Source organism: Mojavia sp. (assembly GCF_059505145.1).
On record NZ_JCACKA010000070.1, the window covers coordinates 1 to 57,671 of the forward strand.

At 42.6% G+C, this 57,671-nt stretch carries 44 protein-coding genes and 1 pseudogene (1 of these 45 running past the window's edge); 22 read left to right on the top strand and 23 right to left on the bottom strand.

Features of this window, described 5'->3' with window-relative positions; genetic code table 11:
* Nucleotides 1-315 precede the first annotated feature (315 nt).
* The 6 genes from AC5JL8_RS17115 to AC5JL8_RS17140 form a co-directional block, all read right to left on the bottom strand.
* Nucleotides 316-1,551, bottom strand: a complete 1,236-nt coding sequence (locus AC5JL8_RS17115) for an LL-diaminopimelate aminotransferase (protein WP_495880894.1) — start codon at nt 1,549-1,551, stop codon at nt 316-318.
* A 73-nt stretch (nt 1,552-1,624) separates the two neighbouring features.
* Nucleotides 1,625-1,960: a thioredoxin family protein gene (locus tag AC5JL8_RS17120; protein WP_495880895.1), complete on the bottom strand. Its 336-nt coding sequence runs from the start codon at nt 1,958-1,960 to the stop codon at nt 1,625-1,627.
* Between the two features lie 135 nt (nt 1,961-2,095).
* The gene (locus AC5JL8_RS17125; RefSeq protein ID WP_495880896.1) at nt 2,096-2,869 is read right to left on the bottom strand and encodes a PspA/IM30 family protein; all 774 of its coding nucleotides are present in this window, start codon (nt 2,867-2,869) and stop codon (nt 2,096-2,098) included.
* A gap of 265 nt (nt 2,870-3,134) precedes the next feature.
* Nucleotides 3,135-3,314 carry a hypothetical protein gene (locus tag AC5JL8_RS17130; RefSeq protein WP_495880897.1) on the bottom strand — a complete coding sequence of 60 codons (180 nt, stop codon included), beginning with the start codon at nt 3,312-3,314 and terminating at the stop codon, nt 3,135-3,137.
* Nucleotides 3,315-3,317: 3 nt separating this feature from the next.
* A complete protein-coding gene (locus tag AC5JL8_RS17135; RefSeq protein ID WP_495880898.1) occupies nt 3,318-4,007 on the bottom strand; it encodes a PspA/IM30 family protein in 690 nt (229 codons plus the stop codon).
* Nucleotides 4,008-4,091: 84 nt separating this feature from the next.
* Complete coding sequence (locus AC5JL8_RS17140) at nt 4,092-5,375, bottom strand: hypothetical protein (protein WP_495880899.1); 1,284 nt, start codon at nt 5,373-5,375, stop codon at nt 4,092-4,094.
* A 125-nt stretch (nt 5,376-5,500) separates the two neighbouring features.
* Between AC5JL8_RS17140 and AC5JL8_RS17145 the strand changes: the two genes are divergently transcribed.
* Together AC5JL8_RS17145 and AC5JL8_RS17150 are read left to right on the top strand one after the other, a co-directional pair.
* On the top strand, nt 5,501-6,064 hold the full coding sequence (locus tag AC5JL8_RS17145) for a DciA family protein (RefSeq protein ID WP_495880900.1): 564 nt from the start codon (nt 5,501-5,503) through the stop codon (nt 6,062-6,064).
* Nucleotides 6,065-6,688: 624 nt separating this feature from the next.
* Entirely contained in the window at nt 6,689-7,000 is a 312-nt protein-coding gene (locus tag AC5JL8_RS17150; RefSeq protein ID WP_495880901.1) for a hypothetical protein, read from the top strand.
* 222 nt (nt 7,001-7,222) lie between these two features.
* Here the strand turns inward: AC5JL8_RS17150 and menB are convergent, their stop codons facing one another.
* A complete protein-coding gene (menB, locus tag AC5JL8_RS17155; protein WP_495880902.1) occupies nt 7,223-8,056 on the bottom strand; it encodes a 1,4-dihydroxy-2-naphthoyl-CoA synthase in 834 nt (277 codons plus the stop codon).
* A 140-nt stretch (nt 8,057-8,196) separates the two neighbouring features.
* Between menB and AC5JL8_RS17160 the strand changes: the two genes are divergently transcribed.
* Nucleotides 8,197-9,021: an Rpn family recombination-promoting nuclease/putative transposase gene (locus AC5JL8_RS17160; protein WP_495880903.1), complete on the top strand. Its 825-nt coding sequence runs from the start codon at nt 8,197-8,199 to the stop codon at nt 9,019-9,021.
* Nucleotides 9,022-9,078: 57 nt separating this feature from the next.
* Here the strand turns inward: AC5JL8_RS17160 and AC5JL8_RS17165 are convergent, their stop codons facing one another.
* The 4 genes from AC5JL8_RS17165 to AC5JL8_RS17180 all read right to left on the bottom strand — a co-directional run bounded on the left by AC5JL8_RS17165 (nt 9,079) and on the right by AC5JL8_RS17180 (nt 13,771).
* Entirely contained in the window at nt 9,079-10,098 is a 1,020-nt protein-coding gene (locus AC5JL8_RS17165) for an SNF2-related protein (RefSeq protein ID WP_495880963.1), read from the bottom strand.
* Nucleotides 10,085-11,182 (bottom strand): hypothetical protein, encoded by a 1,098-nt coding sequence (locus AC5JL8_RS17170; protein ID WP_495880904.1) that lies wholly within the window; start codon nt 11,180-11,182, stop codon nt 10,085-10,087. The genes AC5JL8_RS17165 and AC5JL8_RS17170 overlap by 14 nt, the downstream gene beginning before the upstream one ends.
* A gap of 390 nt (nt 11,183-11,572) precedes the next feature.
* Nucleotides 11,573-12,436, bottom strand: a complete 864-nt coding sequence (locus tag AC5JL8_RS17175) for a fructosamine kinase family protein (RefSeq protein ID WP_495880905.1) — start codon at nt 12,434-12,436, stop codon at nt 11,573-11,575.
* Nucleotides 12,437-12,478: 42 nt separating this feature from the next.
* Entirely contained in the window at nt 12,479-13,771 is a 1,293-nt protein-coding gene (locus AC5JL8_RS17180) for a M16 family metallopeptidase (protein ID WP_495880906.1), read from the bottom strand.
* A 239-nt stretch (nt 13,772-14,010) separates the two neighbouring features.
* Here AC5JL8_RS17180 and crtD point away from each other — a divergent pair, with 239 nt between their 5' ends.
* Nucleotides 14,011-15,528: a C-3',4' desaturase CrtD gene (crtD, locus tag AC5JL8_RS17185; RefSeq protein WP_495880907.1), complete on the top strand. Its 1,518-nt coding sequence runs from the start codon at nt 14,011-14,013 to the stop codon at nt 15,526-15,528.
* 60 nt (nt 15,529-15,588) lie between these two features.
* On the opposite strand, the gene AC5JL8_RS17190 is transcribed toward crtD, so the two are convergent.
* Both AC5JL8_RS17190 and hslO read right to left on the bottom strand, forming a co-directional pair.
* Nucleotides 15,589-17,646, bottom strand: coding sequence for a chromosome segregation ATPase (locus AC5JL8_RS17190; RefSeq protein ID WP_495880908.1), 2,058 nt, complete (start codon nt 17,644-17,646; stop codon nt 15,589-15,591).
* A 153-nt stretch (nt 17,647-17,799) separates the two neighbouring features.
* Nucleotides 17,800-18,705, bottom strand: a complete 906-nt coding sequence (gene hslO / locus AC5JL8_RS17195) for an Hsp33 family molecular chaperone HslO (RefSeq protein ID WP_495880909.1) — start codon at nt 18,703-18,705, stop codon at nt 17,800-17,802.
* A gap of 153 nt (nt 18,706-18,858) precedes the next feature.
* On the opposite strand from hslO, the gene AC5JL8_RS17200 reads away from it, so the two are divergent.
* Entirely contained in the window at nt 18,859-19,245 is a 387-nt protein-coding gene (locus AC5JL8_RS17200; RefSeq protein WP_495880910.1) for a hypothetical protein, read from the top strand.
* Nucleotides 19,246-19,541: 296 nt separating this feature from the next.
* On the opposite strand, the gene AC5JL8_RS17205 is transcribed toward AC5JL8_RS17200, so the two are convergent.
* Together AC5JL8_RS17205 and hisD are read right to left on the bottom strand one after the other, a co-directional pair.
* Nucleotides 19,542-19,967, bottom strand: a complete 426-nt coding sequence (locus tag AC5JL8_RS17205) for a universal stress protein (protein WP_495880911.1) — start codon at nt 19,965-19,967, stop codon at nt 19,542-19,544.
* Nucleotides 19,968-20,141: 174 nt separating this feature from the next.
* Nucleotides 20,142-21,443, bottom strand: coding sequence for a histidinol dehydrogenase (gene hisD, locus AC5JL8_RS17210; RefSeq protein WP_495880912.1), 1,302 nt, complete (start codon nt 21,441-21,443; stop codon nt 20,142-20,144).
* 704 nt (nt 21,444-22,147) lie between these two features.
* Here hisD and rpsT point away from each other — a divergent pair.
* Nucleotides 22,148-22,444 carry a 30S ribosomal protein S20 gene (gene rpsT / locus AC5JL8_RS17215; protein WP_495880913.1) on the top strand — a complete coding sequence of 99 codons (297 nt, stop codon included), beginning with the start codon at nt 22,148-22,150 and terminating at the stop codon, nt 22,442-22,444.
* A 76-nt stretch (nt 22,445-22,520) separates the two neighbouring features.
* Nucleotides 22,521-23,306, top strand: a complete 786-nt coding sequence (locus tag AC5JL8_RS17220; protein ID WP_495880914.1) for a TatD family hydrolase — start codon at nt 22,521-22,523, stop codon at nt 23,304-23,306.
* 573 nt (nt 23,307-23,879) lie between these two features.
* Here the strand turns inward: AC5JL8_RS17220 and AC5JL8_RS17225 are convergent.
* A complete protein-coding gene (locus AC5JL8_RS17225) occupies nt 23,880-24,107 on the bottom strand; it encodes a hypothetical protein (protein ID WP_495880915.1) in 228 nt (75 codons plus the stop codon).
* Between AC5JL8_RS17225 and rpoB the strand changes: the two genes are divergently transcribed.
* The gene (gene rpoB / locus AC5JL8_RS17230) at nt 24,106-27,405 is read left to right on the top strand and encodes a DNA-directed RNA polymerase subunit beta (RefSeq protein WP_495880916.1); all 3,300 of its coding nucleotides are present in this window, start codon (nt 24,106-24,108) and stop codon (nt 27,403-27,405) included. The two genes, AC5JL8_RS17225 and rpoB, sit on opposite strands and share 2 nt — an antisense overlap.
* Nucleotides 27,406-27,553: 148 nt before the next feature.
* Nucleotides 27,554-33,505 (top strand): annotated as a pseudogene (locus AC5JL8_RS17235) (DNA-directed RNA polymerase subunit beta'').
* A 160-nt stretch (nt 33,506-33,665) separates the two neighbouring features.
* Here the strand turns inward: AC5JL8_RS17235 and AC5JL8_RS17240 are convergent.
* The gene (locus AC5JL8_RS17240) at nt 33,666-35,267 is read right to left on the bottom strand and encodes a cellulase family glycosylhydrolase (RefSeq protein ID WP_495880964.1); all 1,602 of its coding nucleotides are present in this window, start codon (nt 35,265-35,267) and stop codon (nt 33,666-33,668) included.
* A 575-nt stretch (nt 35,268-35,842) separates the two neighbouring features.
* Here AC5JL8_RS17240 and AC5JL8_RS17245 point away from each other — a divergent pair.
* Nucleotides 35,843-36,670 carry a hypothetical protein gene (locus tag AC5JL8_RS17245; RefSeq protein ID WP_495880917.1) on the top strand — a complete coding sequence of 276 codons (828 nt, stop codon included), beginning with the start codon at nt 35,843-35,845 and terminating at the stop codon, nt 36,668-36,670.
* 85 nt (nt 36,671-36,755) lie between these two features.
* Here AC5JL8_RS17245 and AC5JL8_RS17250 read toward each other — a convergent pair whose 3' ends face one another.
* Complete coding sequence (locus tag AC5JL8_RS17250) at nt 36,756-37,541, bottom strand: hypothetical protein (RefSeq protein ID WP_495880918.1); 786 nt, start codon at nt 37,539-37,541, stop codon at nt 36,756-36,758.
* Between the two features lie 216 nt (nt 37,542-37,757).
* Here AC5JL8_RS17250 and AC5JL8_RS17255 point away from each other — a divergent pair, with 216 nt between their 5' ends.
* From AC5JL8_RS17255 to bcsA, 5 genes are all read left to right on the top strand, one after another.
* Nucleotides 37,758-39,557 carry a carbohydrate porin gene (locus AC5JL8_RS17255; RefSeq protein ID WP_495880919.1) on the top strand — a complete coding sequence of 600 codons (1,800 nt, stop codon included), beginning with the start codon at nt 37,758-37,760 and terminating at the stop codon, nt 39,555-39,557.
* Nucleotides 39,554-41,911: a tetratricopeptide repeat protein gene (locus AC5JL8_RS17260; protein ID WP_495880920.1), complete on the top strand. Its 2,358-nt coding sequence runs from the start codon at nt 39,554-39,556 to the stop codon at nt 41,909-41,911. The genes AC5JL8_RS17255 and AC5JL8_RS17260 overlap by 4 nt, the downstream gene beginning before the upstream one ends.
* Nucleotides 41,912-42,103: 192 nt before the next feature.
* Nucleotides 42,104-43,366, top strand: a complete 1,263-nt coding sequence (locus AC5JL8_RS17265; RefSeq protein ID WP_495880921.1) for a family 8 glycosyl hydrolase — start codon at nt 42,104-42,106, stop codon at nt 43,364-43,366.
* A 122-nt stretch (nt 43,367-43,488) separates the two neighbouring features.
* A complete protein-coding gene (locus AC5JL8_RS17270) occupies nt 43,489-45,843 on the top strand; it encodes a cellulose biosynthesis cyclic di-GMP-binding regulatory protein BcsB (RefSeq protein ID WP_495880922.1) in 2,355 nt (784 codons plus the stop codon).
* A gap of 174 nt (nt 45,844-46,017) precedes the next feature.
* Nucleotides 46,018-48,630 carry a UDP-forming cellulose synthase catalytic subunit gene (bcsA, locus tag AC5JL8_RS17275; protein WP_495880923.1) on the top strand — a complete coding sequence of 871 codons (2,613 nt, stop codon included), beginning with the start codon at nt 46,018-46,020 and terminating at the stop codon, nt 48,628-48,630.
* A 105-nt stretch (nt 48,631-48,735) separates the two neighbouring features.
* Here bcsA and AC5JL8_RS17280 read toward each other — a convergent pair whose 3' ends face one another.
* Nucleotides 48,736-48,963: a hypothetical protein gene (locus AC5JL8_RS17280; protein WP_495880924.1), complete on the bottom strand. Its 228-nt coding sequence runs from the start codon at nt 48,961-48,963 to the stop codon at nt 48,736-48,738.
* Between the two features lie 72 nt (nt 48,964-49,035).
* On the opposite strand from AC5JL8_RS17280, the gene AC5JL8_RS17285 reads away from it, so the two are divergent.
* The 3 genes from AC5JL8_RS17285 to AC5JL8_RS17295 all read left to right on the top strand — a co-directional run bounded on the left by AC5JL8_RS17285 (nt 49,036) and on the right by AC5JL8_RS17295 (nt 51,405).
* Nucleotides 49,036-49,359, top strand: coding sequence for a hypothetical protein (locus AC5JL8_RS17285; protein WP_495880925.1), 324 nt, complete (start codon nt 49,036-49,038; stop codon nt 49,357-49,359).
* Nucleotides 49,360-49,430: 71 nt separating this feature from the next.
* Complete coding sequence (locus AC5JL8_RS17290; RefSeq protein WP_495880926.1) at nt 49,431-49,976, top strand: GIY-YIG nuclease family protein; 546 nt, start codon at nt 49,431-49,433, stop codon at nt 49,974-49,976.
* 370 nt (nt 49,977-50,346) lie between these two features.
* Nucleotides 50,347-51,405 (top strand): S-layer homology domain-containing protein, encoded by a 1,059-nt coding sequence (locus AC5JL8_RS17295; protein ID WP_495880927.1) that lies wholly within the window; start codon nt 50,347-50,349, stop codon nt 51,403-51,405.
* A 126-nt stretch (nt 51,406-51,531) separates the two neighbouring features.
* On the opposite strand, the gene AC5JL8_RS17300 is transcribed toward AC5JL8_RS17295, so the two are convergent.
* The 3 genes from AC5JL8_RS17300 to AC5JL8_RS17310 all read right to left on the bottom strand — a co-directional run bounded on the left by AC5JL8_RS17300 (nt 51,532) and on the right by AC5JL8_RS17310 (nt 54,518).
* Entirely contained in the window at nt 51,532-51,966 is a 435-nt protein-coding gene (locus AC5JL8_RS17300) for a CAAD domain-containing protein (protein ID WP_495880965.1), read from the bottom strand.
* A 921-nt stretch (nt 51,967-52,887) separates the two neighbouring features.
* Complete coding sequence (locus AC5JL8_RS17305) at nt 52,888-53,343, bottom strand: pentapeptide repeat-containing protein (RefSeq protein ID WP_495880928.1); 456 nt, start codon at nt 53,341-53,343, stop codon at nt 52,888-52,890.
* A gap of 311 nt (nt 53,344-53,654) precedes the next feature.
* On the bottom strand, nt 53,655-54,518 hold the full coding sequence (locus AC5JL8_RS17310) for an alpha/beta fold hydrolase (protein ID WP_495880966.1): 864 nt from the start codon (nt 54,516-54,518) through the stop codon (nt 53,655-53,657).
* A gap of 230 nt (nt 54,519-54,748) precedes the next feature.
* On the opposite strand from AC5JL8_RS17310, the gene AC5JL8_RS17315 reads away from it, so the two are divergent.
* The 4 genes from AC5JL8_RS17315 to AC5JL8_RS17330 all read left to right on the top strand — a co-directional run bounded on the left by AC5JL8_RS17315 (nt 54,749) and on the right by AC5JL8_RS17330 (nt 57,616).
* Nucleotides 54,749-55,564 carry a DUF1206 domain-containing protein gene (locus tag AC5JL8_RS17315; RefSeq protein ID WP_495880929.1) on the top strand — a complete coding sequence of 272 codons (816 nt, stop codon included), beginning with the start codon at nt 54,749-54,751 and terminating at the stop codon, nt 55,562-55,564.
* A gap of 57 nt (nt 55,565-55,621) precedes the next feature.
* Nucleotides 55,622-56,776 (top strand): glycoside hydrolase family 10-like protein, encoded by a 1,155-nt coding sequence (locus tag AC5JL8_RS17320; RefSeq protein WP_495880930.1) that lies wholly within the window; start codon nt 55,622-55,624, stop codon nt 56,774-56,776.
* Between the two features lie 19 nt (nt 56,777-56,795).
* Entirely contained in the window at nt 56,796-57,212 is a 417-nt protein-coding gene (locus AC5JL8_RS17325) for a C6orf136 family protein (RefSeq protein WP_495880931.1), read from the top strand.
* A 125-nt stretch (nt 57,213-57,337) separates the two neighbouring features.
* Nucleotides 57,338-57,616 (top strand): transcriptional regulator, encoded by a 279-nt coding sequence (locus AC5JL8_RS17330; RefSeq protein WP_495880932.1) that lies wholly within the window; start codon nt 57,338-57,340, stop codon nt 57,614-57,616.
* A gap of 38 nt (nt 57,617-57,654) precedes the next feature.
* On the opposite strand, the gene AC5JL8_RS17335 is transcribed toward AC5JL8_RS17330, so the two are convergent.
* Nucleotides 57,655-57,671 carry the 3' portion of a DEAD/DEAH box helicase gene (locus AC5JL8_RS17335; RefSeq protein WP_495880933.1) on the bottom strand. The gene runs 1,738 nt beyond the window's last position, so 17 of the gene's 1,755 nt are visible here — the last part of the coding sequence; its start codon lies off the right edge, out of view; the stop codon is at nt 57,655-57,657.

Here is a 57,671-nt window from a genome sequence, read left to right on the forward strand (position 1 = left end):
CCCTTAAAAAAGGGGGAACGTCTAAAGCCACGCCACTGAGGGAGTCGGGGAACCCACAAGGGCGCAGGGCTGCCCCTTTTTAAGGGAGTTGGGGGATCTGAGTGCGTAAGTTCTGATAATTTATACTGTTACAAATTTCTAAGATTGTAGGTACAAATTATGCTTTCAAAATTTGTGTTGATAGTTTTAGTTCTATGAAGGTAGAGTGCTAAAAGCTACCCACCTTCAAATGTACTTTTGAACACAAATTAGTTTTAGTCTCTTGTCAGCAGTGAGTGTTGAGTCTCACATAAAAGCTAGCTATAGCAATCAGTCCTACAGGAACTCAGCAATTCTCTCTACAGCCGTTTCTAACAAAGGCGGCTCATGCACCAAAGCAAAGCGAACATAACCCTCGCCTGATTTCCCAAAGCCAGCACCAGGGGAAGCAGCTACTCCTGTTTTTTCTACTAGCTGAGTACAAAAGTCTATAGAATTTTGGCTCCAAGCTGAGGGTAACTGTGCCCAGATATACATTGTGCCCTGGGGAGTGGGAACGTGCCAGCCAATGCGGTGTAAAGCACTAATAAAAGCATCACGACGTTGGCGAAAGGTACTAACAGCTGCTTCTACTCCAGCTTGGGGACCTGTCAAGGCAGCGATCGCACCATTTAAAATACCCCGATACTGATTAAAATCAACGGCTGCTTTTACCTGACGTAAGGCGCGAATCAAATCAGCATTGCCGATGGCATAACCAATGCGGAAGCCACCCATATTGTATGACTTGGAAAGGGTGAAGAATTCAATTGAAATGCTTTTATCTGGGTCAGCTTGTAGGATTGAGGGGACTAGTGATTGGGGATTGGCGATTGGGGATTGGGTATTGGAAGAAATCTTTCCTAGCCCCCAATCTCCCGGTTCCTCAAATACCAAATCTACGTAAGGGAAATCGTGAACCAGAACAATATTGTGTTGCTGACAAAAGGCGACTGCTTCTTTGAAAAAAGACAAAGGAGCGATCGCGGCGGTGGGATTGTGAGGATAGCTTAAAACCATCATCCGCGATTGTGCTAAGACAGGAGTGGGAATATCACTCAATACTGGTAAAAAATTATTTTCTGCCTTTAACTGCATAGGATAGATTTGACCACTAGCTAAATACACTCCCCCAGCATGGGAAGGGTAGCCTGGATCGAGCAATAGAGCAAAATCTCCAGGATTGAGTAGTGCTAAAGGCAAATGGGCAGTCCCTTCCTGCGAACCAATCAAAGGCAGTACTTCGGTTTCTGGATCAATTTTGATACCAAATTTCTTTTCGTACCAGTTAGCCGCAGCTTGGCGAAATCCTTGAGTACCATGAAACAGCAAATAACCGTGGGTAGCGTGATCGTGAAGGGACTGGGCGATCGCCTCAATTACATGAGCTTCAGCTGGTAAATCAGAAGATCCTAGCGACAGATCAATTAACTGCCTGCCAGCAGCCAAGGCAGTAGCCTTGGCTCTATCCATATCTGCAAATACATTAGATTGCAGGGGTTGTAAACGCTTTGCAAACTGTATGTTAGTCATTTATCGATTGTTAGTGGTTAGTAGCCAGTTGTCAGTTGTTTTTTGCTGCTGACTACTGACGACTGACCACTGCCTAATTATTATTTAAGTGTGTATCTAAGATACTCATTAATTTGTCTTTACTAATGACTCCCTCAGTCGATATCAACAATTGTTCACCTTTAACTAGCCTGAGAGCCGGCACACCTTCCACCTGGTACTTTTTAACAGTAAGTGGATTGGGATCGACTTCCATTTTAACGACTTTGAGGCGATCGCTGTACGTAGTGGCAGCAAAGTTAATTAGTGGTGACATTAATTGACAAGGCCCACACCAGGAAGCCCAAAAGTAAACCAATACTGGCAGATCGGCTGTTAAAACTTCGGTTTCAAACTCAGCATCAGTTATGGTGATTACACCTTTACTCATTGCAGTCTCCATCAGGTGGCATCGATCAAAGTTGGCACACAGAATACTCTATCCCAATCTGAGTGCTGAGTGCTGTGAATGCAAAATCCCACAACCAAAGGGCGTGGGACTAGCTCAAATAATTTATCTAAAATATTACATCTGATCCAATTGTTTGCGTAGAGAATCCAACTCAGCGTCAACTACTTCGTTAGATTTAGGAGCGGTAGTTTGCTGTTGCGGTGGCAGTTGAGGTTGATTGGGCGGACTGGCGGGTGCAAGCGAAGCTTTCAAAGCTGCCAATTCATCATCAACATCGCTACCAGATTCCAAACGTGCAAATTGTGATTCTAAATCGGCACCTGCCAAGTCTCCTGCTGACTGAGCGCGGGCTTCCTGCATTAAGACTTTTTCTTCCATCCGCTCGAAAGCAGACATAGCGCTACTGGTATTCATACCACTTACCATGTTTTGGAGTTGCTCTTGGGCTTTGGCAGTAGTGATCCGAGCTTTGAGCATTTCTTTCTTGGTTTTGGCTTCAGAAATCTTGCTTTCCAGCTGGATTAAGTTGCGCTTGAGAGTTTCAACTTGAACGCTTTGCTGATCTAGGCTGGCTTTAAGTGCAGAACTAGTATCGTTGTAAGTCTTTTTACGTTCCAGAGCTTGCCGTGCTAGGTTTTCATCACCTTTTTGTAGCGCTAGTTGAGCATTGCGTTGCCACTTATTAATTTCATTTTGGGCATCATTGTACTGTTTCTCAGTGCGCTTTTGAGCAGCGATCGCTTGGGCAACTCCCTGACGCAGCTGTACTAAGTCCTCCTGCATCTCCAGGATGGCTTGTTCCAGCATTTTTTCAGGATCTTCAGCTTTATTTACTAAGTCGTTGAGGTTAGCACCGACTACCCGCTTAATACGATCAAATAATCCCATAACTTTGGTTTTCCTTGTGTAGTTTCCGCAATTTGTTGGACAGTTAACGTTTTTACTGTTTAATAGCAGCTACTTATTCCAATGTAATCTTTTCGGCTGATAACAGTACCCCCCAACACCTCTTAATTGTTAAGATATACCCCCGCCTCGGTAATTGCCCAATCATTAAAGCTCTTGAATAAACTGAGTGCCCAGTTGTGAGTGCTGAGTGAATAAACTAATGAATCTTTTGGTTAGCACTCGTTACTGGGTATTCAATACTGTCTTAGCACCCGGTATATACCCTTGGAGGTAAACCAACGCCACTTGCTCCACTTGGGGAGCCACCCCCGTGGGCGGGTTCCCCGACTTGAGGGGAGTGGCGTGAAACCCCTGCGTACCCGTCAGTGGCTCCTCCTGGCAACTTCTCTTCTTGTGGACGGTCTTTTAACTTAGAACTCAGCACTTTTCATTGCTGTTGTGGTGGTGTGTTACTGGTATCATCTAAAACCTGCACTTTCATTGCTGCCAATTCAGCATTAATATCATTAGTAGCTTCTAACGAAGCAAATTGTTTTTGCAGGTCGTCGCCACCAAGTTGAGCGATCGCTTCTGATTTTGCTTCTATCTGTAAAACTTTTTCTTCCATGCGCTCAAAGGCGTTCAGACTGCTTGTAGAAGAAACTCCACTCAGCATTTCCTGAAGTTTAAAAGATGCTTCAGCCGAACGAGCGCGAGCAATGTACATATCTTTTTTAGTTTTTGCCTCGGAAATTTTTAACTCCAGTCCCCGCATATCTTGTTTTAGTTTAACCACCACATCATTTTGCTCCGATTTTTGGTTAGAGAGCGCTGTGGCGGTTTCTTGGTAAGCTCGGCGTTTGGTGAGAGCTTCCCTTGCTAGCGTTTCGTTGCCTTGTTGCAGTGCTAGTTGAGCGCGGCGATACCATTCTTGTGCTGTAGACTCGGCACTTACTGCCTGCCTTTCGGTACGTTTTTGAATAGCGATCGCTTGTGCTACTCCACGTCGCAATTGCACGAGATTTTCTTGCATCTCTAAGACAGTTTTCTCAAGAACCTTTTCTGGATCTTCCGCACTGCCGATCAAACTATTAAGGTTAGCGCGAAACAAGCGCAGGATACGCTTCATCACTTCCATGTCGGCTCTCCATTCAGTTTTTGCCAGTCACTTGGCAGGGGCTAATTATCATGTTTTTCTCATTATCGCCTAGATTTTTGCCACTTATGGCTGCTGAATCCGTGCTTTAATTCCTTTTGCCTCTAGCAGTTGTATATGCTTTTGGACTTCCTGTTGGGTTTTAAAAGCACCAAGAAAAATCAGTTTGTTGTCGAGTGATAAATAAGCATCTGGAATTATTTCTCGTACCAAGGTGTAAGCGCGATCGCCTTGATTATCTGTTACTACATGATAAAAGCCATCTGCTGACGGTTTGATTTCTGGATTTGGCAGGGTTTGGTCGGCAGGTGGAGAATTTTGTGCGGTTTGGTCAGTTGAGGCTATGGGTGAATTGATTGGTACAGGCAATTCACCTGTTGGATTGGCAGGTTGTTGGGAGGGCAATTGTATGGGTGGTGTCTCTACCGGAGTAACTGTTGGTGCAGGGGCTAGGCTGGGTAATGGTGTGGGGGTTGTTTGGTCTTTGGGTTTTAAGCCCACAACATCAATTGGATCTTTAACTTCTGGAAACTCTTTGGCGGCTAAATTAGGATACTTGGGTATGGGAGTGAGTTCTACCTCTGGCTTAGGTTGGGGAATACTCTCAACTTTGGCAGTATTTTCCTTAGAAGGAGACGAATTGCTGTTAAACAATTTGCTTATATTGATCTGTGTCAAGCTTTTAGGGTTGAACACTATAAAGCCTAAGGTCAGGCTTGCTACTAATAGCAGTAGCATAGAACCAATACCCAAAGGTGATAATAAACCGTCGTTAGAATTGCTGGGCTTTTTCGTTTGTGATTGTTCGTCTGTTAAACTTCGCAGCAGAGCTTCACTAGATTCTAAGTAGTCATCTGGCGCTTTAGGGGTTTCATCCGGGTGTAAAAGATTTTCACTCTTATTAGCTTGAACTCCTGCCCGGACTATGCTGCTGCCAGAATTTATCCGGGGCGGAGGTGGGGGTGGTGGAGTTTGTGTTTTGGGAACTTCCGGGATGGAGGGTAGATCAAAATTATCCAGATCCTCAGTCTTTGCTGTAGCTGCTACTGGTTCTCTCTGAGGAGTATCGGGTGCAGAAGCAGGCGGTGTGTTAACTTTAATTTCTGTTACTGATTGCTGAGGTTGGTCTAATGTCGTACTAACAGAGACCGACTGCTGGGATGGACTACTAATGTAATTTCCCATGCGGGGTTGATTCGGTATCCTCGTGCCAGTTCGCGTGCGTCGATATCGAGCTAACTCTTGATCTAACTGTACTTCTAAACTCGCCAGTGCTGCTGCTAGTGCTGGCTTCAACCCAGGTGTTTTAGACGCTTGAGTGCCGGAATCTATTAAGGGGTTTTGACTCATTGCCTCTGTGCCTCAAACATGGACGGCTGGATTCAACTTTCAGATACATTTGTGCCAATACTAGCGAAAATTATCTAATAGATAGACCCTATAACCAAGCTCAATTTTGACGCTTTTTTAGCAAGATGTCGTTTAAATCAGTTAATGATATTTTAGGTGTTCTGGAAAAGCAGGCTAAATGGCAGGAACAACCTTTTCAGTGCTTGCTTCAATGTTGGGCGGAAGTTGTCGGAGTCGTAGTTGCAGCACATACTCGACCATTGTCAATTCAGCGCGATGTTTTAAGAGTAGCTACTTCTAGCGCGGCTTGGGCACAAAATCTGACTTTTAAACGTCAAACATTGATTTTGAAGTTAAATGAAAAGCTACCCACACCTTTAGGAGATATTCGCTTTTCTACCGCTGGTTGGCAGTCTCCACCAGAGGAGCGAAAGCAGCAACCATCAATTTTGCCGCATGAGCATCCCAGTTACCTTGGTGATGCGAGTAGCTCTCCCCAAAATGTTACGCCACCTGAGATGAATGCAAAGGCTGCTTTTGGGCGTTGGGCTAAGGCCAAACAAGTGCGATCGCATGGTTTACCTCTTTGCCCTCAGTGTGAATCTCCCACCCCACCAGGTGAACTCCAGCGTTGGCGTGTCTGTTCTTTCTGTGCTGCTAAGGAGTTATCAAGCAGTTTTCAACGCTAACAAGATCTATTGTTGACCTTCAAACACAGTTTAGGTAGCGCATGATGATTTTTGAACCAAAAAAATTTGGTAACAATTTATTGCACTTGACTGCATTTATTACGAAATTTGCACAATTATTATTGTTTTTAATTATAGGAACAGTGTTTTACTATCAAAGACTGTTTACCTAAAATTCGTCTTGGTCAGTTTGCTCCCAAGACAAAGCCTGGAAATTTCTGATGTTTTGCTGTAATTCATTACTCTATCTTTGGGAGTAAATCTAAAACTGTTATGAAGCATCTAGAAAAGTTTTATTTGGAATTTATAAATTACCTATAAATTTGGCAGATAAATCAGCCTTGGAATATACGTCTTAAGGATTAATTTAAAAGCGCCGTTAAATCTAAATACTTCCTTTTAGCCTTGATCCCCAATTAGTTTTAATCAGAAATTAATATGTAGTCACTTTAGGAAACATTGAAATATATAACACAAATCTAAAAACATCATAAAATTCATTTTTTGATCGGGATCGCTAGAACCTATACAAAATAATGAGTTCTGGCTTTACTCCGTATTTATATCTAGAAGGAAAATATAAAGACATAAATCAGCCCTAACCGGCATTCAAGATGAACCCAAATGAAACCTAATAAATTTTTGACATCTGCCTGTCGATATTGCCGTCATTACAAACCAGAGGGCCGCCGTGGCGGAATGTGCCAACAGTTAGGAGCGCCAGTACAAGCCACTTGGAAAGCTTGTTCTTTAGCACTTCCACCTTTTGCACCTTCTTGGGAAACTTTGGAAGATGCTTGGAGTTTGCCAGATGCAAAGCCAGTTTTAGTTTCTTCTCCAACTATTGCTCCAGATTTAGAAACTACTGTTGCTCCTGTTGAAAAAACACCTGCCTGCAATCTTGAACAGGCAAAAGCTGAGACCATACTAATTTAACCATCCATATATTACCTGACTGATAGCAATTTTGGATTTTAAATTTTAAATTAGGACTGCTCATAGTTAGAATGTTTCGCTTATTTGAAACAGAACTATCTATGCCAACTTGGTGTGAGTTTGTAGTCTGCTTTAAATTAAGATTTGCCTTTAAAATTTCCGGTGCTGTAAAAGTTAAATTTTAAAAAATCGCACCTATATTAAGGTGCGATTTTTGCAATTTTAAGGTAGCCAAGGAAAAGTACGAAAATTTGGGGGGCGCTTTTCTAAAAATGCTTGCTTGCCCTCAGCTCCCTCTTCGGTCATGTAATACAGTAGGGTGGCGTTACCAGCGAGTTCTTGTAAACCAGCTTGTCCATCACAATCAGCGTTAAATGCTGCTTTGAGACAGCGAATTGCGATCGGGCTTTTTTCTAAAATCTCTTGCGCCCATTGAATACCTTCAGGTTCTAGTTGTTCTACTGGCACAACGGTATTAACTAAACCCATTTCTAGGGCTTGTTGGGCATTATATTGACGGCAGAGAAACCAAATTTCTCGCGCCTTTTTTTGCCCAACGATACGGGCGAGGTAACTAGCCCCAAAACCACCGTCGAAACTGCCAACTTTCGGGCCAGTCTGTCCGAAAATTGCGTTATCGGCGGCGATGGTGAGGTCACAAATTAAGTGCAGGACATGACCGCCACCGATCGCATATCCTGCTACTAGGGCAATTACCACTTTTGGCATCGAACGAATCAGCCGTTGTAAGTCCAGGACGTTGAGGCGGGGGATACCCTCATCGTCAACATAACCAGCCTGTCCCCGTACACTTTGATCGCCACCAGAACAAAAGGCGTATTTGCCATCAGTGTGCGGCCCTGCACCTGTAAATAGGACAACGCCAATATTAATATCTTCGCGGGCATCACAAAAAGCATCGTAGAGTTCAAAGATGGTTTTGGGGCGGAAAGCATTGCGTTTGTGCGGGCGGTTGATGGTGATTTTAGCGATACCGTCGGTTTTGTGATACAGAATATCTTCGTAAGTTTTGACAGTTTGCCAGTTGATTTGCATTGGTATGGAGTCCGCTGTTGTGCTTGAGAATTTTATCGCGGACGAAGGGACAAGCGATACCTGCGGTGGGCTACGCCTACGCTAAAATTAGTCTCTCCAGCCTTTACAATCAGGGCTGGTAATTGAATCGCTATAGAAAAATGCGACGCGACTCCATCTTTTACAAATTGTTCAAGCAATTTCCGGGTTTGCTGTTTGAATTGGTATCACCACCCCCAGATGCAGCAGACTACCAGTTTGAATCGGTCGAGGTGAAAGAAACAGTGTTCCGGATAGATGGAGTGTTTTTACCCCCCGCTAATGCTTCCTTCAAAATAGTCTTTTTTGCCGAGGTGCAATTTCAGAAAGATGAAGACTTGTATCACCGCTTCTTCAGCGAGTTGTTTTTATTTCTCTATCGCCACTCAATTCGTTACGATGACTGGTTTGGGGTGATAATTTTTCCTTCTCGCAGTCTTGAACCTACGAATTCCACAATTCACCGTGCTTTATTGGAGAGTGGTCAAGTCCGGCGAGTCTATTTGGATGAGTTGGGAGATTTACGACAACAACCTTTGGCAATAGGGTTAATGTTGCTGACGAATATTACCTCTGAAACAGAAACCTTGGAAGCAGGGCGGTTTTTGCTGGAAGAAGCAAAGGCTAAATCAGAACAAGCGATAATAGATTTAATAACAACGATTATGGTCTACAAGTTTTCTACCCTGAGTCGAGAGGAAATTGAAGCGATGCTGGAACTAAATTTGGAGGAAGAACCACGGGCTATTCGGGAAGCCAAGGAAGAAGGAGAAAGAAATATCATTCTACGACTACTAGACCGCCAGGTGGGTGTGATTCCTAATAAGCTTATATCTCAGATTCAAGAGTTATCGGTAGAACAGTTGGAAGCTTTAGCTGATGCTTTGTTGGATTTTTCTACTCTTGCGGATTTGGAAGGGTGGTTACAAGGTCAACCAAGAGGGTAAATCTCACGCAGAGGCGCGGAGAACAAGGGCAATCACACTCCGGTAAAATTATCATGGCTACAAATAAAGATTCTCGCAGTGAAGAAGCATTTGCAGCTTTGATGAATGTGAAGCTGCAAGACACGCGGGTGTATCAAGAAGATGTTCCCTTTGCTTTGAAGACAGCATAGAAGTGTGCTTTTCAAAAAGTTTAACTAGTTTATTGACTTTTGAATTTTCGCGTGCAGGTGAGATTTTTCTTACTAGCTGTGCTATTTGTGTGTATATTTTAATTTCTTCATCACAAACTTTTTGATATTCTGCTAAATGTGTTAGCCAGGATGGGAGCAAATCATCAGAAAGCTTATTGTTAGGAAGTTTCCTTTTATAGGTTTCTAATTTTTCAATAATGTTTCCAGAGTGTGTTTTAGAAGTTGTAAATTTGAATTCATTTAGAACTACTTTTGTTCCTTCTATAAGTTCTATTAAAGCTACTCTCGAAGACCTCAATGTTGCTTGTACAGCAAATATTGCTAGCGTATTTGCTGTATTTAACCTCATCTTAATATAAGCTTCCTCTCCAATTTCAAAATAATAGTCAGTCTTTTCTAATTTTTGTAGATATACAATTCCCTTTAACTGTTTAGCGAGATTATTAATTTCTAAAGCTATTAATTTGTCCTTTGTTGTTTCTTTAGTACCATAAGTGTGACTCTCAGTTTTGGGATATCGACATAATCTTCCAAATTTATCTTTATACTTCTCTGGTTCTTGTTCAATTAAATTTTTAAATTGTTTTTTAGTTCTACGGACAATAAATTTTTTAATATAATTTCTTAAATTCTCTGTTTCTTTAGCATTCTTCAATAATCCACCTTTTTTCAGTCTTTTTAACTGATTTAATTCATCATCATCTAGGTTATCGACATCAAGCATTTCTATCAAGCGTAATAAATCTCTGACTTGCTTGCTAATAGGTGTGGCAGTGGAAAGAATAATATAGTCAGCTTTATGCTTTGAAATATTATCACTTCGCTGAGATTTTGAATTTAAATAATTATGAGCTTCATCTATAGTTAAGATATTAGCTATTTGAATTTTTTTTCAAAATATTTCTATGTCTACATTTATGAGAATGGCTTAATAATCCCATTGAAACCTGTGAACTCTGAGCAAAGCCAATATCAACAGATTCTTGATGCCAATTGTTTTGTACTATTGGCGGACATATTGTCAATATATATGATTTATTGATTCTGTCAGATTCCCACAACCAGTAGAATAGTAATAATTGAAGTGTGCTGATGAGCTTAGTCTTACCAGAACCAGTCGGATCGGCAATCAAGACACAACCTTGAGTTTGTAATATATATAATGCTTGTCCTAAACCATATCTCTGTGCAGGCCACAAGCTAATATTATTTAATTTTTCATATAGTTGAGGAAATTCTTTGAACCAATTGCATTCTAGGATTTCTGCAATCGCTCTCGCCAAAGCTTCTTCCCAAGATGTTATTGACATTAGTTTTTCTAATAAATCTATGATTTCATCTTTGTAATCTTGCCCCAATTTATAATAATTTTCTGCAATCTGCTCCATTCCTTCGTACTGTTGTTTTTCAAAAAGTATAATAGAATTCTTATGAACCCTGGCATTAGCTTCTAACTGTTGAGATAAACCATTTTTGCTAAAGTTAGAGGAACCTGAAATGGCATGACTTTCGCCAATATAAAGTTTTGCATGAAAATTATCCGAAATTTTAAAATGGAGTTTACCAGTTCTAATATACTCAATAGTTTTAATAATGTTTCCGCCCTTCAATAAGGAATATCCACGCTCTAACCAGTAGTCTTTTATTTCTTTTTGTAAATCAACTCTTTTCCAAAACTTTCTGGGGCGGCTATCAGGCTCCGAACCAAGAAGAATACGGACGGAATTAATTGTGGATATATCAACATCAGCATTAAAAATATCTATGATATTTCCCAGCGAGCTAAATCCTGTGTTTATTAAATAATTTTCACTTGAATTAATATCTTTAATTACTTCTTGCTTAACATTTCTCTTTTCACTAGGAAGATTGAGAGGAAATAATGCATTAGGAGGCCATTTCATGTTAGAGTTTTCGTTATCTAAATTAGACAGTGGTTCAGATTCATTACCTTTTGATTTTTTAGCCATTTTTATTTACTATTAATATCTGTGACAAAATGACAGGTCAATGGAGTAGCGCCAAGCCCAGAAATCAATTTATATTAATTATGAATCTTGGCTCTCCGCTCCTTGAATACTTTCAAAATCAGTAAACAAAATACTGATTTGGTACAATAGTACTACAAAAGTGGTATCATACAAAAAATTAAAAATTAGTCACTCGCACATAAGATTAGTGTGAGTGACCATCGCACTGTCTAAAATTCTAATTTTTTAGAATGTTATGCTAGGTTCGTACTCTACATATTGCTGGGCATTAACACCAGGATTCCACTACAGGCAATTGCTTTTCTAGATGCTTGTGTTTTATTGTGGAAGAGCGATTCGGGCTATTAGCACTTTGTAAAAAGGTGAACTTCAACGCAAAATTTGATCAATCATCCGGTTTGCTTGGGAACCATAACCGCCGCCAAATAAATTGAAGTGATTCAAAATGTGATACAGGTTGTAGAGCGTTTTTCTCTGCTCATAACCTGCATCTAAAGGAAAGACTTCGTTATAACCTTTATAAAAAACGGTTGGGAAACCGCCAAATAATTCTGTCATGGCGATATCAACTTCGCGATCGCCAAAATAAGTTGCAGGATCGAAAATCACCGGTTCTCCTGACACAGTACACCCAGCATTCCCTCCCCACAAATCGCCGTGTACTAAGGAAGGTTGCACCTGATGATCTGCCAATAATTCTGGGATAGCTGCTAGCAACTTGTCTTGCTTGGGAAAAGTACTTCCTCGCCGCCTAGCTAACTGAAATTGATAACCCAGGCGATGTTTAACATAAAATTCTACCCAGTTTGCTGTCCAAGTGTTGATTTGCGGCGTAGAACCAATAGTATTGTTGATTTTCCAACCAAAACCTTGTGCGCTAGTTGCTTGATGCATCGCCGCCAACTTACACCCCATCTCTTCCCAAGATTTGCTATTCCCTCCTCCCATTTCCAGCCACTCCAATACGATGTAGCTAGAATTACCAGCCGTACCCCAGCACAGAGGTTTGGGAACACGAATACTAGCTGTTGTCAGCATTTCCTCTAACCCCAGCGCCTCAGCCTCAAACATGGCTACTTGCGATGCTTGATTCAGCTTGACGAAGTAGGTGCATTGATTATCAGAGACAGCATAACCCTGATTGATGCACCCACCACTCACTGATCGCTTTTGCTGACTCTGAAATTTTTCGCCAGTCACCCGGCTAATATGGGCATCTATTTCAGTCCACATCTGATTCAGGATAAAGGATGAAGTATGAAGAAAGTTTATTCTTCATAATTTATCACTTGGTTTAATGGCAACTACACCATAAGCATCGGGAGAAAGATACTGTTGTGCTGCTTGCATTAAGTCAGTTGCATCCTGTGCTTGAATACGAGCAGGGTAGTTAAACGCTGGTTCTAAATCTCCTAGCATTGACTGATAATAACCATACAAACCAGCGCGATCGCTTGGTGATTCATTAGCAAAAATGAATCTGTTAGCTACTCTTCGCCGCACACGGGCAATTTCTGATTCTTTCACCATCTCTATTTGTAGCGTGCGGATGTGTTGGGCGATCGCCTCCTCCACAACCTGTACATTTTCCACTGCACACTTAGCCGATATATAAAACGTCCCTTGTAGCTGATTAGTCATATTGCTCACAGAAATTGAATGTACCAATTCCCGTTCTTCCTTCAAATCTCTTACCAACCTTGATGTTCGTCCATGTCCTAAAATGGCTGCCAAAACATCCAATGCGTAAGTTTGCTCAATCTCGCTCAACCCTGGAACCCGCCAAACCATTATCAGCCTTGCTTGCTGGAGATTTTCGTCGATAAATTCCTGACGAACAATTGCTGTAAATGCTGGTTCAGGGCTTAGTGTGGAGTTCTGAGCTGTGAGTTCTGAGTGCTGAGTGTTTTTAGTTTGTATTAAGCCCTGAGTAATAATTTCAATTAATTCTTCTGTAGGTAAATTACCTACAGCTACAGCAGTAATTGTGTGTGGCTGATACAAAGTCGTGTGGAAGTTCCGCATCTGCTGGGGTTGGAGTTGAGAAATCACTGATTCTGGCCCCAATACCGGACGGCGATAGGGTAAATAATTAAATGCCATCTCCATCGCCCGACGATAAGTTCGACGCTGCGGATTATCTTCAGAACGCCTAATTTCTTCCAGAACTACCAATCGTTCGCGTTCAAACGCATCATCAGAAATACTTGCATTAAATACTACATCCATTTGCAGTGGTGCAAGTTCTGCAAAATCCTTGGGAGCAGTAGTTATATAATAATGAGTATAGTCTTGGCTAGTAGCGGCATTAGTAACAGCACCCCGCTCTTCAATTCGACGTTCAAATTCGCCACTAGCTAGTCGCTCTGTTCCCTTAAAAATCATATGCTCTAAAAAGTGAGCCATGCCATTGATGGTATCCGATTCTACTGCTGAACCAACCTTAATCCACAGACTCAGGTTAACAGCGTCAATCGGCATTTGCTCTACTACTATTGTCAATCCGTTAGGTAACCGGTGTAGCTTTGGAGCATTAAGACGAGGAAATTTTACCAGCGTTGAGGTCATTGGTCGTTTTGAGTGGTGAGGTGAAAAGCTTGCTTACTCCTTTATCTTATCTACGACTGAAAACAAGTAACGTGATTACTTCAAGCCTGGAGATTTATTTACTTAATAGAGAAAAACAATGTAGTTTTTTATACAATCATTTTTTGTGGGAGAATGAACTCTTTGAGGATGAATTATTCAGTTCAATAGAGTTGTAAAATTATAAATAGTAATATTAAGAATTATAAATATAAATATCAATGTCTAAGTTCTCACTTGACAACAAGAAATCCCGTGTAGTTGTCATTGGTGCGGGAATCGGTGGGTTGACTGCTGGGGCGTTATTAGCTCATAGAGGTTACAGTGTTTTAATTCTGGATCAAGCCCTCGTGCCTGGAGGTTGTGCTTCCACCTTTAAACGTAAAGGATTTACCTTTGATGTGGGAGCGACTCAAGTTGCAGGGTTAGAACCAGGTGGAATACACCATCGTATATTTTCAGAACTAGAAATTGACATTCCAGAAGCAACACCTTGTGATCCTGCTTGTGCTGTTTATCTCCCTGGTGAATTGACCCCAATTAATGTCTGGCGTGATCCAGAGAAATGGCAACAAGAACGTCAACGCCAGTTTCCCGGTAGCGAACCATTCTGGCAATTGATGGCAACTTTGTTTCAGGCGAGTTGGGAATTTCAAGGACGCGATCCGGTATTACCCCCACGCAATTTGTGGGATTTGTGGCAGCTAACTCAGGCAGTACGTCCTAGTACATTAATTACCGTACCTTTTACCTTGTTTACGGTGGGTGATGCTTTAAGGTTATATGGGCTAGAAAACGATCGCCGTCTGTGGACTTTTTTAGATTTACAACTCAAGCTGTATTCCCAAGTCAATGCCGAAAAAACAGCTTTATTGTATGCAGCAACCGCGTTAAGTGTATCTCAGTTACCCCAAGGTTTATTTCACCTCCAGGGTAGTATGCAGGTACTAAGCGATCGCCTTGTACAATCCTTAAAAAGAGATGGCGGCCAGCTGTTAATGCGCCACACTGTAGAAAAAATCAACATAGAAAATGGCCAAGCCACGTCTGTGGTGATTCGCAATCAGCAAACCGATGAGGTCTGGACAGAAGCCGCCGATCACGTAGTTGCTAATGTTACTGTACAAAATTTAGTCCAACTATTAGGTGAACAGGCTCCATCTGGATATAAAAAGCGAGTGGAAAAACTACCACCAGCATCTGGCGCGTTTGTAGTGTATTTAGGTGTAGATGCCAGTGCCATTCCCCCTGGCTGTCCTCCCCACCTACAATTTATGTACGATGCCAATGGCCCAATTGGAGAGAATAATTCTTTATTTGTATCTGTGAGCCATTCTGGTGATGGTCGCGCACCAACTGGCAAAGCAACAATCATTGCTTCTTCATTTGTAGACCCGGTAAGGTGGTGGCGTACTCAGAATTATGAAGAACTGAAACATCAGTATACAGAACAGGCGATCACCCGTCTGTCCCAATTCTTTTATTTGAAACCAGAAACTATCCTCCATCAAGAAGCAGCAACGCCCCGCACCTTTGGCCATTACACCGCACGCGAACTTGGTATAGTCGGTGGCATTGGTCAGCGGATACCTACATTTGGCCCTTTTGGTTTTGCCAACCGTACCCCAATTAACCATTTGTGGTTAGTCGGTGACTCCACCCACCCAGGTGAAGGCACTGCTGGGGTGAGTTACTCAGCACTAACTGTAGTTAGACAAATAGCAGCCTTAAATAAATAAAGTAAGGGTACAGCTAGCTGTGCCCCTACCTAAGCAATTTTGATTTTTACCAACAGAAAATCATTGCCCAGTAATAGTCGGTAATGGCTCAAATGGTTGAGGCTCAGGAGCAGGCGCAGGATTGAGAAATTGCTGCCAAGTCCGAATTTGTTCTTGTGCCGCACGGTAAGCAGCACTACCTCTAGGAACTAACTTGGCAGTTTCAATGCCTCTATAAATATCCGACAGACCCTGAGAACGTGCTATCTCCAACAATTGTTGACTCCATTGATCAATAGCTACATTAGCATCCATACGTAAGATGTTACGCGCAGGCACACGCTCCGCTAGTCGCATTGCTTCAGTCAAAGCTTCTGGCGTGCCAATAAGTGCTGTTTCTCGTGCTTTCTGCCAGGTTTCGCGCGCCCGGATTTGTCCTTGCCAGTCATTTATAGCCGCTTGTGCTTCACCAGCAAGTGCCCGCCCTGATGATGAAATTTGTTGGGCTACACTAATAGCAGCAGGGAGGTTGCCAGTTTGAGCTAGGTCTCGTGCCTGATCCAAGTAGGGTTGGTCTTGAATTCGCTGAATTTTTGCCGTCCAAGTCCGAATTTTTCTTCGTGCTTCTGGATACAATGCACGACCATTACGAATTTGTCCAGCTTCCGCGATCGCCGCTTGCAAAGAGCTAACATCTTCTAACAGTGCTATCTGTTCGGCTCGCTCTAAGAAAGGTCGGTCTTGAATCGTCTCAACTTCGGCTTGCCAGCGTCCCAACTCCTGCCTAGCTTCTGTGGCTCTGGGGTTGCTACTAGGGATGAGCTGCACTTGAGCGATCGCTGCTGTTAAATCATTAACAGTTCCTTGGCTAGCCAGTATCCGGGCTTTTTCTAAGCGAGCAACATCTTCAATTTCTAGCTGCCAACGGGCAATTAGTTGTTGTGCTTTGTTATACACTGGTCTAGAAGAATCTATTTGTTGTGCCTGGGAGATTGCTGTCTCCAAACCGGAAACAGTACCTATCCATGCACTTCTTTGTGCCTCGGCCAAACTGATAAAGTCTTCGATTTGGGTTTGTAGCCCAGTGTTGTCAGGAATCTGTCTGACAATATCTAGTGCTGTATCAGCATCCCGCTTATCTAGCTTTGTCTGTGCTAACTCCAGCATTTTGCGTCCAAATGCAGGAATTGACTCTTGAGCTTTTTGATATACGTAACTACTCTGCCCAATCGACTCGGCTAGCTTGATAGCTTGCAGTAGATTATCTACCACGCCACTTTTAGCTAAAGTCTCGGCTTTTGCTAACTTCTCTCCATCTTCCCGCGCTGTAGCAATGAGGCGATTCAATTCATCGTACTTAGTACTCGCCCAATATTTATTGTCTACACGCAGCAATTTGGCAGATAGCATAAACGCCGATTGCCAATGTCTTTGCCGCAGTTCGTCTTCCGCTTGCTGGTAAATTTCTTCTCCCTTCGACCAGATCGACTGCCATTTGTTAATTTGCTCTTCTACTGTTTGATAAGCAGGGAGATCATCAGGTATCTTACGAGCAGTAGCGATCGCCTCGTCTAAGTTCCCTGTTTGAAAACTTTGATCAGCCAGTTGCAAAATATCCCGCGACCATCGTTCTAAAAAACGATCAGCTTCTCCACGCAGTGGGTGATTTTGTGGCAGCTGCTTCACTAGCCCAATAGCTTGCAGTAAGTCATTTACCGTTTGTTTAGAAGCTGCCAACTGAGCACAGTGTAGCCGCACAGACTCACTAGCTAATGGCCAAAAAATTGTTGGGCAGTTAGGTGCAGCTGGCAACTTTAGTAGCATTGACATTGCCAGGAATCCTATACCGCCAGGAATCAACGTCAATAATACTAACCACAACACCCAGTTTTGCATCCAGCGTGGCAATTTACTGGAAATCTTATTGGGTGAAACAGTTTGTCCTGTTTGATTATTAAAAGGCAGTCCTTCGGAGTTGTTCTGTGTTTGCTGCTTCACTGACTTAGAGTTAGAACCAGTAGCTGGAATACCAAATAAGCGATTTTTCCCGAATTTTTGTGTTCGGGGTAGTTTTGTCATTTTATCTGGATCTCTAGCCTTGGCTTGGGACCAACTATCTGGAATATCCCGCTCGGTCATCTCTCACACCAAAATAATTGAATAGCGATCTGTTTTAGATCGATAATTCCATCGTTGCCATAGTAACTTTCTCATCATTAAAAAGCTACCCGTTTTATTATCTATCTCCACAGATACCATTAACAATCTCAAAAATTAGTGTTAGTTTATACCTTATCCCGAAACTGAGGATTCTGCCTGCAAATCGACAATTAGCTGAGCTAGTTGCTCACTACTAGCTTGATAAACTCGGCCACAAAAGTCGCAGGTTGCTTCAGCACCATCATCTTTAACAATCATATCTTGCAGTTCGGCTTCTCCCAAAATCTTTAATGCCCCCAGCACGCGGTCAAACGAGCAACCACAGTGAAAGCGTAGCATTTGGCTTTCAGGAAATATTGCCAGCCCCATATCTCCCAGCAGATCATTAAATATTTCTGTTAAAGTCTTGCCTGCTTGCAACAATGGTGTAAATCCCGATAAAGCAGCCACCCGTGATTCTAAGGTTGCTACTAAAGCTTCGTCTCTGGCAGCTTTAGGCAACACTTGTACTAATAACCCGCCAGCGGCTGTGACTCCACTTGCTCCAACGAACACGCCTAGAACCAGAGCCGAAGGTGTTTGTTCAGAGTTCACCAAGTAATGAGCCACATCATCGCCAATTTCACCAGAAACGAGTTCCACCGTACTAGAGTAAGGATAACCGTAACCAATATCTCGGACAACGTAGAGGTAGCCGCTACCAACTGCACCACCAACGTCCAGCTTACCTTTAGCATTTGGAGGCAATTCTACAGATGGGTTTGCTACATAGCCGCGGACTGTTCCATCTAGCCCTGCATCTACCAAGATACCGCCCAAAGGTCCATCACCCTTTACCCGGACGTTGACCCTAGATCCAGATCGCTTCATACTAGAAGCCATCAACAAACCTGCTGCCATAGTCCGACCCAGTGCAGCTGTTGCCACATAGGATAGCTTGTGGCGTTGCCGTGCTTCTTCTGTTAGGCGTGTAGTTATAACACCTACTGCTCGAATTCCACCCTCGGCTGCGGTGGCCCGAATTAACTGATCCGCCATGAAAACCTTACATTTCTTAACAACTTCACTTTCTCTATTCTAAGTTCTCAATTGGTAGAAAAGTGACGTAGTAATAACCAGTATTGTATTTGCAATATTTGGCAATACAATTCATCAAGTGCAATGTCTGACCTCTAAAACCATCCTCGAAAAATGCTGGGTAATTTTCAACAAAGCCAACTGCGGATAGAACTCGAATCCTCAGCAAGTGTCATTCACGACAGTCTGCTGCGTCCAGTGCAATTAGAAAAATGGCTTTTAGGGCAACGCTTTGCTCCAGGAATGCCAGAACAACTACATCAAGGATTTGTATTTACTACTTGGACTGGGCTAATCCCGATTCATCATCAAGTGAACGTAGCAAAATCCGACTGCTTACGCTTGCTACTAAGTGGAGGTATTGATGGGTTTCACGAATGGTACTGGGGAGAAGGTTGGGTACAGTCCCGCCTAGAAGGAGTGTCGATTCTACCCATCAATTTGGGGCAAACTCTAAATTTGTTGAGTTTGCGTCAATTTTTGACGACTCAAAGGTCTTAAATCTACTGGGCAAGAAGGGGGACAAAATATCATTCAAAAAACACTTTTAATATAATTGTCTCCCAATGTCCTTCTTATACCAATTTTCTCAATTACAGCTATAAATATTCTCTTCTACTTCCTTTGAAGTGCAAATACCTACGCCACCAGCCGCTGCACTTCTCGGCCTTGCCTATTTGTAACAACCTTAAACTATAAAAATATCGGTCAGTTCAAAACAATCTTTTGTTTTATTTCATTTATTTTCCCCAGGCTACTTTTAATGTCGTTATAAACATTGCCAAGCCTGCTGATTCTTACTTTGGCTTCACCACCAACACTGAACAATTCGCTTCTTCCACCACTTGGCTACTAACAGAACCCTGAACAATTCGTGTCATACCAGTTAACCCACGACTGCCAATTACGATCAAGTCAGCGTTGTAGATATTAGCCAGACGAATAATCTCGTCAGCAGGATCGCCGGTAACCAGTTCTAATTGACTTTTTACTGACAAATTTTCTTGGTAGGATTGCAGCTGTTTTTCAAGTTGGAAATAAGAAAATGTTGGTGACTCTGGCTGAGGACGATCAGCGGGTAGTTCCATCTCTGACTCTGGCGTAGGAAACACATGGCAGAGAATTATTTTGCTGTCTTGTGACAGCACCAACTCGTCTAAAGTTTGAATTACTTTTTCTGCAATTTCCGAACCATCCAAAGCTACCAAAACATTTGTCAGCACGCTTTTGTCTCCTAAAGAGTAGACCCCTTAAATAAATACCTGGTGAAGGTTATTAGCAGCTACACCAACAATTTCCCTGTGTGAACCGAGTGTATATTGTATATTCCAAACTTTTAGTTTGAAGTGAATGAGTAACTTTAGCTAAAAGTATACGGAAAAATTAACCATTCTAAATCACTCTTCCTGCTGAATTCGACGTCGTACTGAATCGGCATGGGAGGGTAGATCCTCTGCTGTTGCTAGCACGTCAATTGCACCTGCTACCTTTTGCAGTGCGGTTTGTGAGTATTGGATAATACTGGAGTGCTTGAGGAAAGTTTCAACGCCCAATGCTGAAGTATAGCGGGCAGCACCAGAAGTGGGCAGAGTGTGATTAGGCCCTGCTAAATACTGTCCTACTGCTTCTGGTGTAGAGTTACCTAAAAAGATCGCTCCAGCATGGCGAATCTCTGACAGTAATGCCCAAGGGTCTTTAATTTCTAATTTTAGGTGTTCGGGGGCAAATTCATTTGATAGTTCTGCTGCTGCTTCCAAAGATTCCACAATCACAATCAAGCCATAGTGGGCGATCGCTTTTTCTGTGTCTATCCGTCGTGGGTGATCTACCAATTGTCTTTCTACGGCTACTTGTGCGTTTTTTGCTACGGCAGCATCCGTAGTCAACAAAATAGCTGCCGCCATTGGATCGTGTTCAGCTTGTGCCAACAAGTCAGCGGCAATATGCACGGGATTTGCAGTTTCATCAGCAATAATTAGCATTTCACCAGAGCCTGCCAAAGAATCAATGCCCACAGTGCCGTAGACTAATTTTTTAGCCAAGGTGACATAAATGTTGCCAGGGCCAGTAATTATATTTACTTTCGGAATTGTTTCAGTACCGTAAGCTAAAGCGGCGATCGCTTGCGCTCCTCCGACGCGATAAATTTCTTGTACATTTGCTTCTTGAGCGGCTACCAACACAGCAGGATGAATTGCTTTTCCTACTCCAGGAGGTGTCACCATCACTACGCGAGGTACACCAGCTATCTTTGCCGGAATCGCATTCATTAATACCGTACTGGGATAGGCGGCGCGACCACCAGGTACATATAAGCCTGCTCGGTCAACGGGAGTGTAACGTTTGCCCAGCACTATATCATCATCGCCAAAGTGTACCCAGCTTTTCGGCACTCGCTGACGGTGAAAAGCTTCAATTTGTTGGCAAGCTAGCCGAATTGCCTGGAGCAACTCCTTCGACACCTGTTGGTAAGCTGCATCCAGTTCAGAGCCTGTGACACGAAGTTCCTCTGGTCTGAGAGTTTGGTTGTCAAATTCGGCTGTGTAATGCAATACAGCTTTGTTGCCTTGGCGCTTCACTGCTTGCAACACTTCTCGCACCGTTGCTTCTTTGTGAAGCACCTGTTCGTCATGGGTGCGATCGCAGATACGTTGTAGTTCTGCTCTGACGTCTGCCTGCTGAGTAATGATTCGCAGCATGGAGTAAGGACAATGCCAAAATTAGAATATTCCCGCCTGAGAATCAGTCTTGCTCTTTACCAAAAGAGGTGCTGAGCTTCAGTCTAATTCTCTTTTCTAGCTTAACCTGGATTTTTTTGATACTCCCAAGGTTCTACCACATGGGTTGCTTTAAAAGGCAACTTAACTGCTCAGTCCGATAAGCCTCGGCTGGCTTTCGATAAAGCTAGAAGTTCCAATTCCTGCTAACCTTTCAATCCCCCATCAAGTTCATACCAGGATCTATATGGTGTGTTTACACATCCAGTCACCCTGGAGCGAGAATGGGTTGACATTTGAGTATATTTTCTAGTTATTTGCTTTTAATGGCTAGAATGTGTATAGATACGAAATTTAGAGTTTTTACACATTCAAAACCTGAACTTCAGCTACTTACAGTTACTTCTTGGTTTAGAGAAGGGCTGCATTAGCACTCACATCGCTGGCTCAACTAGTAATGAGCTAGGGTTATTATTTAGTTAGATTAACTTATATTAACGCATTTCCCAGGCTGACGGTACATCAAGTGTGTGAATGCCAGTTAGTTTTTCTGCCGATACTCAAAACAGGTGTTGAAAAAACTTCAAAGCGAGATTTTTTCGCAAATCCTAACATTGGCAATATGGATGCTATATTAGTAAGTCTAGTAGTGTGTGTACATATTAATAGTCTTTTTGGAACTGACTGTGGCGAATACAAAGTCTGCTCTCAAGCGCGCCGAAATCGCAGAACGTAATCGACTGCGTAATAAAGCATACAAATCAGCAGTAAAAACGCTGATGAAGAAGTACCTGAATGCGGTAGAAGTCTATGCAGCTAATCCTACCCCAGAATCAAATCAAGAAGTACAAGCTCGATTATCTGAGGCTTACAGCAAAATCGACAAAGCTGTTAAACGGGGTGTTCTTCACCCCAACAATGGGGCGAGGAAAAAGTCAAAATTGGCTCAGAGACTCAAACCACTAGTACAAACAGCACAGTAGCCATTAATCATTAGTCTTTAGCTTGAGCCTAAGGACTAATAACTAATGGCTCTTGACTAAAGTCATTTGACATAAGATGCAGCTAATTGACACCCACGTTCATATTAACTTTGACGTTTTCCAGCAGGATTTAGCATCAGTGCGATCGCGATGGCAAGAAGCAGGCGTAGTGCATTTAGTACATTCCTGCGTTGAACCATCAGAATTTTCCAGTATCCAAGCCATAGCACACCAATTTCCCGAACTCAGCTTTGCAGTGGGATTGCATCCTTTAGATGCCCATCAATGGAATAGCGATACAGGTGATAAAATTTTATCCCTGGCTCGTTCTGACTCGAAAGTAGTAGCAATGGGAGAAATGGGGCTGGACTTGTACAAAGCCGATAACTATGAGCAGCAGCGCATGGTGTTTGAGGCGCAATTGGCAATTGCATCTGAACTCAACTTACCCGTGATTATACATTGTCGTGATGCAGCACCACAGGTAAGAGAAGTATTGCAAGATTGGCAGGATAACAAAGGAAAGAAAGTGCGGGGTGTAATGCATTGTTGGGGCGGAACACCAGAGGAAGCCCAATGGTTTATCGACTTGGGCTTCTACATTAGCTTTAGTGGGACAGTAACATTCAAAAACGCTAAGCTTATACAATCTTCGGCTGTGATGGTGAGGAGCGATCGCTTGCTAATTGAAACAGACTGCCCTTTTCTAGCCCCAGTGCCCAAACGAGGCGTAGGCAGGAATGAACCTGCCTACGTCCTTTATGTAGCAGAGCAATTAGCCAAATTGCGTGGAGAAACGGTAGAAACTATTGCTGCTCAAACTACCCAAAATGCTTGTGAATTATTTGGTCTAATAATATAAAGCGTAGCTGTAGTTGCATCAGTTGTGGTAAAAAAATAAAACACTAGGAGGACGAAAATATGCTAAAATTATTTCCTCCAAAACACTTTGCTTGCGCCATAATGATAAAGGAAGGATCTTAGAACTTCTAAGCTTGATTATGTATTGTTATTGACTTGAGCGTGCCGATTGGAGATTTGCGATTTTTGATGTGGGATGAAATTCTTCAATCCAAAACTATACGACCATCCTCCTATCTCTACAAGCGGATGCCCTAAGTACACGACTAAGCCTAACAATATAGGTTGAGCTAGACACTTTGAGAAAATCGTCTTTTCCGTATTTAACCTATAGAAAATTGTTAAACGTAATTGCCTTGTGAGTACCACCCAGCAAAATAAAGCCATACTGATTCAGAGTTGGTTAGACAACACTCATTTGTTTAGTCTTAGGATATTACCGTGAGTAAAAATACAGAGGGGTACTGAAGATACAACAGTATAAAGCTGCGTAGGCTAATTAACGCGCTTTTGGAGGGGACGTGAGGAAAGCCAAATCAATTCAAGACTATCTTAACCATCTGCTTTTGAAGAATCAACACAGTAGCTGGTTTTTGATAATCATTGCCCTCTCATCAGGGGCGCTTACCCCCTTGTCAAAATAGCACTTTCCAGCTTTAATTTCTGCGTTTGCCCGCACCTCTAGATAGAAGGTGGTGTTAGGAGAAGTTCCCAAACAGCTAAGGACACTGGCTGGCGGTGGGAAACGTAAAAAAGGAGTGTCCAAGGGTAAGTTTAACCAGGTTGACAAAGGTAGAGGCATGACTAACGAAACATATATGGAACCCGCCTTTCTGTTGCCCGACTTGATTGAAATCCAGCGTTCCAGCTTCCGTTGGTTTTTAGAAGAAGGGCTAATAGAAGAACTCAACTCCTTTAGTCCGATCACAGACTACACTGGCAAACTAGAACTGCACTTTTTAGGGCATAACTACAAACTCAAAGAGCCAAAGTACAGCGTCGAAGAAGCCAAACGGCGGGATAGCACTTATGCAGTGCAAATGTATGTCCCCACGCGCTTGCTCAACAAAGAAACAGGGGACATTAAAGAACAAGAAGTATTTATCGGCGATCTACCTTTAATGACCGATCGCGGCACGTTTATTATTAACGGAGCCGAGCGAGTAATCGTCAACCAAATTGTGCGATCACCTGGGGTTTACTACAAATCAGAAATCGACAAAAACGGACGGCGTACTTATTCGGCCAGCTTAATTCCCAACCGGGGGGCATGGCTGAAATTTGAAACAGACCGTAACGATTTGGTGTGGGTACGAATTGATAAAACCCGGAAACTTTCAGCGCAAGTACTCCTGAAGGCTCTAGGTTTATCAGACAACGAAATCTTCGATGCCTTACGCCACCCCGAATATTTCCAAAAAACCATCGAGAAAGAAGGGCAATTTTCTGAAGAAGAAGCCTTGATGGAGTTGTATCGCAAACTGCGTCCAGGTGAACCCCCAACAGTATTAGGTGGGCAACAGCTGTTAGATTCCCGTTTCTTCGATCCCAAACGTTACGATTTGGGTCGTGTAGGACGGTATAAGCTCAACAAAAAATTACGGCTGTCTGTCCCCGATACCATGCGCGTACTGACTCCTGGGGACATCTTGGCAGCAGTCGACTACCTAATTAACTTGGAATATGACATCGGTAATATTGACGATATTGACCACTTGGGGAATCGCCGAGTGCGAAGTGTTGGTGAACTGTTGCAAAACCAAGTACGGGTAGGCTTAAACCGCCTAGAGAGAATAATTCGGGAACGGATGACCGTATCCGACGCGGAAGTTCTTACCCCAGCTTCCTTAGTCAACCCCAAACCGTTAGTAGCGGCGATTAAAGAATTTTTTGGCTCCAGCCAATTAAGTCAGTTCATGGATCAAACTAATCCCTTAGCAGAACTGACTCACAAACGCCGCCTTTCTGCCCTTGGCCCTGGTGGACTAACTAGAGAACGGGCTGGCTTTGCTGTACGGGATATTCACCCCAGCCACTACGGACGGATTTGCCCGATTGAAACCCCAGAAGGCCCCAACGCTGGTTTGATTGGCTCTTTGGCAACCCATGCCAGAGTTAACCAATACGGCTTTTTGGAAACACCTTTTAGACCAGTGGAAAACGGGCGGGTGCGATTTGATGTACCGCCGGTTTACATGACAGCCGACGAAGAAGACGACTTGCGTACTGCTACTGGAGATGTGCCTGTAGATGAAAATGGCTACATTAAAGGTCCACAAGTGCCAGTGCGTTATCGACAAGATTGGGCTACCACCACACCAGAGCAAGTAGACTACGTAGCAGTATCTCCTGTACAGATTGTATCTGTAGCTACGAGTATGATTCCTTTCCTGGAGCATGACGACGCTAACCGGGCACTGATGGGTTCCAATATGCAACGGCAGGCAGTACCCCTGCTCAAACCAGAGCGTCCTTTAGTGGGAACCGGCTTAGAAGCCCAAGGAGCAAGGGACTCCGGGATGGTAATCGTATCCCGCACCGATGGCGATGTGGTTTATGTCGATGCTACAGAAATACGTGTACGAGTAAAGAACTCAAATTCAGAAATTAAGTACGCTCTTTCCAAGTATCAGCGCTCTAACCAAGACACCTGCCTCAACCAAAAACCCCTCGTACGTACAGGCGAGCGTGTTGTTGCCGGTCAGGTGTTAGCTGATGGCTCCTCCACAGAAGGCGGAGAATTAGCCTTGGGTCAAAATATCGTCGTCGCTTATATGCCTTGGGAAGGCTACAACTACGAAGACGCGATTTTGATTTCCGAAAGATTAGTGCAGGATGATGTTTACACCTCAATTCACATTGAGAAATATGAAATTGAGGCTAGACAAACGAAACTGGGCCCAGAAGAAATCACTAGAGAAATTCCCAACGTTGGGGAAGATGCCTTACGTCAGTTAGATGAGCAGGGAATAATTCGCATTGGGGCATGGGTAGAAGCTGGAGATATCTTAGTAGGAAAAGTTACACCTAAAGGTGAATCTGACCAACCCCCAGAAGAAAAACTGCTGCGGGCGATTTTCGGCGAAAAAGCACGGGATGTACGGGATAACTCCCTGCGAGTGCCTAACGGCGAAAAAGGGCGTGTTGTTGACGTGCGTCTGTTTACTCGTGAGCAAGGGGATGAACTGCCACCAGGAGCCAACATGGTAGTCCGGGTGTATGTAGCGCAAAAGCGGAAAATTCAAGTAGGCGACAAAATGGCAGGACGGCACGGCAACAAGGGAATTATTTCCCGAATATTGCCGCTGGAAGATATGCCTTACTTACCTGATGGTTCACCAGTAGATATCGTCCTCAACCCCTTGGGTGTACCTAGCCGGATGAATGTTGGGCAAGTGTTTGAGTGTCTTCTAGGATGGGCTGGCCAAAATCTAGGCGTGCGGTTTAAGATCACTCCCTTTGATGAAATGTATGGGGAAGAGTCTTCCCGCCGGATTGTCCATGGCAAATTGCAAGAAGCACGGGATGAAACCGGCAGGAATTGGGTATATAACCCTGATGAACCAGGTAAAATCATGGTGTTTGATGGTCGTACAGGCGAACCATTTGACCGACCTGTAACTGTGGGCGTAGCTTACATGTTGAAGCTAGTACATTTGGTTGATGACAAAATCCACGCCCGGTCTACAGGGCCCTACTCCCTCGTTACTCAGCAACCCTTGGGTGGTAAAGCCCAGCAAGGTGGTCAGCGCTTCGGGGAAATGGAAGTGTGGGCATTGGAAGCTTTTGGTGCAGCTTACACCTTACAGGAATTGCTGACGGTCAAATCAGACGATATGCAAGGTCGCAACGAAGCACTTAATGCCATTGTCAAAGGCAAAGCAATTCCCAGGCCGGGAACGCCAGAGTCCTTTAAGGTATTGATGCGAGAGCTGCAATCATTAGGTTTAGATATTGCCGTCCACAAGGTAGAAACCCAGGCAGATGGTAGTTCCCTAGATGTAGAAGTCGATTTGATGGCAGACCAATCAGCCCGTCGCACACCACCTCGACCAACTTATGAATCTCTCTCCCGTGAGTCACTGGAAGAAGACGAATAAGGATTAGGGAATAGGGCATGGGGAACAGGGCAAAGGAATTAATCTTAATGCCCTATGGTCAATGCCCAATGCTTTATTCCCAATCCCCAGTTTCAACCTTAAAACTAAATATACTCAAAACTCATAACTCAGAACTCAGCACTTAAGTATGAGACCTGCCCAAACTAATCAGTTTGACTACGTTAAAATCGGTTTAGCATCACCAGAACGCATTCGGCAGTGGGGTGAGCGAACCTTACCTAATGGCCAAGTAGTCGGTGAAGTCACCAAGCCCGAAACCATCAATTACCGAACTCTGAAGCCGGAAATGGACGGCTTATTCTGCGAACGCATCTTTGGCCCCGCTAAAGATTGGGAATGCCATTGCGGTAAATATAAAAGAGTGCGTCACAGAGGCATAGTCTGCGAACGTTGTGGCGTAGAAGTCACCGAATCACGGGTGCGGCGTCACCGCATGGGATATATTAAACTCGCTGCTCCTGTAGCACACGTTTGGTATCTCAAAGGCATCCCTAGCTATATTTCCATTCTGCTAGATATGCCCTTGCGGGATGTGGAACAAATAGTTTATTTCAACTCTTATGTTGTTCTTAGCCCTGGTAATGCCGAAACCTTAACCTACAAACAGCTACTTAGTGAAGACCAGTGGTTGGAAATTGAAGACCAAATTTATAGTGAAGATTCCCAGCTACAAGGTGTAGAAGTAGGTATTGGTGCTGAGGCACTGCTGCACTTGCTCGCCGATATTAATTTAGAACAAGAAGCCGAGAACTTGCGAGAAGAAATCGGCAATGCCAAAGGACAAAAACGGGCAAAGTTAATTAAACGTCTGCGGGTGATTGACAACTTTATCGCCACTGGTTCTAAACCAGAGTGGATGGTAATGGCGGTCATACCCGTGATTCCCCCTGACTTACGCCCAATGGTGCAGCTTGATGGCGGTCGGTTTGCTACAAGCGATTTGAATGATTTGTATCGACGGGTTATTAATCGTAATAATCGTCTGGCACGCCTGCAAGAAATTTTGGCACCAGAAATTATTGTGCGTAACGAAAAGCGTATGTTGCAAGAAGCAGTAGACGCTTTGATTGACAACGGTCGTCGGGGACGCACGGTAGTAGGGGCAAATAACCGTCCCTTAAAATCTTTGTCCGACATTATTGAGGGTAAGCAAGGTCGTTTCCGGCAAAACTTGTTAGGTAAACGAGTTGACTACTCTGGACGTTCCGTAATTGTAGTGGGGCCAAAATTAAATATCCACCAGTGCGGTTTGCCCAGGGAAATGGCAATTGAGCTATTTCAACCCTTTGTGATCAATCGCTTGATTCGCAGCGGTATGGTAAACAACATCAAAGCTGCAAAAAAACTCATATCTCGAAATGATCCCAGCGTCTGGGATGTATTAGAAGAAGTGATTGAAGGACACCCAGTGTTACTCAACCGAGCACCAACGCTGCACCGTTTGGGTATTCAAGCCTTTGAGCCAATTTTGGTAGAAGGTCGAGCCATTCAACTGCATCCCCTAGTTTGCCCAGCATTTAACGCTGACTTTGACGGCGATCAAATGGCGGTACACGTTCCCCTGTCCTTAGAAAGTCAGGCAGAAGCGCGGTTGTTGATGCTAGCTTCTAACAATATATTGTCACCAGCTACGGGTAGACCAATTATCACACCCAGTCAAGATATGGTGTTGGGGGCATATTACTTAACTGCTGAAAATCCCGATGCCAAAAAAGGTGCAGGACGCTACTTTGCTTCTTTGGATGACGTAATTATGGCTTTCCAGCAAGAGCAAATTGACTTGCACGCCTATATCTATGTGCGGTTTGACGGTGAAGTAGAATCCGATCAACCAGATACAGAACCGCTGGAAGTAACAGAAAACAGCGACGGTACGCGGACTGTACTCTATAAATTCCGCCGAGTCAGAGAAGACGCCAAGGGGAATTTGCTGTCTCAGTATGTCCGCACCACACCAGGTCGTGTTATTTACAACAAGGCAATTCAGGAAGCGCTGGCAAGCTAACTTGGGGATGAATGACTAATGACTAACGAAAACAACATTTTTCGCAATCGCGTAGTCGATAAAGGTCAACTAAGAAATTTAATTTCTTGGGCCTTTACACATTACGGCACGGCACGTACTGCTGTTATGGCGGACAAGTTGAAAGACTTGGGATTTCGCTACGCTACAAAAGCTGGGGTTTCCATCAGTGTAGATGATTTGATGGTGCCGCCTTCTAAGCGCGCGCTCCTAGAAGCAGCAGAAGAGGAAATTCGGGCTACAGAAGCTCGTTACCAACGGGGAGAAATCACCGAAGTAGAACGCTTTCAAAAGGTGATTGATACCTGGAATGGTACCAGTGAAGCGCTCAAAGACGAGGTAGTCGTCCACTTTAAAAAGACCAATCCCCTCAACTCCGTGTACATGATGGCATTTTCCGGAGCTAGGGGTAACATTTCCCAAGTGCGCCAGTTGGTGGGTATGCGGGGATTAATGGCAGATCCCCAAGGGGAAATTATTGACTTACCCATCAAAACCAACTTCCGCGAGGGGCTTACCGTAACAGAATATATTATTTCGTCTTACGGTGCTAGAAAAGGATTAGTAGATACTGCTTTGCGGACTGCTGACTCTGGTTATCTTACCCGTCGGTTGGTGGACGTATCCCAGGATGTGATTATTCGGGAATTTGATTGCGGTACTACCAGAGGCATTCCCTTGCGGGCGATGACAGAAGGCGGCAAAACTAAAATTCGTCTATCTACACGCTTACTGGGGCGGGTAGTGGGTGCAGATGTATTACACCCAACTACAAAAGAAGTAATAGCGCCACGCAATACTCCAATTTCCGATGAATTAGCTGCAAAAATTGAAAAAGCAGGGGTAAGCGAAATTGTAGTGCGATCGCCTTTGACTTGTGAAGCAGCTCGTTCTGTATGCCAACACTGCTACGGCTGGAGTTTGGCCCACGCTAAAATGGTGGATTTGGGAGAAGCCGTCGGAATTATTGCTGCCCAAAGTATTGGTGAACCCGGAACTCAGCTAACCATGCGGACATTCCACACAGGTGGTGTGTTTACCGGGGAAGTAGCGCAACAAGTGCGTTCCAAAATGGATGGTATTATCCGTCTGCCACGGAAATTGCGGACAAGACCATATCGTACCCGCCACGGGGAAGATGCTTTGTTTGTTGAAGCTAACGGTATCATCCATTTGGAGCCGAAGAAAGAAGGAGGCGAAACCCCAGATAGCCAAGATATTCATGTTACTCAAGGTTCCACACTATATATAGTTGATGGCCAGCAAGTAAAACAGGGTCAATTGCTAGCAGAAGTTGCCCTTGGTGGACGTACAACTCGTGCCAATACCGAAAAAGCTGTCAAAGATGTTGCCTCTGACTTAGCAGGAGAGGTGAAGTTTGCAGAAGTAGTACCAGAACAAAAGACAGACCGCCAAGGTAATACCACAACCACCGCAGCAAGGGGTGGCTTGATTTGGATTTTGTCCGGGGAAGTATATAACTTGCCTCCAGGGGCAGAATTGGTAGTCAACAATGGTGATGCGATCGCCTCCAATGGAGTTTTAGCAGAAACCAAATTAACTACCTTGCATGGTGGTGCAGTCCGCTTGCCAGAAGCTACTCCCGGTAAGAGTACCAGGGAAATAGAAATCATTACTGCTTCTGTCGTCCTAGACCAAGCCACTGTGACTGTCCAAAGCTCCCAAGGTCGCAACAACTACTTAGTCTCCACTGGCAACAACCAAGTATTTAACCTCAGAGCTACGCCAGGCACAAAAGTACAAAATGGTCAAGTGGTAGCTGAATTAATTGATGACCGCTATCGCACTACCACTGGGGGATTTTTAAAATTCGCAGGCGTAGAAGTTCAGAAAAAAGGTAAAGCCAAGCTAGGCTACGAAGTTGTACAGGGAGGCTCCCTACTGTGGATTCCTGAAGAAAGCCACGAAGTCAATAAAGATATATCCTTGCTGTTGGTCGAAGATGGACAGTTTGTCGAAGCTGGCACTGAGGTAGTTAAGGATATCTTCTGCCAAAACAGTGGTGTGGTCGAAGTCACCCAGAAAAACGACATCCTGCGAGAAGTGGTGATTAAACCAGGTGAACTGCTGATGGTAGATGATCCAGAAGCAGTCATGGGACGAGATGACACCTTTGTCTACCCAGGCGAAGAATTCCAAGGTACAGTCGCCACAGAATTGCGATATATTCAGTATGTGGAATCGCCAGAAGGGCCAGCCTTGTTAAGTCGTCCAGTAGTGGAGTTTGCTGTACCTAACAATCCAGATGTGCCATCTACTACATCTGTAAGCCAGCAAACAGGGCGTTCCATTCAGTTGCGGGCCGTACAACGCTTACCTTATAAAGATTCTGAGCGTGTAAAATCCGTTGAAGGCGTAGAACTGCTACGAACCCAACTCGTATTGGAAATTGAGCAGGAAGGTGAACAAGACCACAACGCTTCTCCTTTAGCAGCCGATATTGAATTAGTACCAGATACTGAAGATCCAGATGTTCAGCGTTTACAGCTTGTTATTTTGGAGTCCTTGGTAATTCGTCGGGACATTGCTGCTGATGCTACCCAAGGCAGTACCCAGACAACTCTGGAAGTACAGGATGGGCAAACCATCGCCCCAGGTTCTGTTGTCGCCCGTACCCAAATCTTGTGTAAAGAAGGGGGTATTGTACGAGGTGTACAAAAGGGTACTGAAGCTGTGCGTCGCTGTCTAGTATTGCGCCACAGTGACATGATTACCATGAATACTACCGCTCAACCAAAGGTGAAGGCGGGTGATTTAGTAGTAGAAGGAACAGAATTAGCTCCTGGAGTCTTTTCTGAAGAATCCGGGCAGGTAGTAGATGTTAAAAATGCCGCTGCTGGTTCTGCTACGGGTGAATCAGCTCTCACTACTCAACAATACTCTGTGACTCTCCGCGTTGGGCGTCCTTATCGAGTCAGTCCCGGTGCTGTATTGCAGATAGAAGATGGGGATTTGGTACAGCGCGGTGATAACTTGGTGTTGCTGGTGTTTGAACGTGCCAAAACTGGGGACATCATTCAAGGTTTGCCCCGGATTGAAGAACTACTAGAAGCCCGCAAACCCAAAGAAGCATGTATACTATGCCGTCGCGCTGGTGAAGTCAAGGTAGTTTACGGCGATGGTGATGAAGCGATCGCAATCAAAGTAGTAGAACCGAACGGAGTAGTCACAGACTATCCCCTTGGCCCCGGACAAAATTTAGTGGTGACAGATGGCTCTCATGTGTTAGCAGGGCAACCCTTAAGCGATGGGCCTTCCAATCCCCATGAAATTTTGGAAATCTTCTTTAGCTTAGGTTCTGAGGACGGAGTTTATGCTTGTGCTAGCCATGCCTTGCAAAAAGTACAAACATTCCTCGTGAACGAAGTGCAATTAGTGTATCAGTCTCAAGGGATTGATATTGCCGATAAGCACATTGAAGTGATTGTTCGCCAAATGACCAATAAAGTACGGATAGATGATGGTGGCGACACTACCATGCTCCCCGGCGAATTGGTTGAATTGCGTCAAGTCGAACAGGTAAATGAGGCAATGGCAATTACTGGCGGTGCTAGGGCACAGTATACCCCCGTGCTGTTGGGGATTACCAAAGCATCGTTGAACACCGACAGCTTTATTTCCGCTGCTTCCTTCCAAGAAACAACTAGGGTACTAACAGAAGCCGCTATTGAAGGCAAATCTGATTGGCTACGGGGATTAAAAGAAAACGTGATTATCGGGCGGCTAATTCCTGCTGGAACTGGCTATAACGCCTATGAAGAAGCGGGAACCATTGATGACTATGCTGCACTTGAGAGTACCACCGTCTTAGATGAAGTTGATGATCCGTTGGATATGGTGCTAGATGACCGCACAGCTCGCACCTATAATTTAGACTCTCCTTCCCTTGTGGAACCTGGATTCGGCACCAGACGTGCAGAACGGTCAATTTTAGATGACGAGGATGAGTTAATTGCGGATGAAGTTACTGACCTTGTAGAAGAAGATGAAGAGGACGACTACGAGGAAGATGACGAAGACGATTACGACGAATAACTCATTTTAAAAAAGTAAAGTAAAGGCAAAAGAACATATTCTTTTGCCTTTTTCTTTTAGTTTTGAATTTTTGTACCAATTCAAATCATGTTTGCGACACATAAATCATTTGTAAGGGCACAACGGTCGTTGTGCCCCTACCCATCTGTCGCATTCTTTTTCAAATTGGTATTACTTCTATCTGACTCACCGGATAATCTGAACCAAGTTTATTGGCACAAAAGCCAATATCCCGCGATTGATTTGGCTCAATGACTCGTCCCCAGTCTAAGGGAGTCACAATATATTTAGTTACCCCTTGTTGCTTAAAATTAGCATTCCAAGAGTTATTAATTCTAGCCTGATTCATTCTAAATCTCAGTTGCCAATTGCTAACTTTGGTATTAGTCTGATTTGTGATTTTTAAGTTGTAGCAAACTCCCGTTTCCCAATTGGAATAAATGTCAGTAGTAACTTTAAGCTGGACTGGAGAAGGAGTTGGGCGGCTGGGGGGATTTGGAGGTGTGCGAATATTGCTATCTTTCCCAATTTCTCCATCGTTGTTGCTACCTTCTATAGATGGGAGTAGCTGTGATAATAATTCTTGTTTTGGCAGATCATAATTTTGCCAATCATCTAGCAAGATACCGCCTGTATCAATACTATTAGGATTCCAACTCCAGTAAGCGAAACTCAAGTTATTTTGGCGGATGTATTTTACTAACTCATTGTGCCAAATTCCTTCTTTTGAACTTGTGTCTACTTGTCGCCCGCCAAATTCCCCAATCAAAATAGGAGCTATATTTTCACTAGAAATATAATTAAAACCTGTTTGCCAGCGATTGATCAGATTTTTGGGAAAGCTGGGTTCTGAAAAGTAGGGTTGATTGTACACGCCCGGGCCGTACTCATGAGGAGAATAAACCAGCTTGTGACGACGGGATAAGCGTACTGGGTAGCGTTTCACGCCTTCTAGATTACCACCTTGCCAATGCTGTGGAAGTTTTTGACCAGGTACATTCTTTTCTACACCTTCGACAACAATCAACCAGTTAGGGTTGACGCTGAGAATGGCATCCCCTGCACGTTCTGCTGCTAGCCGCCAGTCAGTAGCTAAGTTGTTAGTACCCCAACTAGCTTGCCCGTGCGGTTCATTTTTTAGGTCTGCACCGATGACATTAGCTTGATTTTTGTATCTTTCAGCTAACATTTTCCAGGTCTCGATCCAGTCTAATTCTGTAAAGCCGTCTCCATACCATAGTTCGGGAATTCGCTGATCATTCAGGCGGTGGCTGTCAAGTAGAATTAATAATCCTTGGTGTTCAGCTTCCTGAATGATTAAATCCATGACTTGCAAAGGGCTTTTACCTTGGAGTTCTGCGTTATTACCAATGGTAAAGTCAATACTACTGATATTAGGCGATCGCAATGCTGCCACAGAATAAGGCAACCGAATTAAGTTATATCCAAGCTTTCTAATCTGCGCCAGCATTTCTTTATAATCCCGCCTCCACAGTCCATGGGGGACGTGTGCCTCTGTTTCTATACCAAACCAGTTGACACCTCTGAGCAGCACCACCTTGCCTCTGGCATCTACAATTTTTGGGCCTAAGGTTGAAAGTGGTAGTTGCATGGTAATTGCAGCACTCGCCACATCTAGCTGATTATAGGTAGGCAACTTTGTCATACTTCCTACCAAGAATGTCACTAGAGCTGCTAATAATATGAGAATTTTTTTGTGAAATAGCAATTTTTTTTGTTTATTTTTAGGGGCTTGCCGCATATATTTATTAATTTGCATGTAGTCGATATCAAAGCCTAATTTTTAGAAGTGTTATGTATTATCTTTTGCAGTTACCTCATTTTCAGACATTATTATTTATAAAAATTTTCTGCGAATTGTATTTAATTAAAATCATATTTATAAGTTCATAATTTTCTTTATGAAAAGTTATTGTCTAGACTATCTTAGTTTTTAAAGCTGCAATCAAGATGAATAAATTACGCTTTATTTTTGAGAGTAAATTTTAACACTAAGTGTTTTTATTATTGTAATATAACGTAAAGCAAATATTTTTTAAGCCTAAAACGTCAATGATTGAAAACTTGCATCAGTGTAATTGTTATTATTTTATACTTTGATACTAGTAATTAAATTTACAAAAAATTTAATTATATTCCCAGTTCTTCATGGCTTTTATATTGCATATCGTACACAGAAATAATAATTTAGATACTAATGCAGTACAAATATTTTCTAGCCGCTGAAGAGCTATCAAAGCTAGATATTGCCAGCGCTAATTAGCCATGCTGCAATCTACCGATTGTTGTTTTACACAAACAAAACGATTTTTAATTATGTCATTATCTGCATTACAAAAATTTTTTCTCCCACCTATTATTACTTCTTTTGGTTTATTCTCATTGATGTCGGTTCCTCTTGCCGCATTAGGTGATAAACAAATTGCTATTAAATTTCAGGAAGAACCAGTTTTTTACGGCAAACTGAGAGATGTTGCGATTCCTTACGTGATATTAACAACTGCAATTAGCATTGGGGCTGGAATTTCATCTGCCGCCTTCTGTGGTTGGCGACACTCTTCTCGAAAATCGGCACAATATCAGCAGGAATTGTCTACCCTAGAGCAACATTTACAAGAAAAAGAAGCATTACTTAAAGAACTCAAGCTATCAGAGTCTCGGCTACAAGTTTCTGGTTTGGCAGCTTTTTTAGATGATGAAGTGCCTTTTGAACAAACTTTATTTTCTAACACTTTACCCACAACTATATCCCAACCTGCGGTAGTGCATACTCCAGCACTAATATATGAACAGCCAGCCAATTCTGTACAGCATATTGCAACTAAAGAGAGTACAAATCAAACTGACAGAACTGTTGCGGCTACTTCTAAGTTTGCATCTGCTCAAACTTTCTTAGGTTACGCCCAAACCAACACAAACAATATAAAAGAGACTGTTGAACCCGCTGAGGTCAGTAAAACAACAATTACATCATCTGAGTTTGAAGCGTTGCAACAACAACTTAGGCAGATGATGCTACAAATGCAGAAAATGCAGAATAATCTACAAGTAACACCCCAAGCAACAAATGTTGATGCGAAACTCACAGATAGATTTCAAATCTACTATGATACTTCAAATATCAATAAAGTTCAGTTCCATTGAACTAAGCTAATAAAGCAAGAAGCAAGCTGTTTATTAGCAGCTTGCTAAGAATTAGAAATTTTACTAACAGTTAATCGTTAATTATTCAACGCAGAAACTCGGAAGTAATTGGAGAAGCATTAGTCTGTCTGGATTTAGCTGGTGGTATCATGATAGGTCTAGTGGCAGTAGATTCCGGCAAAATTTGGTATCGGTTTCCCCAACCAGCATTGATATCTTCTGGCTGAGGACGAGGTGGTACGGTTTTCCCTACAGGCAGAGGTATTAATAAGCTTTGACTTACTTGTACATACTTTTCACCTTCATTAGTAAAGCGCACTAATTTACCTTCAAGCTTGTAATTTTCAGGTTTGAGGTTTTCAGAATTTTGATGGCCTGACTCTTCCCATTGACCTGCTGGGTCAAAAGTAGCGATAAATGTCACAGTGTTCTCTGGGATCACTCCCATTTGTGATTGATTTGCTTGCCAGACTTCTTCAAATCGGCCATCAGGTGCGACTTGCCACAGATTTAGATCAGCCTGCCATTTTCCCTGTTTGACTTGCACAATTTGACGAGCCAAGATTGAACGTTTATTACTGGTGTTAGAACTTTGCAACGGTTCTTGTTGTCCTTGTGTTGGGCGTAAATAGCGAACTGCGGCTACAGTAATCCGGCTAGATTCAGGTAAATTTGTACTGCCATTTATTTTGTATAAATTGTTGCTTAAAATTGGCTTAATATTTTTGATTTCTAACTGCGTTTCTTCTTGTGCCTTTTTAACACATCCATAATTGACAACTAACAGCATGACAAAGGTAGCTGCTAAGGCAAATGCAGCATTGCTTTTGGTGATATTCTGCCAAATAAGCTTGTAATAAGGGGTAAACATACAAGAAATTGGATTATGGGAGCTATAAAAATCTATTGCTCAATTATTAACTTATTTTGCCCATCTTTATGTTCTAAATTGCAAGCTTTACTAACTTTTTATCTAAGTTAGTTGGCGATCGCAAAATTTGTATGTCTAGATGATAATACCCAGTTTATTTGCTAAAGTGGCAACATCAAATAAAGTAAAAGCTTACTTGTATATTTAACTAGGCTCATGAGCCAAAAAGTATTCAATTGTCATAAATTTGTTTTTGCGGAACAGTCCCAGAAGATCCATTCCCTGCTGGGTACTGTTACAGTCTCGATTTTCTGGGTACTGGCAGTTAGTCAGGTATCTTCAGCGCAAGTAAACTCTATTCAACAAGAAGCTAGCGACTTCGAGGTTGGTAATTCACAATTGCTACCGGTGCCACAGTCGTCCTTACCTGTTGGTCAACCGTTAGTGAGATTGCAGACAGTACCTCCTCCACCCACAACAGCTGGTATTGCAGTTGCACCGATCGCTAATCCAGTACCTAAAACTGTGCAGCAGAAACCAGCTAATAATCTCCAGCAGATGGAGAATGCTTTTATTCAGCAACAGTCAACAGGAACTGCACAGACCACACCCAGCGCAGTTAAACCCCAAAATAAAAAGCCAGCAAATACCCTACGAATGGCAGTAGGTGGGGACAATTCTGATCTTGGTTTAGGACTCCTAAAACAAGGAGAAAACTCCCAGCCACAAATAAGCTCAGTTACAGATTCATTGCCGCCGCTTCCTGGCACAAGTGCCGCTCAAGAATTTGCTGCACCTACCACGCCGACTTTTTACCAACTGCTCAACTCCCAATCAGCTCCCCTACCGCCACTTCCGAACACAACCACAAGGCAACAAGTTAATGCCACAACTCCTAATCCAACTTTTAACCAAGTACTTACCGCCCCAAGGGATATAGCGCCATCATTCTCTGATCCAACTCCAGCTTCCGTTTCGCCAACACCGCCAAAAACAATAACTAGCCAACAGCGTCCCCTGTTCAACAGCAGTGCTTTAAAGGAACCCTCCTTACAACTCCAAGGAGTGTATGTCACTCAAGGAGGTGACACCTCAGCGCGGGCAAGACTTATGGGAGTGTACCCCCTATCTCCCCAAGCCTTATTTGGGGCAACCTTAGATTTAACAAGTAACGGCAGCAACTTTGATGACTCTCGCAGAGAAGGTTTAAATATCAACGAGCTTTATTTAGCAACTTCAATAGCGGGTTTACCTAATCTGCGATTTGTGGTCGGTCAGATAGATTTAACATCTTATTTTGACCGTAATAGTTTTGCTAAAGACGGAGCTAGCCAATTCTTTAATCCAGTATTCCAAACAAACCCTGCACTAGCGGCGACGGGGATTGCTTCCCGTCCTGGATTGTTAGTTAACTGGAGTGTCACTGATAATATTGAAGCGAAAGCGGCAGTCTTTTCATCAGCCGATAAAATCAGTGACTTTTCGTTGGATGGATTTGCCGGAGAAATCGGCGTTCGTTACGGTAATGCAATTATTCGTGCTACTTATGCCAGCGATCGCGATGCTGGTGTTCGTGATAGCTTCGGCGAAAGCTTCAGTATCGCTAGGGGAAATAATGAATTTGGGCCTATAAAAACTGATCGTGAAGAAGCATACGGTCTTAATGCCGAAGTTTTCATTCCCAATTTAAAATTAGGTCTTTTTGGGCGCTATGGTCGCTATGAAAACCGCGATTTAGGACAAGGTGCAGATACTTACGTCTTAGGAGCTAGCTTTTTAGATTTATTTACCCCAGATGATCGACTGGGGTTAGCTTATGGACGTGCTTTATCAAACGATAGCCTGCGGCGTGGAGAGCGACCAGATGTATTGGAACTGTTCTACGATTTTCAATTTTTACCGAATTTGCGGCTAGGTTTTACAGTCCAAGGACGTGATGAATTCTCAGAAACAGTTGTTGGTGTGAGGGTGAAATCAGAGTTTGATGTGACTCCAAGAGGGAGAGTTGCTCGATGAGCCAAAGTAAACAAGCCACAAAGCAAAAGGCAAAAAGTAAAAAACTTAAATATCTGTCGATTTTTACTTTTTCATTTACTCTTTTGACTTACTTAGTAACTGTGCCGCCTTTAGGAAACATTGCCCCTGTTCAAGCACAAAATTTACCTGCATCGGTAAAAAAAGGTTTTAGCTTGTTAAATAAGGGGTTGGTAAACGATGCAATTGCTGCCTTCCAGCAAACACTCAAGAGTCAACCTTCATCTTTACAAGCAAGGTTAGGATTAGCAATCGCCTATCGCCGCGCTGGACGCATATCTGAAGCGTGGACTTCCTATCAACAGGTACTAGCAATTAACCCAGATAATCAACTAGCTTTAAAAACGATTGGTTTGCTGGGGACTTATCGTCCTGAATGGCAAGTACAGGGTATTGAAGCTCTGACAACTTTAATTAAGTTGAATCCCAATGACTTAGAGGCTCTTGGTTACCGAGCTTTACTTTACTCTTACCAAGGAAGGTTTATAGAGTCTCTAGCAGACTATCAAATTGTACTTACCAATAACCCCACACCAGATGTAGTAATTGGTGCTGCTCAAACTTATAGCTACAGCGGCGATTTTTCCAAGGCATTGGAGTTATTTAACCGCTACCAAGCCACTGGAAAACCCATTGCGGGATATGCAGCTGTCGCCTATGGCCGCACCTTACGAGAAACTGGCAACGCTGCTGGGGCAGTACAGGTTTTAGAAGCGCAGTTGCAGCGATCTAAGACACTCGACCAAACAGCTATTGAAACTCGTAAAGAACTAGCGATCGCCTACCTTGCCAACCAACAGCAAGCCCAAGCTTTAGCAATATTAGATCCATTACAAGGTAGAGCAGATGCGATTTTGCCCTTAGCGCGATCGCTCAATGAAATTCGCAAACGTATCAACAATCCTACCCTGACACAGCAAGTCATCAATCTCTATCGTCAGGCATTGACAACAACTCCTAACCCTTCTCCTACCTTGCTTAGAGAAGTAGCTGATGTCTTTAGTGCATTTCCTCAAGGACGGCAAACAGCACTGCAACTTTATCGACAGGCAGCTGCACAGTTTCCCAATGATTCCAGCCTGCTGGTGCAGCAATTAGCCTTGGAATCTCAACTCGGAATGCTCAACAAAAATGACTTAAGACAACGCTTGGCTGCTGTACTGCAACCCCTGCCTACAAACCGCGTGCAATTGCAACAGCTGGCTAATGCCTTGGTGAATATCGATGCTCCCGATCCAGAATTCTTGCCTGTGTACCAAAATATTTTGCAAGCAGGAGTGAACTCACCATTTTTGAATTTCCGTTTAGCTCAGATGTATATACAACGGAATGATCTCAATGGAGCAAGACAAGCCTTAGCAGTTTACACAGCCAGCACCAAAGATACAAAGGATCTCTCCCCGCAGTTACTTGCCGCAGAAATTGAGCGACGGGAGGGTAGTTTAGAAGCGAGTGCCCGACGTTACCAAGCTGTGCTTGCTAGCCAGCCTGATAGTAGTGATATTGTTGATGCAGCTTTGCGAGGTCTAGCTGGTGTGCGATTGCAACAAAAGCGTCTTGACGATGCTGTGGCAGTTTATGACCAACTCATAACTCGCAATCCTCAGGATTTGCCGACTCAATTAGGACGGGCTAGCATCGCTTATCAAGCCAAGCGGATTTCTCAACCAGAAGCAGAGGCAGTTCTCAACAATTGGTTAGCAACACAGCCTGCAACTAATACTCCTCCAGAACTATATAGTTTGGTGGGAGCGTTGCCTACGGAGCCGCAACGTGAAGCTTTATATAATTACTTATTAGAAGTTGATCCTAGTTACATCCCCCTGCAACTACGCTTGGTGCAGGTTATAGCACTACGCAATCCCAGACAAGCGCAAGCTAGGGTAAAGCAATTGATTGCCCGTCTTGGCGACAATCCAGATTCATATCAGTTACAGGCAGAGTTAGCTCGTTCTGTAGGCAATTTGGATCTGGCTAGTGTTGCTTATCAGAATATTCTGGCGCAGCAACCAGAGAATATAGACGCTCTTGCCGCTTTGGGGGGAATTCACTTTGAACAACACCGCTTTGAGTCAGCGCAGGAAATTTATAGTCAAGTGTTGGCACAAAAGCCAGAAGACAAAGATGCACGCCGCGCTTTGGCTGGATTGAGTGCTATTTTAGACCAGCCTTTGTCAGCGTTGGCACAGCTAGAACAATTGCAAATGGAAGCGATCGCCCAAGGGACAACCGATAGTGATGTATATCGCCAAATGCAGCAAATACAAGAGGACTTTCTGTTACGGCGAGGATTTCAACCACCTTGGGAAGACTCTCAACGTCGAAATAGAAATTAGCGATTGCCCAAAGCGCAGCGCCAAAGGCGATCGCGCAGATATCTTCATGGAAGATTAACAGTTCTAAGCTAATTGCCAATAACCACAGGGGAACAATAAGAACAGGTTAGGCGATAAGGAAAAACAAAATACCTTTTTCCTGTCGCTTCCTGCACCCTCTGTCAACGTTTCAAAAATCAAACGGTTCTTAGGATGCGGCTCCTCTCAAGAGTGGTAGTAATTGCCAACCTGATCAGTTTATATGCTTGTTTCTCTGGTTACTCAGTGGTAAATCCCCAAACATTGGATCGTAAGACTCCAGTGCCAAACATCCCTACTGTAGGTGGTAGCAAAATGCCAGTATTTTTAGCGGCTTTACCCAAATCCACCTCTAATCGGGAGTTACTAGCCGAAAGCTGGGACAGCTACCGCCAAAGATTTATTCAAGGTGATGGGCGGGTAATTGACTACGAAGCGAGCGATCGCTCTACCAGTGAAGGCCAAGCCTACGCCATGCTGCGATCGGTACTCATTGATGACCCAGAAACTTTTGCTCTAACTTTAAAGTGGTCTGAAAATAACCTCTTGCGGCAACAGCATGGCAAACCCACAGATAGTTTGTGGGCTTGGAAGTGGGGGCAAAAGCAAGATGGTAACTGGGGTATCATCGACAGCAACTTTGCCAGCGATGGCGATATAGATGCCATTACTGCCTTGATTTTCGCATCACGGCGCTGGAATCGCCCCGAATACATGGAACTGGCAAAAATTAAATTGCAAGATTTATGGAAGTTTTCTACCATCTTAGGGGCTGGAGGCAAGCGCTATCTGCTACCAGGGCCAGCATCAGCATTTGCTCCTAATGGCACTACTGTCTACCTCAATCCCTCATATCTTGCTCCCTATGCTTTTCGCATATTTGCACAAATTGACCCCGCACATGATTGGTTGAGCTTGGTAGACACCAGTTACCAAGTCTTGGAAAATTCGGCGCAGCTTTCCATTGTGAATTTGCCTAGTGATTGGGTAATTCTAGATATCAACACAGGTCAATTCCAGACTGCACCAGACTCTAGTTTTCTACAGAGTTTGTACAGCTTTGACGCTTATCGAGTTTGGTGGCGTTTGTCACTTGATGCTGCTTGGTTCGATTCACCACAAGCACGGCGCTATTTGCAGAAATCGACTCAGCATCTGCAAACTTTCTGGAGTCAACAATCGCGCTTACCAGCACGCATAGATCTCCAAGGAAAAGCATTAGTAGATTACGAAGCTACATCCCAATACGCTATGTTCTATGCTGCCATGCGGTTGGTAAAACCAACACTAGCGCAAGAAGTGCTAGTGAAAAAATTGCTACCTCAATACAAGCAAGGAATTTGGGGAGATCATTCAGCTTATTACACCCAAAACCTAGCTTGGTTAGGGCTACTCCCTCCAGATTCAGTTCCCACACAACTCATCAAACCAAACTAGTAATAGAAACAAAGAATAAAAATGTATGTTTTTTAAGTAGAAATAACAGCTTTTTATTGGCAATAACACTGAAGACAAATCAAACAAATTAAAACCAAAAATCATAATAATCAAGTTGTACTATGAAGCAGTTGTTTCACGGTTTTTCAACCAATACCAAAGTACTTATTGTTACTACCTCCTTTTTACTCTTTCCCTGTTCATTATTCAGCGCTCAAGCTCAGAGTCCAGCCAACCCGAAGGAACAGCCTGTTATTTTATTGGCACAAGCAACTACACCTGAGAGTCCACAAAATTCAGCAACAACCACAAAAGAAACCGCTGATGCGAAGAATTTAACAACTTACAATCTAGAATTTAATCGCAGTCCGATTGTAGGTAATCGTATGCGCTTGCGGGGGGGTTATTCAGAAGCTCGCCTTGCCTTTACCCGTCCCCGTAGCTGGAAACTGAATAAGGGTAGGGTTAAAGCCTTAATTCGCTTTCAACAATCGCCAGCACTCTATGCTAATCGCTCTAACCTGACAGTGCTAGTCAACGGTACTAGTGTAGGCAGTGTGCCACTTAACCGTAAACAATCCCAAATCGGGCAAGTGCTGTTGAATATACCACCGAACTTACTTCAGGACTATAACGAATTAACAATCGTGGCGCAGCAGAACAACTCTTTGGAATGTAGTGATCCAAATAGCCCAGATTTGTGGACAGAAATTCTGCCAGATTCTAAATTAATTTTTAACTTCCAACAACAGCCAATTCCCCTCAACTTTAGTCGTTATCCCTATCCGTTCTTTGATGAACTTGGCTTAGATACTAACCAAATTGTTTATTTGCAACCTAACCAAGTCAGCCCATCTTGGCTAACTACAGCAGCTCGCTTACAAGCGGCGTTAGGTAGGATAGCAGATTTTCGCCCAATAGAGACGAGCTTGGTTTCTGATGTGCCCGATGTCAAGCCGAATCAACGGTTGGCGATCATTGGTACTCCTAGCGAACAACCGTCCCTAGCTACTTTGAAGAATTTGCCTATCAAAGTCATCAGTTCGCAAATTCTTGATCGCGATAATAGCCCTATACCTGAGGACACAGGGGTACTAATCGTCACCCGAGTTGAAAAGAGTAATGTTCCGGTTTTAATTGCGACTGGCAATAGCAGCAAAGCGGTAGCTAAGGCTGTACAGTTTTTGACACAACCTGATGTGCGGAAAATGGGTACAGGTCAGCTAATTTTAGTTGAGAAACTACAAGAGGCGATAACACCTGCGCCGCGCCAATGGCCGCGTTATTTACCAGAAATCAACTCCTTTAAACTGAGCGATATTAAAACTCAAGTCAGCGGCGAGCCTTTTGCTGATGTGACTGTACGTGGTGCAGCAGCGCCGCCTATTGATATTGATTTCCGCGCCTTGCCTGATGACAGGTTTGTCAGAGGTAGTTCAATGAACTTAGTTTACAGCTATGGGTCGCAGATTAATCCTAGAACCTCTGCTGTAGAAGTATTACTTGATGGAGTGTTTATCGGTGGGGCACGTCTCGATTCAGAATCAGGAGCAACTCGCAAAAACCTGAAAGTAAATTTGCCGGAAAACTTGATTAAGCCTAATTCTAAATTGCAAGTGTTTTTTCGGATGAATGCTAGGGAACCGTTTGACAAACAAAACTGTCTTCAGCCACCCGATCAACAACTTACAGGTACGGTACATTCTGACACTAGCTTCGATTTGAAACGAGAAATCTCGGCTGATATCCCAGACTTGAACCTGTTGAAATTTGGTTTTCCGTTGACTGCACCTCAGGATTTGTCCAAAACGGCGATTGTAGTACCACAAATCCCCTCAGCTACAGATGTGTTAACTGTGTTGGCCTTTAGCGAACGCTTAGGACGACTTAGCCAAGCAGATTCCGTCAAACTAGATGTTTACACGCCGGATACGTTACCTGAAAGAGTCCGTAATAATAACCATTTAGTAGGAATTGGGACGCGAGACAAGTTTCCCATCCCCGACGTATTTCAGTCTAGTGGCTTGAACTTGAGTCTGGCATTTTCTCGCTTATCAGCCCAAGCAACGATTCAAACCCCGCAGGATGCTCAAGGCATGATTAAGCAAATTATTTCGCCTTGGAGGGGCGATCGCGTGATTCTAGCTTTGACAGCGCAGTCGGAAACTGGTTTAGAACGAGTACGGCAAGTCCTCACTCAAGATCCGTGGTTCTTCCAACTCAAAAAAGATACGGTGCTGATTAGTAGCGACCAGAAAAACCCCACTCCCTACGATCCCGATGCTTATCAACTGGATTTTTTTCAGAGTGCGCCTTCTGTTCATCGCCTAGAAAATACAACCCTGTTAAGTAAGGCGTCACGCTTTTTACAAGAAAACTGGCTATTACTACCTGTAGGAATTGTGAGTTTATCTCTTCTGCTTTATGGCATTTCTCAGCTTTATCTCCAACGCCTCACTAATACTGGCAAGAAATAAATACATCTAAAAATTATTCCTTGTCTTTGATATTTTGCACCATCCTCAACAACCGTAGGGTGGGTAGCGCCCACCCTAAAAAAATTGCAATAGCAATAAAATACCACCAAAACAATAATTGACAAATTTTAGATTTTAAAAACACAAATCCAAAATTAAAATTTTAGAGCTAAAATGTCTTCTTCCTCATACAGACCACCTCGTAAACAAAGCGATCGTCAGCGTCGCAAACTGAGCAATTGGCTGCTTAACTTTACCCCTAGCTTCTTTGAGCGTACTTTAGAAAAAGTCGGCATAAAACAGTTAAAGTGGCTTATCTTACTGCTATTTTTACTTTCAGTGCCACTAATTATTACTCCGGTAGAAGTATGGCAGCAGGGTACTGTCGCTGTCTTTTTAGTAGTACTTGGCCAGCTAATTTTACAAACTGAGAATCAAGAATCTTCTTTGGAAATCAGCCATTATTACCACCTATTTATGGTGTGGTTGAGTCTGGTAACAACGCTGCGTTATTTATACTACCGCACCAGCTACACTCTCAATTTTGATGGTTGGGTCAACAGTATTGCTTGTGTGCTGTTATTTGCAGCAGAACTATATGCGATCATCACCTTGATGTTGGCATACTTTCAAACTCTTAAAATTAAGGAACGTCAGCCAGTTAATCTTTCTACGATTGCAGAAGAAGAATGGTTCAAAGTTGATATTTACATCCCAACTTACAACGAAGATGTTGAGATTGTCCGCAAGACCGCAATAGCGGCCTTGGCTTGCGACTATGCCCTTGGTAAAAAGAAGGTTTATATCCTCGATGATGGTCGCCCAGAACGCTATCAAGATAACGATCCGCGCCGAGAAAAGTTCAGCGCCAGACGGGAACAAATACGGCAAATGTGCCAAGAACTCGGCTGCATACACATGACGCGAGGCAATAACGACCATGCCAAAGCTGGGAATATCAACACTGCCTTTCGCAAAACCGACGGCGACTTAGTAATGATTTTGGACTGCGATCACATCCCATCGCGCCAATTTCTTTTGCATACAGTAGGGTTTTTTTTCGATCCAAAAGTGTCATTTGTCCAAACTCCCCACTGGTTCTATAACCCCGACCCTTTCGAGCGTAATTTAGTTACTAACGGTAGAATTCCTGTGGGCAATGAACTTTTTTATAAAGTTCTGCAAAAAGGCAATGATTTTTGGAATGCTGCCTTTTTCTGCGGTTCTGCTGCCTTAATCCGTAAATCCCATGCTTTAGAAGTTGGGGGGATTGCCGTAGAAACGGTTACAGAAGACTGTCATACTGCCTTGCGGTTGCATTCTAAAGGTTACAAGTCTGTATACTACGACAAAATTATGGTGGCTGGTTTAGCACCAGAAACGTTTTCTTCCTACGTGGGTCAACAAGTACGCTGGGCCAGGGGGATGGCGCAGATACTGCGACTGGAAAACCCCATGTTTAACCGGAAGCTAAAGCTGACATTTGCACAGCGAATTTGTTATTTAAGCGCCACTTCACACTTTTTATATGGATATCCCCGATTAATATATGCGATCGCACCCACACTATTTTTATTATTTGGGATTAACTCCGTTCAAGGTTTGGGTCTAGAAACTTTAGCCTATGCTGTACCACATATAATTCTCTCGCTCTTAACTAATTACATCATCTACAAACACGTCCGATTCTCCTTCTGGAATGAAATTTTTGAATTTGCAATGGCTTTCCAGGCTGGCTGGGTCACTTTGTTAGCGCTGATTAACCCCAAGTTGGGTTCATTTAACGTCACTGATAAAGGGGTGTCTGTTACCGAACGCATATTTGATTGGGAGTCGATGCGTGGTCTGTTATTGGTTGTGGGAGTAGTAATAGCCTCTTTGCTGGCTGTCCCCTATTGGTTGTTACTACGCCCTGAAGATTGGCAAGCTGTTTTAGTCAACACCTTGTGGTCGATTTTTAACCTAACTTTACTGATAGCTGCTTTGTTGGTTGGCTTTGAACAACCGCAGGTGCGTTCTGCCCACCGTTTACAGCGATGTCTAACTGTGATTATTTCTAGTAACGACCAAGTAATCATGGGCGAAACGGTGAATATCTCAGAAACTGGGGCATTGATTTCTTTAGAATCTTGGCCCAATTTAGCAGACGAAGTGGAAATTGAGGTCATGGGAGATTTTACTGCTAGTGCCTCCCTAACAGCGCGGATTGTGCGTGTCTCCCCTACTAGTGATACACAAACACTTTTGGCAGTTGATTTTGTTAATCCTAATCGCGCCCAACTTGATGCTTTAACCCTAGTTTTGTATTCTGATGTGCGGGAATGGTATTCCCAAAAGCGGCAATATATAGACAAGCCAATGGCTTCTTTTGGGTTTCTGGCTACTAGTCTGACTCGCTCTTTACGTGATATCAAACAACCTAGTCGCAAAAAGGTACGCAAGCAGGTACAAACTGCGGGTCAACTTTACTGGGATGGCCACTTCTTCTCAGGAATCGCAACAGAACTAGGGGTAACAGGATTGCGTTTGGAATTAGAGGATACAAAAGCCGCATCTTCTAACAGAGTACTAGAGCAACAAGACTTACACACAATGCGAACTGTTAAACCACTTGTAGGTTTGCTACTGAATCATGATGCTGAGTACTTCTCATCCAATCGATTTATTGCCGAAGTTGCCACTGTAGAAGAACAGGCAAGCGGCAAAATTGCGATCGAGTTCCATTTTCCTGAGAAATTCAAGCAACGCCAAGACCCTAAAATTAAACAACTTTTGCAACTACTGTAGTAGCCACTCAAGGCTCAGAATTAGCTTATGGCATGACGACAATTCTGTTTTTTACTATCGGGAGCAGGGCTATTTGGGAACCCTGCTCTCTATATTTGTAGCAACCTAAAAATGAAATAATATAAAATCCTGTGCCTGATCAGGGTCGGGGCGATCGCTTCCGCGCGCCCTGCTAATCGCACTCCGTGCGGTTGCCTCAAAGCTCGGCTTTGAGGAAGCCTGTTCTAAAAAAACAGGCTTGGCAGTATACGGGCGATCGCAGAAGTCACATAATCTCATAAGCTGATCTAAAGTAGCGATTTTTCGCCAACTCGCCTTACCAGCATTTTTCATGTCTGTTGGGCGACGCCTGGCAAAATATCACCTTCGCTGTATTATCCTCAGTCTTTAATCACTAAGTCCAAAATGCCTCTTAAAATTGTTCAGAACTTTGATAGCAGTTTCACTCTTGATCCCCAAGCTCAAGAGACTCTATTTAAATTATTGACGAATGAAAATTTTTTAGCTCAAATTAGTCACCAGTTGCAATCTGAAAAACTTGAATTTACAGAATTACTTTTCCAGCCAGTGCCTTACAGCTTAACTACTCCCAAAGGTATGCCAGCAGAATTTGAGAAATACCATGAATCTGATGATTACGTTATTGTCAATGTCCCGCCAAATTTTATGTTTAATGCTAAGATTTTCAAACCAAGTCGCCTGTGTGCAATTTACCGAAAAATTAGGTGATAGCTATTAACCTTTATCAATTTGTTTGATTAGCAAATCCTAAACTATCTAGAAAATTGCGTAGTTAATTTATGAATACTGAAACTAATTTTCCTTCTTTAGCAACGCTGGAATACTTTCCTTATATTGATGATAATGGTCAATTACCTGAACAATTTCAAGGCAAAATTGGAGTATATGCCATTTTTAATCAAGAAAAAGTCCTGCAATTTGTAGGTTATTCCCGCGATATTTATATCAGTATCAAGCAGCATTTAGTACGTCAGCCGCAACGGTGCTATTGGTTAAAGGTTCAAACTATTGAACGTCCCAACCGCACTGTCTTAGAAAGCATCGAACAGGCATGGATTGCTGAAAATGGCAGTGTACCATTGGGTAATGGAGATAACAAGGACAAATGGACAAATCCCATTAATGTTAAAGCTATAATGACGTTTGAAGAAAAAGCTAATTATGAAAAGCCAGTTAATGATGAATTAACTCAAATTAAAATTATAAAAAATGTAGCGCGACGAGTGGAAGCAGAAATTTTAGCTGTGTTAGAAGCCCGTGGTTTACAAGTACAAATTCGCTTTAACCCCAAGTTGAAAGAAGAAGGCTTGCTTGATTTGAAATAAGCGTGGTTTTTCCGCATTTACCCCAAAATTTTAATTATTAAGCAACAAAACAGCCCCTGAGAAATAAAAGGAGGTATTAAATTTTGGATTATTAAATCAATTTTATAGTTAATTATAGCTAAATATTATATTCCAGTATTCCAGGAATTGATTGAGCTAGCCACAGCCCAATCTCTAATCAATCTAAGTTTCATCTAAAAAACAGTTTAAAGTTTCTACTTGCTATTAGCTGATGCCCATTCTTCTTGCCTCACCTAATCGTTAAATCATATTTATCTTAATTTTAATCTCTAATAGGCAGTGATATAAAATAATCATCTATGGTTGAATTTGTGTATATGCAAATTTTACTGCTAGCAGGGTAACTAAGATGACAAATATGCCTCCTTCTGATCCTGAGTCATCCAAAACAAATGCCCTTGGCTTTGATGAATTTATAGGCGTACTAGTTGCTTTCGCAACCATTGGAACAATTTTATTCTGGTCATTTTCTCGTAAAGATTCTACTTGGAATATAAACGGGGTACTGTCGCCATCTCCGTCTACATCACCGAGTATTCAGCCAAATCAAGGATTTCCCTCCTCAATTCCTGAGGTAGAACCAAATGTAGCTTCCACCTCGCCGTTATCTTTACCTACGCCTACTGTTGAATCTAGCAGCACTCCATTAACCATTGACAAGGTTACTCGTACCCCACTGTTGCCACCTAACAATACAGCCCCAAACAATTCCCTACAAGTGCAAGCACTTTTGCCGTCCTCTACCAAAGCCATTAAACAACAATTCTCTTTGGTGTCACCCTCGAAGAAAAAGTCAACAATTCCGCCACCAATTGCATTTAACGATGTGCCTGCTGATTTTTGGGGCCGACGTTATATTAATGTTCTTTCTTCTCGTGGTGTTATCAAAGGCTTTCCAGATTATTCCTTTAGACCAAATCAACCTGTCAACCGCGCTGAATTTGCTGCTATATTGCAACAAGCTTTTGATCAAGAGCCAGCCAAGACTACGACGATTAAGCTTAAGGATATAAAAGAAAAATTTTGGGCAACTCCAGCAATTAACCAAGCTATCAGTAAAGGATTTTTAAAAGGCTATCCTAACAAAACCTTTAAACCAAAACAAAATATTCTACGAGTGCAAGTTTTAGTAGCCTTAGCCAGTGGTTTGAATCTAAAAACACCCGCTTTTCCAAATCAAGTTTTAAAAATTTACAAAGACGCCAAGGATATCCCTAAATATGCCACTGCTAAGATAGCCTCTGCTACAGTCAATGGTCTTGTTGTCAACTATCCTGACCCAAAAATTTTTGCTCCTAATAAAGAAGCTACCCGTGCTGAGGTAGCCGCAATGGTTCATCAAGCTTTAGTGCTAATGGGGCGATTGGAAGAAATTCCATCTAAAAGCATTGTACGCTTGCCTCAGTGAGACTGGGAGCGCTTGCTAGTAAAAGTGGTCTAGTGTTTTTGATTCTACTAGACCACTTTTACTAGCTTTTATATCCAGCAGGGCAATGCCAGCATTTTAGATATCAAAACTTTACTCAGCACTGCACTATTCTGAAACTTCTTTGCCGACTACCTGCGATTTGAGTGTTGTAATTTCTTGAGTTAACTCTTGCCTAGTTGAAGCTTTAAGTAAATAGCGATAAACAAACCAAGCAGAGTAACCAATACCAATCAACTCAAAAGTAGGTGCTACTAAGGGAATATCGTTCAAAGCGTCTAATACCGCCAAGAGTACCTTAACAGCGACAATTGCTCCAACAATTAAACCTAAGGAAATCAAGGGTTGCTTGTATTGGTTAAAGAAGCTTCCCAGGTATTCAGGCAGCGTTCCTAAAAAGCCAGAAATTTGCTCGCCGTATTTTAGCCATTCCTCTTGAGACTGCGCGGGAGGCTGGAGTTTAGTAATGGTTCCTGTTTGGTTGTTGATCTCTGCCATTGTAGCCTCTGGAGACTTGGTTTCTGTGAATTGTGGTTCTTGCATTTTCGCTTCCATAAATTGTGACAGTTGAGTTTCTCTAATCTGGACAATTACAACCACAAGGCTGTTGATTAGGCGATGCATGAGAGCACCAGCACAACTGAGTTTGGGGTAAAAAAGGGTTTTAGCGTCCTATCACTATAATTGCCTCTTAACCACTACTTCATCAACTACTAGGTAGCAAGTCAGTAGAAGGATAGAAGTCAGAAGGAGGCAGGAGCTATGAAAAACAGCTTTCTGAGTTCTGTTTTTTTAAATCAACTGAAATCCTCAGGTTGCTATTATCCCATGCCATGTCTAGTTGCCCATCATCGTACTCATTAGAAGTACAAATCATGCAAAAGTCAGTTCACCTCTCATTTATACAAGTCTAAACCCTGGTTTTATCTGATATTAAAGCTATCTTAAGCTGTGTTCGTCAATTAACCCATTGGTATTGATATTAATACGTAAAAAAAGTATTTATGTGTACGATTGGTCTAGACAGAAAAATTATTTTATGATATGAAAGCTCAGTCTGTTTGGCACTGAGAAGTAAGCAAAGTTGCTTCAATTCTGCTGTCTAATAGATAAACAAGCAACATCCGTTGTCAGTAAAATGAATACTGAATTTTTTCTTTAGTACTACTAAATACAAATGAGGCTATTTAAAAAATTACAATCAGAAATCGCATTTAGAGATAGGGTATGAGAGATGATGTATTGAATATTTAGAGACATTTATTCCCTAGCCATCAATCTTTGATGCTTTTAAAAAATCTGCACAATATCTCAAGAGGTAGCTCAAAAAAATACCTAAGCTTCCCCCTGCTGAAAAACTAATATTGTTAGTGAGAGAGTTTGGGGATAATGCTTACCGAAAATCGGTTTTTCTTATCCCAAAACTCTTTACCACAACTTGCGTTTATGCCTACTTAGTTCAACCTAGTCCCAATCAGGAATTTCTGCATCCTCACCACCAACGCCGATTCCAGTATGAAATATCTCCGCATCGGTGATAGTTAAGTTATTCATTGATGCCTGATATACATTAGAATCGTAAATTTTAGCACGAGTTAAATTCGCGTTATCGAGATTGGCTTGCTTCAAATTGACATTAGTTATATGAGCTGAAGTTAAGTTAGCACCAGCTAAGTTAGCACCAGTTAAGTCAGCACCTTCGAGGTTAGCTTCGGTAAGATTTGCATTTTTGAGATTTGCTCCTCTTAAGTCAGCACCTATTAAATGAGCATTACTGAGGTTGGCTCCTGATAGATTACACCCAATACATTCCCCAGTTGCCAACAGCTTTTGTAGGTCTTGCGGATTATCAGCTTTGACTGAGCTAGTGAAGAACAGGGGAGTGGCTAAGGCTATAGCCGCTAGTAGCTGAAGTTTCATAATCTTTCCCCTTTTACTCAAGTTACATCCGTTCTTTTCCTCACAATTTTATTATCTCACTAAATTTCTGAAATATGGTAATTGGGCGCACAAGCTGGCAGTTATCTTGAATATCATTGATGGTAATATCAGATCTGCTATTGATAATGGTTTTAACCTGTATAGCCGTGATAAATTATCAAAATCTATATCTGTTAAATTACTATTAAATATTATTAAGTAATTGCATTACTAGGCAGAATTTGTCATGAAAAATTGATATAAATTTTTCTGTAGCCTAGTAACACTTTAAACAAGCAATCCCTAGAGATTTAAAGCAATAAAAAATCTCGTATATACTGATTAACTAAATTTGGTTGCTCTTGCTGCACCCAATGGCTACAGTTAGCAATATATTGAATTTGAAAATCTTTGACGTAAGCTTCTGTGCCATAGGTAAGTTCTTTACCAAGTGCAGTATCTTTTTCGGCCCAAATCATCAAAGTTGGCACTTCCAAAATATCCCAATTTTCTTTTAATATTCTCTGCTGAAAAACGTTGCGATAATAATTTAACATTGCGGTGAGGGCACCAGGCTTGGCCGCAGCATCTTTATAAGCATTAATGTCTGCTTGAGAAAAAGTACTTTTGTCAACTGCCATACCTTTAAGAGTTCTTTCAATGGCTTTATAGTTTGATGCTTGGAGGGTTAATTCAGGTAACCAAGGAAGTTGAAAAAAGAAAATATACGAGCTACGTAATATTTGTTGGGGAGTGCGTAAACCTTGGGAAAACTTTGCGGGATGAGGTAAGTTTAGTATAATTAATCGCTCTAGCATATCGGGATGTTGGTAAGCGAAATTCCAAGCGATCGCACCTCCCCAATCATGTCCAACCAAAACACATTTTTCGTAGCCTAAGCCCTTAATTACACCTTCCACATCTTTAACAAATTCATCCATAACATAAGCTAATTTATCTTTTGGCTTATCGCTATCGTTATAACCACGTAAATCAAGCGCAACGACTTTAAAATATTTAGCAAATTCCGGGATTTGATACCGCCAAGAATACCAGAACTCAGGAAACCCGTGTAACATCAGCATTAAGGGCCCTTCGCCTTGGGTGACATAGTGCAGTTTCACCCCATTGGTAGTGATATACTCGTGTGTCCAAGAAGATTCTGCTACAGTCATCATTAGTGCTACTCCATCTGTATAAAATACTGTCAAATCATCTAAAAGATGTTTGAATTATGTGTTTTATTGATGACTTTGGCATCTATTAAAAGAAAAGATTACAGCGATAATTTTGTAGTCATGGAGCTACAAAAATCCCTCTTAAGTAGTTGTAATTTTTCCCCTGAGACAGATGCAGATTTTGGCTAAATATTGCTAAAAAAATATCATCGCTTCAGGCAAATACTATGGCACAACAGCTAATAGATTACCCTTCATTATGGATTGAACGGCTAGCAAGATTCGGTTATGCTTCTAAGGGAGTAGTTTACGGTATCGTTGGTTTACTAGCAGCACAGGCGGCTTTTGGTACAGGTGGTAAAACGACTGATACACAAGGAGCATTACAAACACTAGTAGAACAACCATTTGGTCAGTTGTTACTGGCTCTGGTGGCAATTGGTTTAATTGGATACGTGCTTTGGCGTTTTGTGCAGGCAATCAAAGATCCAGAAAATAAAGGCAAAGATGCTAAAGGCTTGGCACAGCGGATTGGTTATGCAATTAATGGTTTCATATACGCAGGTTTAGCTTTTAGTGCTGTACAAATTCTCCTCGGTTCAGGCAACAGCGGTAATAGTAATTCCACCGAAGATTCGACAGCACGTTTACTTTCTCAACCGTTTGGTCAATGGTTAGTAGGAACTGTAGGGGCATTGATAATTGGTTTGGGCTTTTATCAGTTTTATAATGCCTTTAGCGCCAAGTTTCGCAGAGAACTTAATTTAACTCAGTTAAGCGATGCAGAACGTAAGTGGGTGATAAGCACTTGCCGCTTTGGTTTACTGGCAAGGGGTATAGTGTTCTGCATTATCGGCTGGTTTCTCATTCAAGCAGGAACTCAATATGACGCCAAAGCTGCTGGAGGTTTAGATGAGGCGTTACAAAGTTTGGCACAACAACCTTACGGCCCTTGGCTGTTGGGCATTGTAGCGCTGGGTTTGGTTGCTTATGGGATTTATATGATCGTTAAAGCGCGGTATAGTCAGCTAGTCGTGCATTAAAAAAGCGATGTCTTAGGACAAGCCCTACGCGTCTACGCATTGTTTTTAGATACGCAAATGAGCTTAATAGAAACACGCGGTGTTTGGCTAACCACTACGGATAGCAAGGTTCTCCGGTCAAAGCAACGCATTGCTTCAGCAATGGATTTTCTTGCCGAGGCAGGATTTAATGTAGTGTTTCCTGTGGTTTGGAATAAGGGCGTAACTTTGTATCCCAGTCAAACGATGCAGCGGAATTTTGGTGTCGAAATTGACCCAAACTTTGTAGGACGTAATCCTTTGGCAGAAGTAGTTTCTGAGGCACGGCGGGTAGGATTAAAAGTCATTCCGTGGTTTGAATACGGCTTCGTAAGTTCCTACAATTTGAATGGCGGGATGTTGTTGCAGAAAAAACCGGAGTGGGCAGCCCGCGATCGCAGCGGCAAGCTTTTGAAAAAAAATGGCTTTGAGTGGCTGAATGCCTTTGACCTGCAAGTGCAGGAATTTTTGTTGAATTTGGTGCTGGAAGTTGTAAATAATTATGATGTTGATGGCATTCAAGGAGACGATCGCTTGCCAGCATTCCCCTGCGAAGGTGGTTACGATGAGGCAACTATTGCCCGCTATCACCAGCAGTTTGATCAACATCCGCCACAAAATCCTCAAGACAGGCAATGGCTACAATGGCGTGCTGATACCCTGACTAACTTCTTAGCGCGTCTTTACCAGGAAGTGAAAGCGGTTAATCCTAACTTACTGGTGTCGATGTCTCCTAATATTTATGATTGGGGATTCAAAGAATATCTCCAAGATTCACCTACCTGGCTTAATCGGGGACTTGTTGACATGATTCACCCCCAGATTTATCGCCGCGACTTTCTCAGTTATCAATCTATTGTGAATCGATTAGTAACCGAACAGTTTACAGATGCAACACTGTCTAAGCTAGCGCCTGGAATTCTGATGAAGCTTGGTTCTTACTTTATTAGCCCTGAATATCTTGCTCAGGCAATTGAATGCAACCGCAAAAGAGGTATTAATGGGGAGGTATTCTTTTTTTATGAAGGTTTGCGAGAGAATAATGATGCCCTAGCTAAAGTATTGCAGAATGGCCCCTATGCTAAGTCTGCATCATTCCCCACTCTGTCAGATTTGAGCAGAGGTGGTGCGGATAACAGCAAGCCTTTATCAATTTGGCAGAAGGCGGAAAGTTTTTTCAGAACTATTTTTTAATAAATTGTGTGGAATATCAATGCAGATAGAAAAAGTAATTGAAACTCTTAAAAATGATTTACCTACTCTTTTTGAAAAAGATATTTCTTATGACATATATACTCAAGATATCTACTTTCGAGATCCAGTAAATCAATTTAAATATAAATTTAACTATCGCATTATATTTTGGACTTTACGATTTCATGCTCGGTTATTTTTTAACCAAATTTACTTCGATTTACATGAAGTCTATCAGTCAGCCGAGAATACAATTTTAGCGAAGTGGACAGTGCGCGGTGAGTTACGCGTTCCCTGGAAAGCAAAGTTATTTTTTAATGGTTATTCAAACTATAAATTCAATCGAAATGGTTTGATATATGAGCATATTGATACTTGGGATCGGAAACCAGGGCAGATTTTGCGGCAGTTTACTCACAAAGGTGGAGATAAATAATACTAATTTGGAATTAGGAAAGTCGGATTTTATCTAGATTTTCATAATTTCTAGCTTATTTTTTCAGATTTTGGATATTGAGCGATCGCATCTTTAAAAAGCATAGAATGCAGGTCAAACGACAAATGACTCTCAATTTTAATTTAGAAACTTATAGCCAATTACTGCCTCAATATCAACCTCGGATTATCAAGACAGAAGAGGAAAACGAGAGATTTTTAGAAGTTGTTGAAGAACTAATCTCCCGTTCAAATCTCACGCCTGAAGAAGATGCTCTGCTGGAATTATTGGTAAAGATGATTGAAGATTTTGAAGATAAACACTACCAGCTTAATATCCGAAAACTTACTTCAGACTACTTAATTAGACACTCGATTTTTTCCAAAAATATGGAAATTGAATAAAAAATTAATTGATTGTTTATGAATTTTTTATTTGACAATCAATTTTTACTTTGTG

What these genes read in the sequence shown, in the direction of transcription:
- AC5JL8_RS17115 (WP_495880894.1), bottom strand. Translation starts at nt 1,551, where the DNA reads ATGACTAACATACAGTTTGCAAAGCGTTTACAACCCCTGCAATCTAAT.
- AC5JL8_RS17120 (WP_495880895.1), bottom strand. Translation starts at nt 1,960, where the DNA reads ATGAGTAAAGGTGTAATCACCATAACTGATGCTGAGTTTGAAACCGAA.
- AC5JL8_RS17125 (WP_495880896.1), bottom strand. Translation starts at nt 2,869, where the DNA reads ATGGGATTATTTGATCGTATTAAGCGGGTAGTCGGTGCTAACCTCAAC.
- AC5JL8_RS17135 (WP_495880898.1), bottom strand. Translation starts at nt 4,007, where the DNA reads ATGGAAGTGATGAAGCGTATCCTGCGCTTGTTTCGCGCTAACCTTAAT.
- AC5JL8_RS17140 (WP_495880899.1), bottom strand. Translation starts at nt 5,375, where the DNA reads ATGAGTCAAAACCCCTTAATAGATTCCGGCACTCAAGCGTCTAAAACA.
- AC5JL8_RS17145 (WP_495880900.1), top strand. Translation starts at nt 5,501, where the DNA reads ATGTCGTTTAAATCAGTTAATGATATTTTAGGTGTTCTGGAAAAGCAG.
- AC5JL8_RS17150 (WP_495880901.1), top strand. Translation starts at nt 6,689, where the DNA reads ATGAAACCTAATAAATTTTTGACATCTGCCTGTCGATATTGCCGTCAT.
- menB (WP_495880902.1), bottom strand. Translation starts at nt 8,056, where the DNA reads ATGCAAATCAACTGGCAAACTGTCAAAACTTACGAAGATATTCTGTAT.
- AC5JL8_RS17160 (WP_495880903.1), top strand. Translation starts at nt 8,197, where the DNA reads ATGCGACGCGACTCCATCTTTTACAAATTGTTCAAGCAATTTCCGGGT.
- AC5JL8_RS17170 (WP_495880904.1), bottom strand. Translation starts at nt 11,182, where the DNA reads ATGGCTAAAAAATCAAAAGGTAATGAATCTGAACCACTGTCTAATTTA.
- AC5JL8_RS17175 (WP_495880905.1), bottom strand. Translation starts at nt 12,436, where the DNA reads ATGTGGACTGAAATAGATGCCCATATTAGCCGGGTGACTGGCGAAAAA.
- AC5JL8_RS17180 (WP_495880906.1), bottom strand. Translation starts at nt 13,771, where the DNA reads ATGACCTCAACGCTGGTAAAATTTCCTCGTCTTAATGCTCCAAAGCTA.
- crtD (WP_495880907.1), top strand. Translation starts at nt 14,011, where the DNA reads ATGTCTAAGTTCTCACTTGACAACAAGAAATCCCGTGTAGTTGTCATT.
- AC5JL8_RS17190 (WP_495880908.1), bottom strand. Translation starts at nt 17,646, where the DNA reads ATGACCGAGCGGGATATTCCAGATAGTTGGTCCCAAGCCAAGGCTAGA.
- hslO (WP_495880909.1), bottom strand. Translation starts at nt 18,705, where the DNA reads ATGGCGGATCAGTTAATTCGGGCCACCGCAGCCGAGGGTGGAATTCGA.
- AC5JL8_RS17200 (WP_495880910.1), top strand. Translation starts at nt 18,859, where the DNA reads ATGCTGGGTAATTTTCAACAAAGCCAACTGCGGATAGAACTCGAATCC.
- hisD (WP_495880912.1), bottom strand. Translation starts at nt 21,443, where the DNA reads ATGCTGCGAATCATTACTCAGCAGGCAGACGTCAGAGCAGAACTACAA.
- AC5JL8_RS17220 (WP_495880914.1), top strand. Translation starts at nt 22,521, where the DNA reads ATGCAGCTAATTGACACCCACGTTCATATTAACTTTGACGTTTTCCAG.
- rpoB (WP_495880916.1), top strand. Translation starts at nt 24,106, where the DNA reads ATGACTAACGAAACATATATGGAACCCGCCTTTCTGTTGCCCGACTTG.
- AC5JL8_RS17225 (WP_495880915.1), bottom strand. Translation starts at nt 24,107, where the DNA reads ATGCCTCTACCTTTGTCAACCTGGTTAAACTTACCCTTGGACACTCCT.
- AC5JL8_RS17240 (WP_495880964.1), bottom strand. Translation starts at nt 35,267, where the DNA reads ATGCGGCAAGCCCCTAAAAATAAACAAAAAAAATTGCTATTTCACAAA.
- AC5JL8_RS17245 (WP_495880917.1), top strand. Translation starts at nt 35,843, where the DNA reads ATGTCATTATCTGCATTACAAAAATTTTTTCTCCCACCTATTATTACT.
- AC5JL8_RS17250 (WP_495880918.1), bottom strand. Translation starts at nt 37,541, where the DNA reads ATGTTTACCCCTTATTACAAGCTTATTTGGCAGAATATCACCAAAAGC.
- AC5JL8_RS17255 (WP_495880919.1), top strand. Translation starts at nt 37,758, where the DNA reads ATGAGCCAAAAAGTATTCAATTGTCATAAATTTGTTTTTGCGGAACAG.
- AC5JL8_RS17260 (WP_495880920.1), top strand. Translation starts at nt 39,554, where the DNA reads ATGAGCCAAAGTAAACAAGCCACAAAGCAAAAGGCAAAAAGTAAAAAA.
- AC5JL8_RS17265 (WP_495880921.1), top strand. Translation starts at nt 42,104, where the DNA reads ATGCGGCTCCTCTCAAGAGTGGTAGTAATTGCCAACCTGATCAGTTTA.
- AC5JL8_RS17270 (WP_495880922.1), top strand. Translation starts at nt 43,489, where the DNA reads ATGAAGCAGTTGTTTCACGGTTTTTCAACCAATACCAAAGTACTTATT.
- bcsA (WP_495880923.1), top strand. Translation starts at nt 46,018, where the DNA reads ATGTCTTCTTCCTCATACAGACCACCTCGTAAACAAAGCGATCGTCAG.
- AC5JL8_RS17280 (WP_495880924.1), bottom strand. Translation starts at nt 48,963, where the DNA reads ATGAAAAATGCTGGTAAGGCGAGTTGGCGAAAAATCGCTACTTTAGAT.
- AC5JL8_RS17285 (WP_495880925.1), top strand. Translation starts at nt 49,036, where the DNA reads ATGCCTCTTAAAATTGTTCAGAACTTTGATAGCAGTTTCACTCTTGAT.
- AC5JL8_RS17290 (WP_495880926.1), top strand. Translation starts at nt 49,431, where the DNA reads ATGAATACTGAAACTAATTTTCCTTCTTTAGCAACGCTGGAATACTTT.
- AC5JL8_RS17295 (WP_495880927.1), top strand. Translation starts at nt 50,347, where the DNA reads ATGACAAATATGCCTCCTTCTGATCCTGAGTCATCCAAAACAAATGCC.
- AC5JL8_RS17300 (WP_495880965.1), bottom strand. Translation starts at nt 51,966, where the DNA reads ATGCAAGAACCACAATTCACAGAAACCAAGTCTCCAGAGGCTACAATG.
- AC5JL8_RS17305 (WP_495880928.1), bottom strand. Translation starts at nt 53,343, where the DNA reads ATGAAACTTCAGCTACTAGCGGCTATAGCCTTAGCCACTCCCCTGTTC.
- AC5JL8_RS17310 (WP_495880966.1), bottom strand. Translation starts at nt 54,518, where the DNA reads ATGACTGTAGCAGAATCTTCTTGGACACACGAGTATATCACTACCAAT.
- AC5JL8_RS17315 (WP_495880929.1), top strand. Translation starts at nt 54,749, where the DNA reads ATGGCACAACAGCTAATAGATTACCCTTCATTATGGATTGAACGGCTA.
- AC5JL8_RS17320 (WP_495880930.1), top strand. Translation starts at nt 55,622, where the DNA reads ATGAGCTTAATAGAAACACGCGGTGTTTGGCTAACCACTACGGATAGC.
- AC5JL8_RS17325 (WP_495880931.1), top strand. Translation starts at nt 56,796, where the DNA reads ATGCAGATAGAAAAAGTAATTGAAACTCTTAAAAATGATTTACCTACT.
- AC5JL8_RS17330 (WP_495880932.1), top strand. Translation starts at nt 57,338, where the DNA reads ATGACTCTCAATTTTAATTTAGAAACTTATAGCCAATTACTGCCTCAA.